The sequence below is a fragment of the Streptomyces sp. NPDC031379 genome, assembly GCF_055569615.1.
Genome location: NZ_JBVIIT010000029.1, coordinates 1 through 56900 on the forward strand (window position 1 = coordinate 1; position 56900 = coordinate 56900).

49 protein-coding genes, 2 pseudogenes and 1 riboswitch (1 of these 52 running past the window's edge) are annotated in these 56900 nt (G+C 73.1%); of the genes and pseudogenes, 30 read left to right on the plus strand and 21 right to left on the minus strand.

Going from position 1 to position 56900, the window contains the following annotated elements; translation table 11 throughout:
- Positions 1–237, minus strand: a pseudogene (locus ACZ5CW_RS34095) (aa3-type cytochrome oxidase subunit I); the annotation flags it as partial.
- Between the two features lie 49 nt (positions 238–286).
- Between ACZ5CW_RS34095 and ACZ5CW_RS34100 the strand changes: the two are divergent.
- Positions 287–874 (plus strand): RNA polymerase sigma factor, encoded by a 588-nt coding sequence (locus tag ACZ5CW_RS34100; RefSeq protein ID WP_468608341.1) that lies wholly within the window; start codon positions 287–289, stop codon positions 872–874.
- Entirely contained in the window at positions 867–1889 is a 1023-nt protein-coding gene (locus ACZ5CW_RS34105; RefSeq protein WP_468608343.1) for a CU044_5270 family protein, read from the plus strand. The genes ACZ5CW_RS34100 and ACZ5CW_RS34105 overlap by 8 nt, the downstream gene beginning before the upstream one ends.
- Here ACZ5CW_RS34105 and ACZ5CW_RS34110 read toward each other — a convergent pair whose 3' ends face one another.
- A complete protein-coding gene (locus ACZ5CW_RS34110; protein ID WP_468608345.1) occupies positions 1890–2738 on the minus strand; it encodes a bifunctional 5,10-methylenetetrahydrofolate dehydrogenase/5,10-methenyltetrahydrofolate cyclohydrolase in 849 nt (282 codons plus the stop codon).
- 26 nt (positions 2739–2764) lie between these two features.
- Positions 2765–2845: riboswitch (ZMP/ZTP riboswitch) on the minus strand.
- A 303-nt stretch (positions 2846–3148) separates the two neighbouring features.
- Positions 3149–3514, minus strand: a complete 366-nt coding sequence (locus ACZ5CW_RS34115) for a nuclear transport factor 2 family protein (protein WP_468608347.1) — start codon at positions 3512–3514, stop codon at positions 3149–3151.
- Between the two features lie 171 nt (positions 3515–3685).
- Between ACZ5CW_RS34115 and ACZ5CW_RS34120 the strand changes: the two genes are divergently transcribed.
- The 6 genes from ACZ5CW_RS34120 (at position 3686) to ACZ5CW_RS34145 (ending at position 9060) form a co-directional block, all read left to right on the plus strand.
- Positions 3686–3979: a hypothetical protein gene (locus ACZ5CW_RS34120; protein ID WP_468608349.1), complete on the plus strand. Its 294-nt coding sequence runs from the start codon at positions 3686–3688 to the stop codon at positions 3977–3979.
- Between the two features lie 566 nt (positions 3980–4545).
- Positions 4546–5634, plus strand: coding sequence for an S-(hydroxymethyl)mycothiol dehydrogenase (locus ACZ5CW_RS34125; protein WP_468608351.1), 1089 nt, complete (start codon positions 4546–4548; stop codon positions 5632–5634).
- Entirely contained in the window at positions 5634–6263 is a 630-nt protein-coding gene (locus tag ACZ5CW_RS34130) for an MBL fold metallo-hydrolase (RefSeq protein ID WP_468608353.1), read from the plus strand. Before ACZ5CW_RS34125 ends, ACZ5CW_RS34130 begins: the two co-directional genes overlap by 1 nt.
- A gap of 111 nt (positions 6264–6374) precedes the next feature.
- Positions 6375–7289, plus strand: coding sequence for an SDR family oxidoreductase (locus ACZ5CW_RS34135; protein ID WP_468608355.1), 915 nt, complete (start codon positions 6375–6377; stop codon positions 7287–7289).
- Positions 7290–7388: 99 nt separating this feature from the next.
- The gene (locus ACZ5CW_RS34140) at positions 7389–8180 is read left to right on the plus strand and encodes an SDR family NAD(P)-dependent oxidoreductase (protein ID WP_468608357.1); all 792 of its coding nucleotides are present in this window, start codon (positions 7389–7391) and stop codon (positions 8178–8180) included.
- Between the two features lie 184 nt (positions 8181–8364).
- The gene (locus tag ACZ5CW_RS34145; RefSeq protein ID WP_468608359.1) at positions 8365–9060 is read left to right on the plus strand and encodes a L,D-transpeptidase family protein; all 696 of its coding nucleotides are present in this window, start codon (positions 8365–8367) and stop codon (positions 9058–9060) included.
- 4 nt (positions 9061–9064) lie between these two features.
- Here ACZ5CW_RS34145 and ACZ5CW_RS34150 read toward each other — a convergent pair whose 3' ends face one another.
- Positions 9065–10267 carry a Gfo/Idh/MocA family protein gene (locus tag ACZ5CW_RS34150; RefSeq protein ID WP_468608361.1) on the minus strand — a complete coding sequence of 401 codons (1203 nt, stop codon included), beginning with the start codon at positions 10265–10267 and terminating at the stop codon, positions 9065–9067.
- Positions 10268–10395: 128 nt separating this feature from the next.
- On the opposite strand from ACZ5CW_RS34150, the gene ACZ5CW_RS34155 reads away from it, so the two are divergent.
- Together ACZ5CW_RS34155 and ACZ5CW_RS34160 are read left to right on the plus strand one after the other, a co-directional pair.
- Positions 10396–11541 (plus strand): ROK family transcriptional regulator, encoded by a 1146-nt coding sequence (locus tag ACZ5CW_RS34155; protein ID WP_468608363.1) that lies wholly within the window; start codon positions 10396–10398, stop codon positions 11539–11541.
- 121 nt (positions 11542–11662) lie between these two features.
- On the plus strand, positions 11663–11854 hold the full coding sequence (locus tag ACZ5CW_RS34160) for a hypothetical protein (protein ID WP_468608365.1): 192 nt from the start codon (positions 11663–11665) through the stop codon (positions 11852–11854).
- A gap of 96 nt (positions 11855–11950) precedes the next feature.
- Here the strand turns inward: ACZ5CW_RS34160 and ACZ5CW_RS34165 are convergent, their stop codons facing one another.
- Both ACZ5CW_RS34165 and ACZ5CW_RS34170 read right to left on the minus strand, forming a co-directional pair.
- Positions 11951–13330 carry a S1 family peptidase gene (locus ACZ5CW_RS34165; protein WP_468608367.1) on the minus strand — a complete coding sequence of 460 codons (1380 nt, stop codon included), beginning with the start codon at positions 13328–13330 and terminating at the stop codon, positions 11951–11953.
- 142 nt (positions 13331–13472) lie between these two features.
- Positions 13473–14303 (minus strand): SAM-dependent methyltransferase, encoded by an 831-nt coding sequence (locus ACZ5CW_RS34170; RefSeq protein WP_468608485.1) that lies wholly within the window; start codon positions 14301–14303, stop codon positions 13473–13475.
- A 177-nt stretch (positions 14304–14480) separates the two neighbouring features.
- On the opposite strand from ACZ5CW_RS34170, the gene ACZ5CW_RS34175 reads away from it, so the two are divergent.
- On the plus strand, positions 14481–15659 hold the full coding sequence (locus ACZ5CW_RS34175; RefSeq protein ID WP_468608369.1) for a MalY/PatB family protein: 1179 nt from the start codon (positions 14481–14483) through the stop codon (positions 15657–15659).
- Between the two features lie 65 nt (positions 15660–15724).
- The gene (locus ACZ5CW_RS34180; RefSeq protein WP_468608371.1) at positions 15725–16111 is read left to right on the plus strand and encodes a PPOX class F420-dependent oxidoreductase; all 387 of its coding nucleotides are present in this window, start codon (positions 15725–15727) and stop codon (positions 16109–16111) included.
- Between the two features lie 21 nt (positions 16112–16132).
- Here the strand turns inward: ACZ5CW_RS34180 and ACZ5CW_RS34185 are convergent, their stop codons facing one another.
- The 3 genes from ACZ5CW_RS34185 to ACZ5CW_RS34195 form a co-directional block, all read right to left on the minus strand.
- Positions 16133–18892 carry an alpha/beta hydrolase gene (locus ACZ5CW_RS34185; protein ID WP_468608373.1) on the minus strand — a complete coding sequence of 920 codons (2760 nt, stop codon included), beginning with the start codon at positions 18890–18892 and terminating at the stop codon, positions 16133–16135.
- Positions 18893–19124: 232 nt separating this feature from the next.
- Entirely contained in the window at positions 19125–19541 is a 417-nt protein-coding gene (locus tag ACZ5CW_RS34190) for a Zn-ribbon domain-containing OB-fold protein (protein ID WP_468608375.1), read from the minus strand.
- A 159-nt stretch (positions 19542–19700) separates the two neighbouring features.
- On the minus strand, positions 19701–20447 hold the full coding sequence (locus ACZ5CW_RS34195) for a TetR family transcriptional regulator (protein WP_468608377.1): 747 nt from the start codon (positions 20445–20447) through the stop codon (positions 19701–19703).
- A gap of 198 nt (positions 20448–20645) precedes the next feature.
- On the opposite strand from ACZ5CW_RS34195, the gene ACZ5CW_RS34200 reads away from it, so the two are divergent.
- The 8 genes and pseudogenes from ACZ5CW_RS34200 (at position 20646) to ACZ5CW_RS34235 (ending at position 28914) form a co-directional block, all read left to right on the plus strand.
- Positions 20646–21743 carry a substrate-binding domain-containing protein gene (locus tag ACZ5CW_RS34200; protein ID WP_468608379.1) on the plus strand — a complete coding sequence of 366 codons (1098 nt, stop codon included), beginning with the start codon at positions 20646–20648 and terminating at the stop codon, positions 21741–21743.
- Positions 21744–21889: 146 nt separating this feature from the next.
- Complete coding sequence (locus ACZ5CW_RS34205; RefSeq protein WP_468608381.1) at positions 21890–23200, plus strand: ABC transporter substrate-binding protein; 1311 nt, start codon at positions 21890–21892, stop codon at positions 23198–23200.
- A 286-nt stretch (positions 23201–23486) separates the two neighbouring features.
- Positions 23487–24488: a carbohydrate ABC transporter permease gene (locus ACZ5CW_RS34210; protein WP_468608383.1), complete on the plus strand. Its 1002-nt coding sequence runs from the start codon at positions 23487–23489 to the stop codon at positions 24486–24488.
- Positions 24485–25411 (plus strand): carbohydrate ABC transporter permease, encoded by a 927-nt coding sequence (locus tag ACZ5CW_RS34215; protein WP_468608385.1) that lies wholly within the window; start codon positions 24485–24487, stop codon positions 25409–25411. The genes ACZ5CW_RS34210 and ACZ5CW_RS34215 overlap by 4 nt, the downstream gene beginning before the upstream one ends.
- An 8-nt stretch (positions 25412–25419) precedes the next feature.
- Positions 25420–26445 (plus strand): hydroxyacid dehydrogenase, encoded by a 1026-nt coding sequence (locus tag ACZ5CW_RS34220; protein WP_468608387.1) that lies wholly within the window; start codon positions 25420–25422, stop codon positions 26443–26445.
- 41 nt (positions 26446–26486) lie between these two features.
- Positions 26487–26657, plus strand: a pseudogene (locus ACZ5CW_RS34225) (alkaline phosphatase family protein); the annotation flags it as partial.
- Between the two features lie 29 nt (positions 26658–26686).
- Positions 26687–27946 (plus strand): HAD family hydrolase, encoded by a 1260-nt coding sequence (locus ACZ5CW_RS34230; protein WP_468608389.1) that lies wholly within the window; start codon positions 26687–26689, stop codon positions 27944–27946.
- A gap of 125 nt (positions 27947–28071) precedes the next feature.
- On the plus strand, positions 28072–28914 hold the full coding sequence (locus ACZ5CW_RS34235) for an ATP-grasp domain-containing protein (protein WP_468608391.1): 843 nt from the start codon (positions 28072–28074) through the stop codon (positions 28912–28914).
- Here ACZ5CW_RS34235 and ACZ5CW_RS34240 read toward each other — a convergent pair.
- Positions 28901–31318, minus strand: a complete 2418-nt coding sequence (locus tag ACZ5CW_RS34240; protein WP_468608393.1) for a polysaccharide lyase 8 family protein — start codon at positions 31316–31318, stop codon at positions 28901–28903. The two genes, ACZ5CW_RS34235 and ACZ5CW_RS34240, sit on opposite strands and share 14 nt — an antisense overlap.
- 166 nt (positions 31319–31484) lie before the next feature.
- Between ACZ5CW_RS34240 and ACZ5CW_RS34245 the strand changes: the two genes are divergently transcribed.
- Complete coding sequence (locus ACZ5CW_RS34245) at positions 31485–32198, plus strand: peptidoglycan-binding domain-containing protein (RefSeq protein WP_468608395.1); 714 nt, start codon at positions 31485–31487, stop codon at positions 32196–32198.
- A gap of 198 nt (positions 32199–32396) precedes the next feature.
- The gene (locus ACZ5CW_RS34250; RefSeq protein WP_468608487.1) at positions 32397–32870 is read left to right on the plus strand and encodes a flavin reductase family protein; all 474 of its coding nucleotides are present in this window, start codon (positions 32397–32399) and stop codon (positions 32868–32870) included.
- A 28-nt stretch (positions 32871–32898) separates the two neighbouring features.
- Here ACZ5CW_RS34250 and ACZ5CW_RS34255 read toward each other — a convergent pair whose 3' ends face one another.
- The 6 genes from ACZ5CW_RS34255 to ACZ5CW_RS34280 all read right to left on the minus strand — a co-directional run bounded on the left by ACZ5CW_RS34255 (position 32899) and on the right by ACZ5CW_RS34280 (position 40588).
- A complete protein-coding gene (locus ACZ5CW_RS34255) occupies positions 32899–35325 on the minus strand; it encodes a SpoIIE family protein phosphatase (protein WP_468608489.1) in 2427 nt (808 codons plus the stop codon).
- Positions 35326–35483: 158 nt separating this feature from the next.
- Positions 35484–35864 (minus strand): hypothetical protein, encoded by a 381-nt coding sequence (locus ACZ5CW_RS34260; protein WP_468608397.1) that lies wholly within the window; start codon positions 35862–35864, stop codon positions 35484–35486.
- A gap of 469 nt (positions 35865–36333) precedes the next feature.
- The gene (locus ACZ5CW_RS34265) at positions 36334–37251 is read right to left on the minus strand and encodes a MurR/RpiR family transcriptional regulator (protein ID WP_468608491.1); all 918 of its coding nucleotides are present in this window, start codon (positions 37249–37251) and stop codon (positions 36334–36336) included.
- Between the two features lie 78 nt (positions 37252–37329).
- Entirely contained in the window at positions 37330–39033 is a 1704-nt protein-coding gene (locus ACZ5CW_RS34270; RefSeq protein WP_468608399.1) for an ArnT family glycosyltransferase, read from the minus strand.
- A 241-nt stretch (positions 39034–39274) separates the two neighbouring features.
- On the minus strand, positions 39275–39883 hold the full coding sequence (locus ACZ5CW_RS34275) for a hypothetical protein (protein WP_468608401.1): 609 nt from the start codon (positions 39881–39883) through the stop codon (positions 39275–39277).
- Between the two features lie 15 nt (positions 39884–39898).
- Entirely contained in the window at positions 39899–40588 is a 690-nt protein-coding gene (locus tag ACZ5CW_RS34280; RefSeq protein ID WP_468608403.1) for a nucleoside/nucleotide kinase family protein, read from the minus strand.
- Between the two features lie 118 nt (positions 40589–40706).
- Here ACZ5CW_RS34280 and ACZ5CW_RS34285 point away from each other — a divergent pair, with 118 nt between their 5' ends.
- Together ACZ5CW_RS34285 and ACZ5CW_RS34290 are read left to right on the plus strand one after the other, a co-directional pair.
- Positions 40707–41447, plus strand: a complete 741-nt coding sequence (locus ACZ5CW_RS34285; protein WP_468608405.1) for an HAD family hydrolase — start codon at positions 40707–40709, stop codon at positions 41445–41447.
- A complete protein-coding gene (locus ACZ5CW_RS34290; RefSeq protein WP_468608407.1) occupies positions 41444–43786 on the plus strand; it encodes a glycoside hydrolase family 65 protein in 2343 nt (780 codons plus the stop codon). Before ACZ5CW_RS34285 ends, ACZ5CW_RS34290 begins: the two co-directional genes overlap by 4 nt.
- A gap of 67 nt (positions 43787–43853) precedes the next feature.
- Here ACZ5CW_RS34290 and ACZ5CW_RS34295 read toward each other — a convergent pair whose 3' ends face one another.
- A complete protein-coding gene (locus ACZ5CW_RS34295) occupies positions 43854–44237 on the minus strand; it encodes a BlaI/MecI/CopY family transcriptional regulator (RefSeq protein WP_468608409.1) in 384 nt (127 codons plus the stop codon).
- Positions 44238–44374: 137 nt separating this feature from the next.
- Here ACZ5CW_RS34295 and ACZ5CW_RS34300 point away from each other — a divergent pair, with 137 nt between their 5' ends.
- The 4 genes from ACZ5CW_RS34300 to ACZ5CW_RS34315 all read left to right on the plus strand — a co-directional run bounded on the left by ACZ5CW_RS34300 (position 44375) and on the right by ACZ5CW_RS34315 (position 48760).
- The gene (locus ACZ5CW_RS34300; protein ID WP_468608411.1) at positions 44375–45856 is read left to right on the plus strand and encodes a hypothetical protein; all 1482 of its coding nucleotides are present in this window, start codon (positions 44375–44377) and stop codon (positions 45854–45856) included.
- Entirely contained in the window at positions 45853–46809 is a 957-nt protein-coding gene (locus ACZ5CW_RS34305; protein WP_468608413.1) for a lysylphosphatidylglycerol synthase domain-containing protein, read from the plus strand. The genes ACZ5CW_RS34300 and ACZ5CW_RS34305 overlap by 4 nt, the downstream gene beginning before the upstream one ends.
- A gap of 73 nt (positions 46810–46882) precedes the next feature.
- Positions 46883–47737 (plus strand): proteasome subunit beta, encoded by an 855-nt coding sequence (prcB, locus tag ACZ5CW_RS34310; RefSeq protein WP_468608415.1) that lies wholly within the window; start codon positions 46883–46885, stop codon positions 47735–47737.
- A gap of 498 nt (positions 47738–48235) precedes the next feature.
- Entirely contained in the window at positions 48236–48760 is a 525-nt protein-coding gene (locus tag ACZ5CW_RS34315) for a DUF5709 domain-containing protein (RefSeq protein ID WP_468608417.1), read from the plus strand.
- 198 nt (positions 48761–48958) lie between these two features.
- Here ACZ5CW_RS34315 and ACZ5CW_RS34320 read toward each other — a convergent pair whose 3' ends face one another.
- A complete protein-coding gene (locus tag ACZ5CW_RS34320) occupies positions 48959–49165 on the minus strand; it encodes a hypothetical protein (protein ID WP_468608419.1) in 207 nt (68 codons plus the stop codon).
- A gap of 196 nt (positions 49166–49361) precedes the next feature.
- Here ACZ5CW_RS34320 and ACZ5CW_RS34325 point away from each other — a divergent pair, with 196 nt between their 5' ends.
- Positions 49362–51200 (plus strand): glycoside hydrolase family 15 protein, encoded by a 1839-nt coding sequence (locus tag ACZ5CW_RS34325; RefSeq protein ID WP_468608421.1) that lies wholly within the window; start codon positions 49362–49364, stop codon positions 51198–51200.
- Between the two features lie 119 nt (positions 51201–51319).
- Complete coding sequence (locus tag ACZ5CW_RS34330) at positions 51320–51556, plus strand: hypothetical protein (RefSeq protein ID WP_468608423.1); 237 nt, start codon at positions 51320–51322, stop codon at positions 51554–51556.
- Positions 51557–51569: 13 nt separating this feature from the next.
- Here the strand turns inward: ACZ5CW_RS34330 and ACZ5CW_RS34335 are convergent, their stop codons facing one another.
- From ACZ5CW_RS34335 to ACZ5CW_RS34345, 3 genes are all read right to left on the minus strand, one after another.
- The gene (locus tag ACZ5CW_RS34335) at positions 51570–52889 is read right to left on the minus strand and encodes a hypothetical protein (RefSeq protein WP_468608425.1); all 1320 of its coding nucleotides are present in this window, start codon (positions 52887–52889) and stop codon (positions 51570–51572) included.
- A 75-nt stretch (positions 52890–52964) separates the two neighbouring features.
- On the minus strand, positions 52965–55589 hold the full coding sequence (locus ACZ5CW_RS34340; RefSeq protein WP_468608493.1) for a SpoIIE family protein phosphatase: 2625 nt from the start codon (positions 55587–55589) through the stop codon (positions 52965–52967).
- Positions 55590–55791: 202 nt separating this feature from the next.
- Positions 55792–56900: the 3' portion of a SpoIIE family protein phosphatase gene (locus tag ACZ5CW_RS34345; protein ID WP_468608427.1), read on the minus strand. It continues 1390 nt past the right edge of the window; 1109 of the gene's 2499 nt are visible here — the last part of the coding sequence; the start codon falls outside the window, past its right edge — the gene reads right to left on this strand; the stop codon is at positions 55792–55794.

Consider the following 56900-nt stretch of genomic DNA (forward strand, 5'->3'; position numbering starts at 1 on the left):
GAACTGTTCGTTCGACATGATCTGCAGGCCCGGCCGGGCCAGCTCGGCGCGCATCAGCAGCGCCATGACGCCACCGATCAGGAAGAACGCGAACGCGGTGACCAAGTAGAGCGTGCCGATCGTCTTGTGGTCGGTGCTGGTGAGCCACTGCACGGCCCTGGTGTCTCTGATCCTCTTCACGCCCCGCCTGTGTCCGTGCCCGGCCGGTGGGTCACACTCGGACGGCGCGAGAAGCATCACGGAAGAAGGGTGTGACGATCCGGGGGGTGCCGGACACGAACCGAACATGAGCAACGACGAGATCTTCGCCGCTGCCTATCGCGAGCACTACTGGGCGGTCAGCCGCTATGTCGCGAGGCGACTTCAGGGGCGGGCCGGCGAGGTGGAGGAAGTGGTGGCGGAGGTGTTCACCGTCGCCTGGCGGCGCCGCGGCGACCTGCCGGACGCGCCGCTGCCCTGGCTGTACGGGGTGGCCCGCAACTGCCTGGCGAACGCGGTACGCGGCTACGGGCGCCGGCGCCGGCTGGTGGACCGGCTGGGCAACGACGAGGCCGCGCACGGCCGGCACATCATGGACAGCCCCGACGCTGAGGCCCCGGGCGCCTGGGTGCACGAGGCACTGGACCGGCTGTCCCCGTCGGACCAGGAGGTGCTGCGGCTGGCCGCCTGGGAGGAACTCGACACCGAGGAGATCGCCGTCGCCCTGGGCTGCGGCAGACGAGCGGCGGCGATGCGCCTGCACCGGGCGCGGCGCCGCCTCAGAGCCGAGATCGACCGGATGGGCCCCGCCACGGCCGCCCTGCCCGACGGCCGGCCCGCCCCGGAGCCCGCCTCCGCCGGCGCGACCCTGTGCAAGGACCACGGACATGGCTGACGAACTCGAACTCCTCCACCGCGCCAACCCGGTGCCGGCCGACGCACCCCGGTTCGGCGACGGACCGCTCGACCACCAGGCCGAGCGGCAGCTCGCACGACTGCTGCACCAGCAGCCCGCACGGCGACGTCTCCGGCTGCTCCCGCCGCCTCCCGGCCGCACCCCGCGCGCCCGGCTGGTCTGGGGCCTCGCCGCCACCGCCGTCGCCCTCGTGATCGCCATCAACGCCGTCCTCGGCGGCCCGAGCACGTCGCGGGCCGTCGCCGCGCCGCGCCCGCTGAGCGTCCGCGCCCACTCCGCGCCCGTACCCCTGAAGGACATGATCGCCCTCGCCGACGCGGCCGCGTCGGGCGGCACACCGGGCCTGCGCAAGGGAACGCACGTGCAGTCGTGGAGCCTCGGCATGAGCGACGGCAAGCGTCCCGTCACCCTCCCCGAGGAGCGGGTGGTGCGCTGGCGGGCGGATGCCACCCACACCGAACTGGTCGTGGCGACCGACCCGCGCAGACCCGGCAGCCCGGTCCTCACCGACGAGGGCGACGACCCGCACGAGGTGGCGGACGGCCATGTGATCAGCCGGACCACCTACCCGCCGATGTGGAGCGACGCCCCGCCCGAGGGGACGCCGCCGCACACCGCGGCGGCCCTCGGCGCCTACCTCACCGAAGTCGCCCGTCCCGAGACCGACCGCAGCACGGCCCCGCTGAGCACCGCCGAACTCCTCGACGCCGTCGGGGAACTGCTCGACCACTGGACCCTGGGCGCCCGCGAGTCGGCCGCCCTCGTCCGGCTGTTCGCGAAGGCCGAGGGGCTGCGGCCGGTCGGCGAGGTGACCGACCGCCTGGGCCGCCCCGGCCACGCGTACGTGTACGACGCCGGAGGCATCCGGCACATGCTGATCCTGGAACCGCGCACCGGCGCGGTCCTCGGCATGGAGGACACCTTCACCAAGGCCGACCCCGCCTACGGAGTGAAGGCCGGAGACGTCATGGGTTACTGCGCCTGGATGCGCTGATCACACCCCGAGCTGCCGGGCGGCGGCATCCACCGTCTGCTCCAGCAGCGTGGCGATGGTCATCGGACCGACGCCGCCCGGCACCGGCGTGATCAGCGAGGCCCGCTCCACGGCCGAGTCGAAGTCGACGTCGCCGACGTTGCCCGGGTTGTAGCCGGCGTCGATCACAACCGCGCCGGGCTTGATGTCCTGTCCGCGGATCAGCCGCGGCCGGCCGACAGCGGCGACGACGATGTCCGCCTCGCGGACCGCGGCCGACAGGTCCCGGGTGCGCGAGTGACAGTACGTCACGGTCGCGTCCCGGGCCAGCAGCAGCATGCCCACCGGCTTGCCGAGGATCGCGCTGCGGCCCACCACCACCGCCCGCTTCCCGGCCGGGTCGACGCCGTACTCGTCGAGCAGCCGCAGGATGCCGCCGGGCGTGCACGAGACGAACCCCGGCAGGCCGAAGCTCATCGTGGCGAACGAGGCGAAGGTGACACCGTCGACGTCCTTCTCCGGCGCGATCGCCTCGAACGCGGCCCGCTCGTCGACGTGGTCGCCCACCGGGTGCTGGAGCAGAATCCCGTGCACCCCCGGATCGGCCGACAACTCCCGCAGCGCGCCCACCAGTTCGGCGGTCGTCGTGGCCGCGGGCAGGGCCACGTGACGTGACTCGATGCCGGCCTTGCGGCAGCGGTTCTGCTTCATGCGGACGTACGTCACGGACGCCGGGTCCTCGCCGACCAGCACGGTCGCCAGACAGGGCGCGCCACCCGTGCGTGCGGTGAGGTCGGCGGCCTTCTTCGCGGTGTCCTCGACGATACGGCGGGCGAGGGCGGTGCCGTCCATGAGACGGGCCTGGGTCATGCTGCACACTCCTGAGCTGGATCGACTGTCCTCGCCCAGGCGCGCGGCATCCACCACGGGCCGCTCCCCGGTGGTTCTCCACCTCAGCGCCAGTCACGACCCGCGTACAGCGTAACCGAGCGTGTCCATGAGGCGATCGCCCGGTTGGGCGCGGGCGGCGCTCACCGCGGCCGGACCTGCCGTGTGCGCGCCGCGTGCGGCAGCGCGGGGCGCGGGCGGGTTGCTCTCAGCACCGCCCGCAGCAGCACCGTGGGCACCGGCAGCGCCGCCCCGGCAGTCGCCGCCCGCCGCCGAGGGCGGGCCCGGCGGGCCCGACCCAGGGTTCCCCGGGCCGAGAAGGTCCAGGTCAGCCGGGTGCTGACCTGGACCCTCGCGACTCTCCTCGAGCCGCCTGTCATGCCCGGGTGCTCCTACTCGTCCCAGGCCTGGATGATCAGCTGGTCGGCGATCTTGCCGTCCTTCAGAGTGATCATCGACTCGGCGAGAACCCGCGTGCCGTCCCCGTACTCGCAGGACTCGCTGAAGGCGGCGCGATCGCCCTGCACGACGCACTGCTCCAGTTTGTGCGTCATGTCGCGGCTGTAGATGTCGTCCAGCAACTCGGCGATCTGGCCCCGGCCGTGCAGGACGGTGGGGTGACTGGGCTGGTTGTTGTGGTCGACGATGCGGATCTTCGCGTCGTCGGCGTAGAGCGACAGAAGGTTGTTTCCGGTGTTTCCTTCTATGCCCCGGCGCAGTGTCTCGGCGTCGAAGGCGGAGCCTGCCGCGGTGCCCATGGTGACCTCCTTCAGGCGCCCGCGGCCCGACGAGGAACGGGCCGCTCGGCCCCACCTTCGAGACTCCTCCGGCCCAGCGGCCTCGGCAAGCGCAGGCGGCGCGCTCCGCCTCACGGGTGAGCGGGGTCCGCCGCCCGTGTCCGGCCGGGGTCCGCCACCGTTGCTGAAGACATGATCTCAACACGACGCATCGCCGCCGCGGTCGGTCTGGCCGCCGGGATCGCGGGCCTCGCCGTACCGTCGGCGAACGCGGCCGAAGCCGGCGCACCGCTCGTCGGGAAGCTCGGCGCGATGAGCACGCTGGACTCGCTCACCACCAGTGGCGTCCCCGCGCCGGAGAAGGACCGGCTCCCGCGGGTGTCCCAGCAGCTGGGGGAGCTGAAGCACCTCAACGAGCTGAATCAGCTGGAGCAGCTCGTCGCCCCCGTTGCGCCCCTGCTCGGTCTGCTGCCCGCCGTCCACTGATCCCGCACCCGGTGACCGGGGCCGTCCCGGCCGGGACGGCCCGCATCGCCGCCGGCCCGTGACGCCCTGTCCGTCACGGGCCGGCCCGCTCCCGCGGCGCCTGCCGGGAGGCCGCCCGGAGTTCACCACCGGTCCGGCCCCGGCGAGACAACGGCAGAGGACATCATCCGGTCACCTTCCCCCTGGTTCCGCTCGCCGCGACAGCACCGGTGCGCACGGCCCAGGGCTCGCGTCGGAAGGCCCCTGGTCCCACCGGACCGACGGTCGACACCGGGGCCCGAGGCCGGGCATGCCGCCACCGGCGCTGAATCAGGCCTCCGCAGGGCCGACATGGGCCCCAAGGCCCCGGGTGCCCGGACCCCACTTCCCGGACCGTCTCCGAGTCCTTCCGCGTCCTCTGCGGCGGGGTCCAGCCGTGCGACGGCCGCCGCCGGCCCACCGGACGGCAGGGCGAACCCGCCGCCGACGGCCGGAAAGATCCACGATCACCCCAGTGGGCCGTGCCGCTACCGATCGGTCGCGCGTAGGGTCGGCAGCAGAAGGCAATCGATGGAAGGGGCCAGGCCATGGCGCAGGAAGTACGCGGCGTGATCGCACCGGGCAAGGACGAGCCCGTACGGATCGAGACGATCGTGGTGCCGGACCCCGGCCCCGGCGAAGCCGTCGTACAGATCCAGGCCTGCGGTGTCTGCCACACCGACCTGCACTACAAGCAGGGCGGCATCTCCGACGACTTCCCCTTCCTCCTCGGCCACGAGGCAGCCGGTGTGGTGGAGTCGGTCGGCGAGGGCGTCACCGACGTGGCACCCGGTGACTTCGTCGTCCTCAACTGGCGTGCCGTGTGCGGCAACTGCCGGGCCTGTCTGCGCGGCCGGCCCTGGTACTGCTTCAACACGCACAACGCCGAGCAGAAGATGACCCTCGCCGCCACCGGGCAGGAACTCTCCCCGGCGCTCGGCATCGGCGCGTTCGCCGAGAAGACGCTGGTCGCCGCCGGACAGTGCACCAAGGTCGACCCGGCCGTCTCCCCGGCGGTCGCCGGACTGCTGGGCTGCGGGGTGATGGCCGGCATCGGAGCCGCGATCAACACCGGAGGCGTCGGCCGCGGCGACTCGGTCGCCGTCATCGGCTGCGGCGGCGTCGGCGACGCGGCCATCGCCGGAGCGAACCTGGCCGGCGCGGCGAAGATCATCGCCGTCGACATCGACGACCGCAAGCTGGACAAGGCCCGCACCCTCGGCGCCACCCACACCGTCAACTCCCGGCAGACCGACCCGATCGAGGCGATCCGAGAGCTGACCGGCGGCTTCGGCGCCGATGTCGTCATCGAGGCCGTCGGCCGCCCCGAGACCTACCGGCAGGCCTTCTACGCCCGCGACCTCGCCGGCACCGTCGTCCTCGTCGGCGTCCCCACCCCCGAGATGAAGCTAGAACTGCCGCTGCTGGACGTCTTCGGCCGCGGTGGCGCCCTGAAGTCCTCCTGGTACGGCGACTGCCTGCCCTCCCGCGACTTCCCCATGCTGATCGACCTGCATCTGCAAGGCCGGCTGCCGCTCGACGCGTTCGTCACCGAGACCATCCAACTCGACGAGGTGGAGAAGGCGTTCGAGCGGATGCACCACGGCGACGTGCTGCGCTCGGTGGTGGTGCTGTGATGACCACGCGCATCGAACGACTCGTCACCTCGGGACAGTTCACGCTCGACGGCGGTACCTGGGACGTCGACAACAACGTGTGGATCGTCGGCGACGAACGCGAGGTGATCGTCATCGACGCCGCGCACGACGCCGAGGCCATCGCCGAGGCCGTGGCCGACCGCAGGGTGACCGCCATCGTGTGCACCCACGCGCACAACGACCACATCAGCGCCGCCCCCGCCCTCGCCGACCTCACCGGTGCCGTCATCTGGCTGCACCCCGACGACCTGCCGCTGTGGAAGCAGACCCACCCGGACCGCGACCCCGACCGGCACCTCGCCGACGGCCAGGTCATCGAGACCGCCGGCGCCGACCTGACCGTCATGCACACCCCCGGACACGCCCCCGGCGCCGTCTGCCTGTACGACCCCGGCCTCGGCGCAGTCTTCACCGGCGACACCCTCTTCCAGGGCGGCCCGGGTGCGACCGGACGCTCCTTCTCCCACTTCCCGACGATCATCGACTCCATCCGCGACCGCCTCCTCACCCTCCCGCCGGAGACCAAGGTCCTCACCGGCCACGGCGACCCCACCACCATCGGCGCCGAGGCACCCCACCTGGAGGAGTGGATCGAGCGGGGGCACTGACGGACCGGCCGGACGAGGACGCCGGGATCCGCCGGAAAAGACGACAAAAGATGTCCGGCTTTCCCGTGACAGTGGACGGCGACAGCAGTCGTACCGCACAGGAGGCCGGACATGTCAGGACCGTTGCAGGGCAAGGTCGCGTTGGTCGCGGGGGCGACCCGGGGCGCCGGACGGGGCATCGCCGTCGAGCTCGGCGCGGCCGGCGCCACCGTCTACGTCACCGGCCGCAGCACCCGCGCCCACCGCTCGGAGTACGACCGCCCCGAGACGATCGAGGACACCGCCGACCTCGTCACCGCGGCCGGCGGGCACGGCATCGCCGTACCGGCCGACCACCTGGACCGGGCCGCCGTACGGGCCCTGGTGGACCGCATCGCGGACGAGCGGGGCCGCCTCGACGTCCTCGTCAACGACATCTGGGGCGGTGAGAAGCTCTTCGCGTGGGACACCCCGGTGTGGGAGCACGACCTCGACAAGGGGCTCAGACTGCTCCGGCTCGCCGTCGAGACGCACGCCGTCACCAGCCACTACGCGCTGCCGCTGCTGCTCCGGCACCCCGGCGGCCTGGTCGTGGAGGTCACCGACGGCACCGCCGACTACAACCGTGACACCTACCGCGTGAACTTCTTCTACGACCTCGCCAAGGCCTCCGTCCTGCGCATGGCCTTCGCCCTCGGCCACGAGCTGGGCCCACGCGGCGCCACGGCCGTGGCACTGACTCCCGGCTGGCTGCGCTCGGAGATCATGCTCGACGAGTTCGGCGTCCGCGAGGACAACTGGCGCGACGCTCTCGAGCGCGTTCCGCACTTCGCCATCTCCGAGACCCCCCGCTTCACCGGTCGTGCCGTCGCCGCCCTGGCCGCCGACCCCGACGTGGCCCGTTTCAACGGGCAGTCCCTCTCCAGCGGTGGGCTGGCCCAGACGTACGGCTTCACCGACCTCGACGGCACCCGCCCCGACGCCTGGCGGTATCTGGTCGAGGTCCAGGACGCGGGCAGACCGGCGGACGTCACCGGGTACCGGTGAGCCGCACGCGCCTTGGCTTCCGGTGCCGGGAACGCCCCTCGGCCGCACGCTCTGCCCGTTCCGGTGAAAGGCCGGACCTCTCGGCCGTACGGTCGGCCCATGACCGATCACACCCGCTTCGCAGGACACGGAGTTCTCGTCACGGGCGCGGCCCGCGGCATCGGAGCCGCCGTCGCCCGCCGGCTCGCCGAGGAGGGAGGCCGGGTCCTGGTCACCGACCGGGACCTGCCCGAGGCCGAGCGGACCGCGGCGGCGCTGCGCCGACACGGCCTCGCCGCCGAGGCGTTCGGCTGCGACGTGGCCGACCGCGCATCCGTCGACGCGGCCGTCGCCCGTGCCGTGGCCGCCTTCGGCTCGCTCGACGTGCTGGTCAACAGCGCAGCCCACTGCACCCCGGACACCCCGCTCTTCGAGGACGACCCCGACGAGGCGTGGGCGCTCGACCTCGACATCACCCTCGCCGGCGCCTACCGATGCTGCCGCGCCGCGCTGCCGCACCTCGCCGCCTCCGGACGCGGCGCGATCGTGAGCATCGGGTCCGTCAACGGCCTGCAGGACTTCGGCAACCACGCCTACAGCGCGGCCAAGGCCGGCCTCGGCTCCCTCACCCGGACCCTCGCCGGACACGCGGCGGTCCGGGGCGTCCGGGTGAACCTCGTGGCGCCGGGCACGGTCCGGACCTCGGCGTGGGAAGGGCGCGACGACGATCTCGCCGCCGTGCGCGCCCTGTACCCGCTCGGCCGGGTCGGCGAGCCGGAGGACATCGCCGCCGCCGTCGCCTTCCTCGCCTCCCGCGACGCCGCCTGGATCACCGGCACCACGCTCGTGGCCGACGGCGGCCTCACCGCGGTGAACACCGGCTTCCACACGGCGGTGCGCCGCCCCTCCTGAGCGCCCCCAAAGGCCCCCGGCCGCCGGCCGCGCGGCGACGAAGTTCACCGTTTCGTCACAGGCTGACCGGAACCACAACCATGGCCTCCCCGGGCAGGTCTAGTAGTCCGAGGCCGCGGGAATCGCGCAGGGGAAGCACCCGGGACAGGTCCTGGGTGAAAGGGGAGAAGGGGAAGTGTCCGTCATGGGGGACATACGCAGACGAGGTGTCGTGGCGCTGGGCGTCACCGGGTTGGTGACGCCGCTCGCGCTCGCCTTCACCGCGGCACCGGCCCAGGCCGCGAGCTGCACCACGCAGGCGGGGCCGTACCAGAAGCAGGTGGAGAAGTTCCTGGGCCGCCCGGTCGACGGCAAGCAGTCCGCCGCCGACTGCAAGGCCGTCCAGGCCTTCCAGAACAAGCACGGCATCACGCCCAACATCGGCTACGCCGGACCCGTCACCTGGGGCGTGATGGATCTGATGAACAAGCAGAAGGCCGTCGGGAACAAGCCGAACAAGGACGGCAAGTGCCCGGTGAACAAGGGCCGTATCGCCTGTGTCAACCTCACGCTCCAGCTGAGCTGGATCCAGGACGGCAAGAAGCTCGTCTACGGCCCGGTGCCGGTGCGCACCGGCCGCGACGGCTACGAGACCCGCACCGGTCTGAAGAAGATCTACTGGCGGGACATCGACCACGTCTCGACCATCTACAACGTGCCGATGCCCTACAGCCAGTTCTTCGACGGTGGCCAGGCCTTCCACTCGGTGGGCCTGAGCATGTGGAACCCGCCGGGCTCGCACGGCTGCGTCAACATGACCACGACGACCGCCAAGAAGTACTGGTCGCTGCTGAAGAACGGCGACGACGTCTTCGTCTACGGCCGCAAGCCGGGCACCTGAGCCCTCAGGCCCCGGGCGCGTCCCCGAAGTCGGGGATCTCCAGCCGCACCCCGCCCTGCCGTGCCGACTCGTGCGCGACGATGCCCGGCAGGGTGTAGCGGGCGGCCACCCACGCGTTCACCGACGGCAGCGTGCGCGTGGTGACGGCGGTGACGAAGTCGTCCACCAGGAAGTGGTGGCTGCCCTCGTGCCCGTTGTGCAGATGGTCGAACTCCCGGGGCAGCCGCGAGCGGTCGTGCACCGGCGCCGAACCGGAGGTGAAGGCGGCCCGCAGCTCCGGTGCGATGTGCTGCAGCGACGGGTCGTCGGGGGACAGGGTCTGCTTGGGCTCCAGCAGCTCGCTGATGTCCTTCACGCCGTTCTTGTCCTGCCACAGGGCCACCGTCGCCAGCTGCTCCATGCTGGCCTCCGTGCCGAAGAACCGGAACCGGGACTCGCGGATGTGTGAGGGGTAGCCGACCCGCCGGAACTCGTTCGTACGGAACGAGCCGCCGCCCGCCACCTCGAACAGAGCGGTCGCGTTGGACACGTCGTTGTCGAACTGGCTGACCGAGCGATCGAACACGCCGTCGCCCCGCTCATCGCGCACGCCGATCGCCGACACGCTCACCGCGTGGGTACGCCAGGCCCCGAGCACCCCGCCGACCGAGTGCGTCGGGTACAGCAGCGGGGGATAGCTGGCGGTCGCCTTCCACTCCTCGCCGCCGCTGTACCGGTAGGCGTCGTAGAAGCCGAGGTCCATGTCGTGGACGTAGTCGCCCTCGGCGTAGAACAGCCGGCCGAAGGCGCCCTCCGCGATCTGGTTGCGGGCGTGCACGGTCGCCGGGTTGTACTGGCTGGTCTCGCCCATCATGTACGTCAGCCCGGTCGCCCGCACCGCGTCGACGATCGCCGCGACCTCCTCCGTGGTGATCGCCATGGGGACCGCGGAGTAGACGTGCTTGCCCGCGTTCAGGCCACCCAGGACCAGCGGGCCGTGCGTCCAGCGCTGGGTGAAGACCGCGATCGCGTCGACCGCCGGCGATTCCAGCATGGCCGCGTACGACGGGAAGGTGCCCGCGAGCCCCTGCGCGGCGACGAGCCGCTCGGCCCGCTCCGGCAGCAGATCGGTGACATAGACGTCACGGACACCGGGGTGGGCCTGGAACAGGGTGGCGAACTGGCCGGAGAACTGTCCGGCGCCGACGATGCCGAGGGAGAAGGTCATACGCGTTACTTTTGCGCCGGAAGAATCCACGCGTCAAGAGGGTGTGGAACGGGCGGGATCGGGCGCCTGGATCTCAGTAGGATGACCTTGTTGCTTTTGCTGCAGAAGAAAATGAGGGGTCTGCTCCCATGACCAGCTGGCTGCCGCTCAGCCCCGCGGAACGCTCGGTGGCGATCGAGGTCCTCCTGCACGGACCGCTGTCCCGCACCGGGCTGGCGCGCCGGCTCCGTCTCTCCCAGGGCAGCCTCACCCGGCTGACCAAGCCGCTGATCGAGTCCGGCCTTCTGGTGGAGGCCCCGGAGACGGGCGGCGCGGCGGCGCGGCAGGGGCGTCCGTCACAGCCGCTCGACGTCCTCGCCGACTCCCGCGCCTTCCTCGGCTTCAAGATCACCGCCGACATGGTCTACGGCGTCGTCACCACGCTCCGCAGCGAGATCACCGACCGCCTCGACCGGCCGCTCGCCACGCACGACCCGGACGCCGTCGCCGACCTGCTCGCGCGGATGACCGCCGAGCTGGCCGCACGCCATCCCACCCTGGCGGGCATCGGCATCGGTGTGGGCGGACGCGTGCGGGATCGCGCCGTGGCGGGGGAGTCGCCCTTCCTGGGGTGGCGGGACGTGCCGTTCGCCGCCCTCGTGCGGGAGCGCACCGGCCTGCCGGTCGTCCTGGAGAACGACGTGGCCGCCCTGGTCGAGGCCGAGACCTGGTTCGGCGCGGGCCGGGGGCTCGACCGCTTCGTCGTCCTGACCATCGGCGCCGGCTTCGGCTACGGGCTGGTGCTGGGCGGCAGCAGGGTGCCCTTCGAGGAGGAGGGCCGCGGCTTCGCGCAGCACTGGATCCTCGACCCGCACGGCCCCCTCACCCCCGACGGCGCGCGGGGCAGCGCCGTGTCCCTGCTCACCGTCCCCAGCATCGAGTACCAGATCCGCGCCGCCACCGGCCGGGACGCCCGCTACGAGGACATCCTCGCCGGCGCCGCCGGCGGCGATCCCCTGGCCTCCCGGGTGATCGGCGAGGCCGCCCGGGCGCTCGGCACCCTCGTCGCGCAGATCGCCAACTTCGCCATGCCGCAGAAGATCCTGCTCGCCGGGGAGGGGGTCGGCCTGATGGATGTGGCCGGGAACACGGTCCGCGAGACCATCCGCGCCCACCGGCATCCGCAGGCCTCTCCGGTCGACCTGGAGACCAAGGTCTCCGACTTCCACGACTGGGCGCGCGGTGCCGCCGTACTGGCGATCCAGGTGCTGGTGCTCGGGCTGACCGAGAACTGATCAGGGCCGGTCAGGGGCATGAACTGCCCCTCTGGCCCGACTCATTGACGTGATGAGTAACACGGTCCGAAATGTCCGCATCAGGTGTACTTACTCACAGCGTCTTCACGTCGATCGGCATATGCTTCACAGCATGTCCACCACTGTTGAAGCCGCCTCCGAGCGATCGGCCGCGGAGGTCAACGAGGAGATCCGGGCCCTGTGGCTCCGGTCGGGCGGGACACTGACCACCGAGCAGCGCGCGGAGTACCAGCGCCTCGTGATGGAGTGGGCCGCCGCGGCCCCGCAGTCGCAGCCGCACCGGGCGGCCTGACCTACCAGGCGCCCCTCGCGCCGCACCGTCCCGGGCACCCGTGAGAGCACGGGTGCCCTTCTCGTCGCCTCATCGGCCGCACCCGGCCTCGCCCTGTCAGCCCCACGTCGCCGAGTAGTACCGCTGATACGCCTTGCGGTCCTGCTCGGCCCGGATGAAGCGGGTCGCGACCAGCGCGATCAGACTGCCCGCGATGACCAGCAGGCCCGGGCCGACGTTCCGTGTGTCCGTCAGCCGCGCCAGCAGGGCCCGCCCCTCCGACGCGCCCGTGACCGGCGCCGAGGATCCCGGCGATGCCGCGCTGGGCGCCATCGCGCCCTGCGACGCGGGCGCCGACGGCGCGGGCGCTGCGCCCTGTGCCCCGCCCGCGTTCTGCGCCGACGCGATCAGCCGGACCCCGAGGGCCGTCATCGCCTTGGTCACCGGCTGGAAGAACGTCGTCCCGCCGCTCGTGCAGTCACCGTTGCCGCCCGAGGTGACGCCCAGCGCGACGCCCTCGGAGAACATCGGGCCGCCGCTGTCGCCCGGTTCGGCGCACACGTCGGTCTCGATGAGCCCGGTGACCGTCCCCTCCGGGTAGTTGACGGTCGCGTTCAGCGCCGTGACCTGCCCGTCCCGCAGTCCGCTGGTGCTGCCGCTGCGGAACACCCGCTGCCCCACCGCCGGATCCGCGGCCCCGGTGATGCGCACACCCTTGCCGCCGCCGATCGCCACGACGTCGGCGCCCGCACCGGCCTTGCCGGAGGCGTACTGCACGAGGGAGAAGTCGCTGCCGGGAAAGGAGCTGTTGACGGTCCTGCCGAGCTGCTGGTCGCCCTGGTTGTCGGCGAACCAGGTGGATCCGGCCGGACCGCAGTGACCGGCCGTCAGGATGAAGTCGCTCTGCCCGTTGGTGACGTTGAAGCCTGCCGAGCAGCGGCCGCCGGTCGACAGGATCGGCTGGGCACCGTTCAGCCGCGTGGTGAAGGTGCCCTTCGTGCGTTCCATGTGCACGAAAGAGCCGATCCTCGTGGCCACCTGGGTCATCCGCGACCAGTCACCGGCGGAGACCGTGCTGTCCGCCCGCACCATGACCCGGTTGGTGCGGTAGTCCACCGCCCACGCCGTGCCGGTCACCCGTGGTGCCGAACGCAGGGTGGCGGTGGCCGACTTGAGTTCGTTCATGCTGTGGGAGACGACCTTCGCCGCGGCCCCCGACCGCCGTACCGCCCGGGCCGCCGCGTCGTCGGTCACCGCCACGACCGGCCGCCCGTCGGCGCCGATCCAGCTGCCGGCCGTCCGCGCGCTGCCCAGCCGCGCCACCAGCGCGGCGCCGGTGTCCCCGGCGCCACCGGCGGAGCTGAGCGGTCTGGCGGAGGCCGGAGGCGTCTCGCTCGCCATGGCCGCCTGGGCGACCATCGCGCCGCCCAGGAGGAGTCCGCCGACCGCCGCCAGCCGTGTCACTCGCCGGACGACCCGTCGTCGTGCGTGCCGCATGCAAGGCTCCCGAAGCCGAACCCGGATGCGCGCTGCCCGTCCCGGCACCGCGCGGCCCTCGGGTCGTCGAGGGCCCGTACCTCCATACGGAGCCGACGGTGGCGGCGTTCACCCACGGCGGTGATCTTCTCGGTCGCGTTCCTCAGTTCTTGCGGGCCACCCCGCCGAACATGGCGACCTCCTCCGGCTCGCCCCCGGGGCCGTGCTCCGGACGCCAGCGGGAGCAGGACACCACTCCCGGCTCCAGCAGTTCCAGGCCGTCGAAGAACCGGGCCACGTCCTCGGGGGCGCGCTGGGTCAGCTTCGGGGTGCCGTGCTCGTTCCAGAACTTCACCGCCTCGTCCACGTCCGGCATCGACGGGCTGGTGATGGTGTGCGACAGCACCAGGTGGCTGCCCGACGGCAGCCGGTCCACCAACTGCCGCACGAGACCGTACGGGTCCTCCTCGTCGCCGACGAAGATGACCACGCCGAGCAGCATCAGCGCCACCGGCTCGCTGAAGTCCAGCGTCTTCGCCGCGTGCTCGAAGATCGCGTCGACATTGCGCAGGTCCTCGTCCAGATAGTCGGTACGGCCCTCGGGCGTGCTGGTCAGCAGCGCCCGCGCGTGGGCGAGGACGAGCGGGTCGTTGTCCACGTACACGATCCTCGACTCCGGCGCGACGCGCTGGGCGACCTCGTGCGTGTTGTCGGCGGTGGGCAGCCCGGTGCCGATGTCCAGGAACTGCCGGATACCCACCTCACCGACCAGGTGCCGCACGGCACGGCCGAGGAACAGCCGGTCGGCGCGCGCGTACTCCCCGATGCCCGGGTGCAGTTGGCGTATCTGGTCGCCGGCCGCGCGGTCGACCTCGTAGTTGTCCTTGCCGCCGAGCCAGTAGTTCCAGATCCGGGCGGTGTGCGGCTGGCCGGTGTTGATGCGGGCGCGCAGCGAAGCGGCCACGTCGTTGGTGGCTGCCGGGTTGTCGGTCACGTGGGTCAGCTCCTGGATGCCAGAGGGCGATTGCAGCATGCAAGACGCAATCTAGACGGCCTAGTTGATCTCCGCCGTCCGTCCGGGTGTTTTCCGGGGTCCGGCCCGGCCGTGGATCCGCCGTCCGGCCCCGTGTCCGTGTTCCCGCCCACGCCACGGCCCCCTATCTTGTGCCCCATGACCAGCATCCCGCACGACACCACCGGTGAACCGGACCCGCTGCGCGCCCTGGACCTGGCGCGGCTGCGACGTCGTACGAGCATGAAGTGGCGCACCTACCCCGAGGACGTGCTGCCGCTGTGGGTGGCCGAGATGGACGTCCCGCTCGCCGAACCCGTCGTCCGCGCCGTCACCGACGCGCTGGCCCTCGGCGACACCGGATACCCCGCCGGCACCGCCTACGCCGAGGCGCTCGCCGCCTTCGCCGCCGACCGCTGGGACTGGCACGGGATCGTCGTCGAGCGCACCGCGATCGTTCCGGACGTGATGCTCGGAGTGGTCGAGATGCTCAAACTGGTCACCGGGCCCGGCGACCCGGTCATCGTCAACTCCCCGGTGTACCCGCCGTTCTTCCAGTTCATCACCCACATGGACCGCAAGGTGGTCGAGGACCCGCTCGGCGCCGGTCTGCGCATCGACCTGGCCTCGCTGGAGAAGACCTTCAGCGAGGCGACGGCGGGCGGCGGGCGCGCCGCCTACCTGCTGTGCAGCCCGCACAACCCCACCGGCACCGTGCACACCGCCACCGAACTCGCGGCCGTCGCGGGCCTCGCCGAACGGTACGGCGTCCGGGTCGTCGCGGACGAGATCCACGCCCCGCTCGTCGACCCCGGCACCACCTTCGCGCCGTACCTGAGCGTGGCGGGCGCCGGACGCGGCCTGTCCCTGATGTCGGCCAGCAAGGGCTGGAACCTGGCCGGGCTCAAGGCCGCCCTCGCCCTGGCCGGCCCCGCGGCCGCCGCCGACCTCGACCGCCTCCCCGAGGAGGTCAGCCACGGCCCCAGCCACCTCGGCGTCATCGCCCACACCGCCGCCCTGCGCGACACCACGGGCTGGCTCGACGCCCTGCTCGCCGGAATCTCGGCCAACCGGCGCCTGCTGACCGGCCTGCTCGCCGAGCACCTGCCGGCCGTCCGCCCCCACCCCGCCGAGGCCACCTACCTCGCCTGGCTCGACTGCCGCGCGCTCGGCCTCGGCGACGACCCCGCCCGGGTCTTCCTCGACCGCGGCCGGGTCGCCCTCAGTTCCGGCCTGCCCTTCGGCACCGGCGGCGCCGGCCATGTACGCCTGAACCTGGCGACCTCGCCGGAGATCCTCACCGAAGGGGTACGGCGCATGGCGGCGGCGCTGTCCTGACCGGCCGGCCCGGCGCCGGACGGCCGCGCTCCCCGGCCGGCGGGCCGCCTCCTACACTGCCGGACATGGACGACACACGGCTGGACCGGCTCGGCTCCGGGAAGTACCTGCTGGTGACCAGCTACCGCAAGAACGGCACCACGGTCGCCACTCCCGTGTGGGTGGTCCGGGACGGTGACGCCCTCGGTGTCTGGACGGCCGCCGACAGCTTCAAGGTCAAGCGGATCCGGCGCCGCCCCGACGTCCTGGTCGGCCCCTGCGATCTGCGCGGCAACCCCACCGGCGACCAGCTCCCGGCCACCGCCGAGATCACCGATGCGGCCACCACCGCCCGCTACCGCACCCTCGTCGCCCGCAAGTACGGCCTCCTCGGCCGTCTCACCCTGCTGGGCAGCCGGCTGCGGCGGGGCCTGGACGGCACGGTGGGCATCCGGGTGACCCTCACGGACTGAGGGCCACCCGGGCAACGCGTCCTACGACGCGTTCTCCACCGACCCGGACAGCACCAGGCCGCCGGACCGCGGCTCACCGGTCTCCATGTCGATCTGCTGGAACCGCACCGACTCCACGGGCTCCGCCACCCGGTCCTTCACCGTGGGCACGGTGATGTCGGCGCTGGTGCGCCCCGCGGGAATGTCCACCCACAGATAGAGCCCGTCCACCTTGGACAGCCGGCGCTCCGGGTCCGGCTTCGCCCCGGCGGTGTCCCGCAGCCAGCCCGCCGTGACGTCCTTCGTGGACAGTTCGGGCCCGTCCACCGGTGCGACCCTGAACATCGCGCTCATGTCCACGTCGACCGCCTCGGACAGCGACACCCGCCACTTCAGCGACTGCCCCTCGGTGACCCGGCCCGCCACGGGGGTGACGGTCATCGTCGGCGCCGGATCGTCGTCGTGCACGGTGATCCCGCCCCGGTAGGAGCCCACGACCGCGCCGCGGACCGCCTTGACGAGCACGTCGTACGACACGTCGGTGCCGTAGCGCGTGTTGCCCTTCACCTCGACCGGCACGTCGAGGTCGTGGCCGCCCGCCCGCACCGTGACCAGCCGGTCCTTGGCCCGGCCGGTGGCCGGGTCGACGACGTACACCCGTACCTGACCGCTGCCCTGGCCCGTGACCTGGACCGGGACGTGAACGGTGCGCACGCCCGAGTCGCCCTCGTCCACGGTCGCGCGCTCGATGTCGACGCGCGGCAGCGCGGCCGCCCGTACCGCGGGCGTCCCGGCCCGCCAGCCCCAGGCGTCCATGAGCCAGGCCCGCCCGGAGCCGGAACGAGGCGTCAGGACGAGGGACTTGACCGACTTCAGGTCGAGACCGGCGCGGGTCGCCGCGGTCAGCGGCACCCGGAACTCGCGCGCCCAGTAGGACGCGGTCCGCTCACTGCCCGGCAGCCCCTCGGCCCGGACCCGGCCGAGCGTCGCCTTGCGGCCGGCGGCGTCGGTCAGGGACACGTCCAGCTGTGTGCCCTTGGAGTTCGGCGGCACGAACAGCCGCAGCGCCAGGGAGTTGGCGCCGGACAGCGACAACGGCTTCCGGGCGGTCACCCGCGCCGGGGTACCGGCGTGCGTCCAGCGCAGCGCGATCGCCTTCCGGCCCACCTCGCGGTCGGTCTCCCACTGCGCGAAGTGCGGCGAGGTGCCCTTCGAACCCTGGCCCAGGCAGGCCTTGGACGGGCTCGGGTCCACCGCGTCGCACAGCTTGCCGCCGGTCACCGACACCCCGCCGTCCGGCAGGAATCCGGCACCCCGGCGGGCGCCCACCGCGTGGCTGAGGACCCGCGCCGGGTCCGCCGACGGCGCCCGCTTCCCGGAGCCGTCCAGCAGCGGCCGCACCCGGTCGTCGCCTGCCAGGAACAGCCGCGCGGCGGCCGCGATGTACGTCGAACCGGCACGGTGCTGCTGGTTCGCGGTCAGCCGCGTCGCGGCACGCTTGCCGCACACCGGGTCCGGGTGCTGCGGGTCGTCGGAGAAGTCGTCCTCGGCGGGCGCCGCGGCCTGGCCGGGCGTCCACTCGGAGTTGAAGAAGTTGTGGTTCGCGCCGATCACGTACACGGCGCTGTGCAGCGCGGTGCCGCTGCTCACCGCGCGCGTGCCGTCGACGTAGACCTCGCCCTGGAGGTCGGAGACGTCACCGTCGCAGCCCGGCAGGATCGTCACGGACGGCACGTCGGGCACCGGGTTCTGACCGAAGACCGTGGGGCCGATGAGGACCGTGCCGCGGATCTTCCAGCGGACCGGGCCGTGGTAGCCGTCGTGGTCGGCCGGCGGCGGGTAGAGGCTGTCCAGTGCCGCCCGGTTCACGCCCTCGCCGCCGCGGGAGTGTCCCACCAGCAGCACCCGGGACAGATCGGCGCGAGGCGCCTCGCGTACGACCGGCGGCGCCGTCTCGGGGTGCTCGGCCCACTCGGCCCACCGGGCGAGGTGCTCCCGCACCAGCGAGGAACGGGCCTGCGCGCCGCCGTCCTCGGCCGCCCAGTCCTGGCCGTTGATGCCGTTCGCCGAGATCGACACGGTCATATAGCCCTGCGAGGCCAGGAGTTTCTGGTCACGCAGGTAGCCGCGGTGACTGGGCACCGGCTTCGCGCCGGCCTTGCAGGGCCAGTCACCGGTGATGTCGCGGCCCTTGTAGCAGGTGTAGTGGCGGCCGTGCAGGAACAGCGCGAGCGGACGCTTGCCGGACGCCCCGACCGGGGCGACGACGGCCGCGCGCATCTCCACCGGCGCCGGGAAGCCCGGCAGCCGGACCGCCTTCAGGCCGTACTCACCCGTCTTGGTGCGGTACGAACCGGGCTTGCCCGGGTCCACCCCGTTCGCGGGCAGCGGGGCCGGCGGCCGGGCCGCCGACACGGTACCGGCGGCCTCCCGGCCGTCCAGCCGGCGCCCGCCGGACCAGACCTGCAGACCGCCCAGCCCGTTCGGCCGCCGCGCGTCGAGCGGCAGGCGGAAGGTGTGCCCGTCCTGGCCCGGCTTCGGCACTCCCAACAGGTGTCCGCCGGACCGGAACTCCACCCGTGCGTCGCCCATCGACACCGGCCGGTCAGACCGCCACTCCAGCTGCGGTGCCGAGCGACCGCCGGTGATCCGCCACCCGGGCGGCAGCGTCCCCCCGTCCGAGGCCGGCGACATCCTCACCTGCGAAGGCGGTTGAGCCTGTGCTGCTGCCACCCCTGGAGACGCTCCCGCCACCGCGAGCAGCGCGGCGGCGGTCACCCCTATGTACCGGGCACGGACCACTGTTCCTCCTCGAACCCCGAACACGGGGGATCCCGTCCTCAGCGGGACCCCCTCGCCTCCGGAGGATGGAAGGAGGAGCCTGTGGGTTGCCTGTGCGGTGGAAGTGATGGATCACACCCGTGCCGGCCCAACGGAGGGCTGTGTGCGCGCAGTTCGGGGTGGAGAGGGTGACGCCGGGTCCGGGGCGTCGGGGACGCGGTGGCCGGCCGGCCGCCTCAGTGGCGTACGGCCGTCAGGTCCAGGCCCGGTACGGCTCGTCCACCAGCTGGAAGACCGGCTCGCCGCGCACCGGGTCCTTGGCGGTCGACAGGCGGACCCGGTCGCCGCTGTGGATGCCGACCGGCGGGCCCATGACCCGGCCCCGGACGACGAACCCCTCGGCCATCTCGATGAGGGACACATTGCGCGCCGCCGGCGTGTTGCGGTGCACCACGGTCGAGTGGCGGACCGTGCCGACGCCCTCGCTGCGCTCGGTGCGCAGCTCGCTGCCCTGACACACGGGACACAGCAGCCGGTGGTACATCGCCGTGCCGCACCAGGTGCAGCGCTGGAAGACGATGGCGTCCCTGGAGTCCACGGGGACGGGATCGAGAACGCCCGCCGCGGAACCGGCCGCCGGATGCGAGGCGCTTGCTGAGTGGTGGTACACGCTGTTCAACTCCCTGCGCTCGGCCGGAATCCCGCGTGCCCGGCGCGAACCACGCACGCGTGTGCCGGTAGCCGTGCCACCGTGCACGCCGACAGAGTATGGCACTCAGTGTCACAGGTAAAGGCACTGCGTACCCTGAATTTCCCGGCGTCCGCGTGGTCAGCCCCGGCCGAGCGCCGTCTCCCACTCCTGCACCACCCGCCACACCGGGGCGTCCCGGCGCGAGACGAGGACCACCACGTCGTCGGCGTCCCCGGCCTGCTCGCCCACCGGCAGCGGTCCGATCCCGCCGGCTCGCGCGGCGGTCTCCGCCGGGCGGCCGTACGTCCGCTGGACGTACCCCAGCGCGTGGTCCACCGCCGCGCCCGCGTCGTCCCTGCCGTCGGAGCGCAGCCAGGAGCGCAGGGCGTTGTTGTGCGCGGCGACGACCGCGGCCGCGATCACATCGGCCCGCAGCGTCCCGTCGGGACGCCCGGCGAACCGCCCGCGCAGATACTCGGCGAGCGCACGCTCGTAGCGCCACACCACCGACAGCTCGTAGGCGCGCAGACCCGGCACCTGCTTGGTGAGGCGGTAGCGCTGCACGGAGAAGGTGGGATTCTCCGCGTACATCCGCAGCACCATCCGGGCCGCGTCGCACACCCGTCGCACCGGCTCGTGCTCCGCGCCGCCCGCCGCGAGGAACGCGGTCATGTCGGCCAGGCAGCGCTCGTGGTCGGGGAAGACCACGTCCTCCTTGGAGGGGAAGTAGCGGAAGAACGAACGCCGGCCGACGCCGGCCAGGGCCACGATGTCGTCCACGGTGGTCTGTTCGTACCCGCGTTCCAGGAAGAGCCGGAAGGCCGCCGCGACCAGGGCGTCCCGCATCGGCGGCTTCGCGGTCGGCGCCGCGCTGCTGGAGCTCATGAACGCGAAACGTAGCACCCGGACCGCGCTTCTGACACTCAGTGCAAGATAGGGCCCCTCAAGGGGGAACTGAGTGCTGTGCGGGTACCCGAGCCGAGCGCCGCCCGAACACCGGAGCGATCGAATTGATTGGAATCGATCGATACGATTGTGGGCGTAGAGTAAGCGACTCGGGATCACTGTGCCAGGGGGACCCCCATGCGACTGCACGTCGACCAGCGCCACGAGCGGGTGCTCGAACTCGTCCGCGAGCGGGGCAGCCTCCGCGTGGCCGAGCTGGCGGCCGAACTCGGTGTCTCCGCCGTCACCCTGAGGCGCGACGTGGAGACGCTCGCGGCCCAGGGCCGGGTACAGCGGCTGCACGGAGCGGTGGCCTGGCCGGGCGACACCACCACCGCCACCGAGCGTCGCACCGAGCCCGCCGAAGGCGTCGTGATCGGAATGATCGTGCCGAGCACGGTCAGTATCTTCGCCGACATCGTGCGCGGCGCCCGGGAGACCGTGGGCGCCCAGGGCGGACGGCTCGTCCTCGGCGTCTCCGGTTACGTCGACAGCGAGGACTCCGTGCAGGCGGAACACCTGGTCGCGGGCGGTGCGCAGGGGCTGCTGGTGGCGCCCAGCTGGTTCGGCGGCGTTCCCGAGGACGGGCAGGAGAAGTGGCTCGTGGAGTGCGGGGTGCCCATCGTCCTGGTCGAGCGTTCCGCCCCGCCGGGCAACCCGGCCGCCGACCTCGACCGGGTCCGCACCGACCGGGCCCACGGCGCCGCCCTCGCCGTGGGGCACCTGGCCGCTCTCGGCCACCGCAGGATCGCCGCCGTGCTCCAGGAGGGCCCGCACGCCGCGCGGATCAGCGCCGGCTTCCTGGCCGCCGTACGGGCGCGCGGCCTGGACGTCGACGAGGGCGCCCCGAGCGTGCGGGAACACGGCGACTACGACGCCTCCGTCGACTACCTCGTCCGGGCGGTCCGGGAGCGCGGCGTCACCGCGGCCCTCGTGCACAGCGACGAGGACGCCATCGTGCTGGTGCCCCGGCTCCAGGCGCACGGGGTGCGAGTGCCGGACGACCTCGCGCTCATCGCCTACGACGACCAGGTCGCCGGTCTCGCCGACGTGCCCCTGACCGCGGTCGCCCCGCCGACGCGTTCGGTCGGCGAACTCGCCGCCGGACTCCTGCTGCAGCGCCTCGCCGAGCAGGCCGCGGGGCGGCGGCCCGGGCCCCGGCAGCACCTCGACCTGCTCCCGGAGCTGCGGATCCGCTCCTCCTGCGGCGGCCGGGCACCCGCCGACGGCCACTGAACCGCCCCTAGCTGAAGCGCTCATAAATCGATCGCCACGCGATCGTTTTGATTATCTTGGTCGAACGCTCTTGACGTTGATCGGCCGCGCACAAAAGATGTCCTGCGACCGCCTCTTCCCGAACGAGGTCTCACAGGAGCCGTGCCATGACGCGTACGTCACGATCGCTTCGCACCCTCACCGTCACCGCAGCCGTCACCGCGCTGGGACTGCTCGCCACCGCCTGCGGCGGCGGTGACGGCTCGACGGACGCCGCCTCCGACGGCAAGCCGGTGACCATCGACTACTGGACCTGGACCCTCGGCGCCAAGTCGACCGTGGAGGCGTTCAACAGGACGCACAAGGACATCAAGGTCAGGTTCACCGAGATCCCGAGCGCCACCGAGGGCTACAGCAAGCTGGCCAACGCCGTGAAGGCGGGCAACGCGCCCGACGTCGCCACGATCGAGTACCAGATGGTCCCCGAGTTCGCCAGCCAGGGCAATCTGATCGATCTGACCAAGTACGCCGGTGAAACGGTCAGGACGAAGTTCCCGCAGCCCGTCCAGTCCCTCGTCACCTTCGGCGGCCGCACCTGGACCGTCCCCTACGACGTGGCACCGCAGGTGTTCTACTACCGCACCGACCTGTTCAAGAAGTACGGCATCACCGTCCCCAAGACCTGGGACGACTTCAGGAAGGCCGCCGAGAAGGTCAAGAAGCAGGACGGGAACGCCCGCCTGGCCTCCTTCCCGAAGAACGACCCCGCGCTGCTGGCCGCCCTGGCCTGGCAGGCGGGCGGCAAGTGGTTCGGCACCGAGGGCGACGCCTGGAAGACCGGCGTGAACGACGCCGCCACCAAGAAGGTCACCGCCTACTGGGACGGCCTGGTCAAGGACGACCTCGTGCAGACGTTCACCGGCTACAGCCCCGAGGAGACCAAGGCCCGCGCGCAGGGCAGGACCCTGTCCCTCCTCGGCGCCTCCTGGTCCGCCGGCGTCATGAGGACGGCCCTGCCCGACCTCAAGGGCAAGTGGGCCGCGGCCCCCATGCCCCACTGGGGCACCCCCGCCAGCGGCAACTACGGCGGCACCTCCTACGGCGTCCTCAAGGGCAGCGACCATGCCGAGGCCGCCGCCGAGTTCATCACCTGGCTCACCACGGACAAGGCAGGCGTCGAGGCCCGGCTCGCCGACCTCGAGTCCCCGAGCAGCGCGCTGCCCGCCGACCCGGACATGCGCAAGGTCGCCGCGGCCAGCTTCGACACCTCCTACTTCGGCGGCCAGGACCTCTACGGCCTCTCCTCGCGGCAGGCCGGCACCATCGTCCCCGGCTGGACCTGGGGTCCCGACCAGATGGACGTCTACACCGCGATCCAGGACACCACCGCCAAGTCCGGCTTCACCGCGGGCGTCGAGGCGGGCGAGCGGAAGGCCGAGTCCGGCATCACCGACCGGGGCCTCAAGCTCGCCGAATAACCCCCTCGGGGGAGGGGAGAGGGGTGCGGGCGCGACCCGCTGAGGGGGCGAGCCGCACCCGCACCCGACTCTCCGCAATGCCCGCCCGGGCCCTGCGAAGCCCGGGGACCGCCCGCCGGCACCCGGGAAGACGCCCGCCGCCGCTTGCGGCCCGGAAAGCGGCCGGACCCGCGCGCGCACTCTGCCGTCCGACGCCCGGCCCCGCCGCTCTTCCCCTGTCGTCCCCCGCCGCTCTTCCCCTTCGCCGCTTCCCCGTCCACCCGCCCCCGACCCCGAAGGAGCCGTCGTGGCAGCCCCCCTGGCCAGAACCGCCGCTCCGCCGGCCGGACAGCGCCGCTCGGCCGGACAGCGCCGATCGGCCGGACCGGCCTCCGCCGAGCAGACCGGCGCCGTGCCGCTCAGGCGAGGCCAGCGTCGTGCCGCCGCCCTGCTCATCACCCCGTTCTTCGTGCTGTTCGCCGCCGTCATGGTCGCGCCGATCGGCTACGCGCTCTGGATGAGCCTGTTCCAGGAACGTTCCTCCGGGCTCGGCTTCGGCGGCACCCAGCGCGTCTTCGCCGGACTCGGCAACTACACCTCCGCGCTCTCCGACGCCGGATTCCGCGCCTCCTTCGCGCACATCGCCCTCTACTGCGCCCTGTACATCCCCGTGATGATCGGCGGCTCCCTCGCCCTCGCCCTGCTCGTCGACTCCGCGCTCGCCCGCGCGAAAAGGTTCTTCCAACTGGCCCTGTTCCTGCCGCACGCGGTCCCCGGACTGATCGCCTCGATCATCTGGATCTACCTCTACACCCCGGGCCTGAGCCCCGTGCTCGACTGGATCCAGGCGACGGGCGGCAACTGGGACTTCTACGCGAACGACCACGTCCTGCTCTCGATGGTCAACCTGTCCGCCTGGCAGTGGACCGGCTACAACATGGTCATCTTCTACGCCGCCCTGCAGGCCGTACCGCGCGAAGTGATCGAAGCGGCCGTCGTGGACGGAGCCGGCGCACTGCGCACCGCGCTGCGGATCAAGATCCCGATGATCGCCTCGGCGATCGTCATGACCGTCCTGTTCACCTGCGTCGGCGCGATCCAGATCTTCACCGAGCCGAAGCTCCTGGGCCAGCGCGGAGCACCCTCCGTCGACACCGAGTGGTCGCCGACCCTGTTCATCTGGAAGGCGGGATTCGTGCGGCACGACTACGGCCTCGCCGCGGCCGCGTCCTTGATGCTCGCCGCGCTCGGCGTGGCCCTCTCCTTCATCGTCACCCGGCTCGGGAACCGCTGGAAGGCGGCCGTATGACCACCCTCACCCACGACAGCCCCGCACCCGCCCGGCAGCCCGCCACGGACGGCCGCGCCCGGCCGCCGGCCCGCCGCCGCACCCCGGGCAGCACCCTGCTCTCCCAGGGCGTCGTCAACGGCCTGCTGATCCTCGCCGCCTGCTACACCCTGCTGCCCGTCAGCTGGCTCCTCATCGCCGCCACCAAGAACCACCGCGACCTCTTCGCCACCTCCGGCTTCGCCCTCGGCGACCTCAACCTGCTCGCCAACCTGCGCCACCTCTTCACCTTCGACGACGGCATCTACCTGCGCTGGTTCGGCAACAGCGTCCTGTACTCCGTCGTCGGCTCCGCCGCCTCCAGCCTCATCTGCGTCGCCACCGGATACGCCTTCGACAAGTACGACTTCAAGGGCAAGGAGAAGCTGTTCGGGCTCATCCTCGGCGGCGTCCTCGTCCCCAGTACCGTCATCCAGCTGCCCATGTACCTGCTCGCCACCAAGGCCGGCATAGTCAACACCTACTGGGCGCTGCTGCTGCCCGCCCTGGTCAACCCCTTCGGCGTCTACCTGGCCCGCGTCTTCTCCGAGGGATACGTGCCGAACGAGGTCCTGGAGGCCGCCCGCGTCGACGGCGCCGGCGAGCTGCGCACCTTCGCCCGCATCGGACTGCCCATGCTGGCACCCGGCTTCATGACGATCTTCCTGTTCTCCTTCACGGCCAGCTGGAACAACTTCTTCGGCGCGCTCGTCATGCTCAACGACGACCACCTCTACCCCGTCAACCTGGGCCTGTTCATGTGGAACAGCGTCACCCAGCAGCAACCCGAGTACTACGCGCTCGTCATCACCGGCTCGCTCGTGGCCGTCCTCCCGCTGATCGCCGCCTTCGTCTGCCTGCAGCGCTTCTGGCGCTCCGGCCTGACCGCCGGCGCGGTGAAGTGAAGGTGACCATGCCCCCCACCCCCGCCCGCCCGCGGACCGTCCTCGCCATGGGCGCCGACATCCACCGGGCCCTGCTCGCCGACGGCCACCTCGACCGGCTCCACACCATCGCCCGGGTCGACACGACCACGTCGGTCACGACGTTCACCGGAACCGATCCGGCGGCGGCCGTCCGGCTCGGCCACGCCGAGGTGCTCTTCACCCACTGGGGCGCGCCCCCGCTCACCGAGGAAGCGCTGCGCCGCATGCCCCGGCTGCGGGCCGTCGTCCACGCCGCCGGCTCCCTCAAGCACCACATCACCGACGCCGCCTGGAAACGCGGCATCACCGTCTCCTCCGCCGCCGACGCCAACGCCGTCCCGGTCGCCGAATTCACCCTCGCGGCCATCCTGTTCGCCGGCAAACGGGTCTTCGGCATCGCCCGCGACTACGCGCGTGAGCGCGCCCAGCCCAGCCTCCTGCCGTACTACAGCGGCCACGGCAACTACCGGCGCACCGTCGGCGTCGTCGGCGCCTCCCGCGTCGGCCGCCGCGTCCTGGACCTGCTGCGCCCCTTCGACCTGCACGTCCTCCTGCACGACCCGTACGTCGACACCGCCGAGGCCCGCGCGCTGGGCGCCGAGCCGGCCGGCCTGGACGAACTCGCCGCACGCAGTGACGTGGTGACCATCCACGCGCCCCAGCTCCCCGAGACCCGGCACATGTTCGACGCTCGCCGCCTCGGCCTCCTCAAGGACGGCGCGACCCTCGTCAACACCGCCCGCGGCTCCCTCGTCGACACCGACGCCCTCACCCGGCACCTGCGCACCGGCCGCCTGAACGCCGTCCTCGACGTCACCGAACCCGACGTACCACCCGCCGACTCGCCCCTCTACACACTGCCGAACGTGCTGCTCACCCCGCACATCGCCGGTTCCCTCGGCAACGAACTGGGCCGCATGACCGACTGGGCCATCGACGAGGTCACCCGCCACGCCCGCGGTCTGCCCTTCGCCCACGGCGTCGGCCCCGAGGAACTCACCCGCTCGGCCTGACGGACCCCGCCACCGACTCCCCCGACAGCTAAGGGACTTGCATGTCCGACCGCCGTGTCCTCGTCGTCGGTGTCGACGGTGTACGCCTCGACACCCTGCGCCGCCTGCCCACCCCGCACCTCGACACCCTCGTGACCGGCGGATTCCTCACCCCGGTGGAGGTCGACGAGGACACCCCCACCATGTCCGGCCCCTGCTGGGCGACCATCGTCACCGGAGTGGGCGCCGCCAAGCACGGCGTGTGGAGCAACGACTTCTCCGGCCACCGCCTCGACGTCTTCCCCGACTTCGCCACCCGCCTCGACCAGCACGACCACCGGCGCACCTTCGTCGCCGCCGGCTGGCGCCCGCTGATGCAGCCCCGCGACGGCGGCCCCCTCTTCCGCGCCCCGTCCGGCACCGTCCACATCGCCCCGCGTGCCGACACCCCCGAGAGGAGTGCGACGAACGGATCACCGAAGCCGCCGCGCGTGTCCTCGCCGAGGACGACGTCGAGGCCTCCTTCGTCTACCTCGGCGCCCCCGACGAGACCGCGGGCGTCCTCGGCTGCGCGGAGGAGTACGAGACCGCCGTACGGCGCGCCGACGCCCGCCTCGGCCGGCTGCTCGCCGCCGTACGCGCCCGCCGCACCCACGCCGACGAGGAATGGACGTACCTCGTCGTCACCGACCACGGCCATGTCGACGCGGGCGGCCACGGGGGCCGTTCGGCCGCCGAGCGCACGGCCTGGCTGGCCGCCGCGGGCCCCGGCATCGGGCCCGTCCCGGAGCGGGTCCGGCACGCCGACGTCGCCGCCCAGGTGTACGCCGCGCTCGGCCGGCACCCGGACCGCCACTGGACGCTGGACGGCCGGCCGTTCGCCGCCCGGCCGCACGCCGTCCTGCTCGACATGGACGGCACCCTCGTCGACACCGAGTCCCTGTGGCTGCGCACCGTCCGCGAGACGGCGCCCGCCATCGGCACGGACGACCTGTTCACCACCCTCGGCCGCTCCACCGCCGACACCGCCGCCTTCCTGCACACCCTCACCGGCACCGACGCCGGCACCCTCGCCGCGACCCTGGAGTCCCGGTTCCTGGACGCCGTCCAGCGGGAGGCCGCCCTGCTCCCGGGCGCGCGCGAACTCCTCGACCTGCTCGAGGCGTCGGACATCCCCGCGGCCCTGGTCTCGGCGTCCTCACGCCCCGTCGTGGACGCCGTCCTGAAGGCACTCGCCGCGGAAGGCCTGCCCGCCTTCGACGCCACGGTCGCCGCGGGCGAGACCCGCCGGACCAAACCCGCCCCCGACCCCTACCTGGCCGCCGCCCGGACCCTGGGCGCCGACCCCGCCGCCTGTCTCGCCGTCGAGGACTCGCCCACCGGCGTCGCCGCGGCCGGGGCGGCGGGCTGCCGGGTGCTCGCCGTGCCGTCGTACACCCCGATCGGCCCCGCACCGCGCCGCACGGTCCGCCGCGCCCTGACGGACCTGACCGTCGAGGAGCTGTGGGCGGCAGGCCTCTAGGGCCCGCAGCCGGCCGCGGCCTCGGTGCCGGAGGCCGGCTCCGGGGGCGGTCGTCGCAGCCCTCACCCTGCGACGTAACCTTTCTCCACCCGCGCCGACACCGGTCCCGCTCAAGGAGATCCCGCATGCCCGCCGCCCGCCCCCGCCTGCTCTACGTCACGGACCTGGCGTACCAGGCCCGCGGGCGCCGTTACTGCGACGAGGACATCCACCTCACCTCCCGGCTGCGCGCCCACTTCGACCTGGCCCTGTGCCATCCGCGGGACGCGGCGGCCCTGATGGACGCCTTCGACGCGGTGGTCGTCCGCAACAGCGGTCCCGTGCTCGGCTACGAGAAGGAGTACGAGGCCTTCCGCGCGAAGGCGCTCGCCACCGGCGCCCGGGTGTACAACCCGCTCACCGGCAAGGCGGACATGGCCGGCAAGCAGTATCTGCTCGACCTGAGCGACGCAGGCTTCCCCGTCATCCCGACCGTCGGCCGCGCCGAGGACCTGCACCGGCTGCCGTCCGCCGAGCGCTATGTGGTCAAGCCCAGGCTGGGCGCGGACTCCCTGGGCATGCGGATCGCGCCCGCCGGACAGGTCGCCGCGCTCGCGACCGGCGACGTCCTGATCCAGCCCTGCGTCGAGTTCGCCTACGAGGTGTCCTTCTACTTCGTGGACGACGACTTCCAGTACGCCCTCCGCGCCCCCGACCCGGAGCGCCGCTGGGACCTCGAGCCCTATGCGGCCACCGCCGCCGACCTGGAGTTCGCCCGGCGGTTCATCGACTGGAACGACCTCGGACACGGTATCCAGCGCGTCGACGCCTGCCGGGCCCCCGACGGCGGGCTGCTCCTGGTCGAACTGGAGGACCTGAACCCCTACCTGTCCCTGGAAGCCCTGCCGGAGGAGGCCAGGGACGCCTTCGGCACCGCGTTCACGGCGTCCCTGAGCCGGTTCGTGCGGGGAGCGCTCAGCCCAGCCTGACCGTGATCCGCTGCGTGGCGCCCGCCGTGCCCGTCAGGTCGCCGAAGGCCAGCGTCAGGGCGGAGCCGGTGCCGGCCGCGACGAGCGTGGGAGGCGCGGACGTGACCGCGGTGACCGCCCGGCGCCAGGTCAGGGTCAGTCCGGTCCGCATACGCATCGGATCGCTCACGGCGATCACGGCGGTACCGTCCCCCTTCTCGCTGATCATGACGCTGCAGGGATCGCTCGCGGTGAGCGTTCCTGCCGTCCCGCCGGACCAGAAGTTGACGCCGGTGAAGCCGAGCGAGGGCACGCGAACGCCTTGCCGGCTGTCGGTGTTGGCGAGCACGGTCAGCCAGCGGGTGTCCGCGGCCCGTGCCCGCGTCCGGGCGGCGGTCGCGCCCGGCAGCAGGAGGTAGGCGTACGACGCGTTCGCCGGATCGGTGCCGTGATCGACGTACATCGTCAGGTACCTGCGGTTCAGGACGCTCGTCGAGCCGCCCTTGTCGATGGTGCTCCAGCTGCCGTCGCGGGCCTCGCGCAGCGCCCGTACCGTCGCGCCGCCCGGGAAGACGTAACCGCCGTGCCCGCCTATGTGCGCCCACGTCGCTGCGGTCAGCGTCGCCGACCAGGGGTAGGCGGTGGGCGCGACCGTGCCGTCCACGGTGAACGGGGCGCCGCCGGTGGGGCCGAGGTTGCGGTTCTCCACCGTGGTCTCCACGGCCGCGCCGTCGGTGCAGGAGATGCCCGCGCCCAGGCACACGACCGTGTCGTCCAGGAAGAACCAGGACTTCTTCGCCACGAGCGTCGACTGCAGGCCCTTGAGGTACTGCCCGACGGCGGCCCGCTGTCCGTCCGTCGCGCCGCCCACCCAGTTCACGTCCGGCTTCGCCGCGCCCCAGTCGCCGCCGGCCGCGTCGGCCGGCACCGTACGGGAGACGGTCGTACCGGGCAGCCGGCAGGGGTCGACGGTGGGCCAGAAGGCGTCGCTGTACTGCCCGCCTGCGAAGGAGTCGCCCCACCAGTACAGCATCCCCGAACCCGTGTGCCAGCCACGCAGGTTCTCGCCGTTGCCGGTCTCGTAGTACGTGATCCTGCGGTCGGACATGCTCAGCGAGGCGGCCCAGCCGGGTCTGCGGTGCGTGGCCCGGGCCATGGCCGGGAACAGCCGGTGGCCGGTGGGCTCGGCGGCCGCGGTGACCGACCCGTCGTCCTGGACCCCCTTGAGCCGGGCCAGATGCGGCAGGCTCAGCACCGGGTCGGCGAGCGGCGGGCTGTAGTGGGCGCGTTGCATCCAGCCCTTCACCAGCGCGCGCCAGCGGGCGTTCTCCGCCGCGCCCGCGCCCTGGCCGAGGAGCACGATCGAGGCGAGGATCGGATGGCCGCGCAGATGGTCGTCCTGCTGGATCCGCGCGGGGTCCGCCGCGGACAGCCCCCGGCTGATCGCCCGGCCCGCCACACCGTCCATGACCAGGCCGTTGCAGAGGAACGGCGCCCAGGCGTGCTCCACCGCGTCGAACACGATCTGCCGGGCGGGGTCCGTCACCTCCCAGCTGGAGCCCGCCAGCAGCGCGAACAGCAGCCCCAGCCCGCCGAGCAGCACCGAGCCGTAGGAGCCCGTGTACGGCACCGAGGTGTGCTGGATGAACGAGCCGTCGGCGTACAGGCCGTCGCCCGACGTGACGTACGGGAAGACGGGGGAGAGCGCGTCACGGGCCAGCGCCACCTTGGCCGCGTTCGCCCCGACGACCCCGCGCAGCGCGAGCACCCGGCACAGGTCGACCCGGTTCGCGCCGGTGCTCGTCCCCGTGTAGCTCGCCACCGCCGAGTCGGGCACGAAGTGGTCCACGGCGGCGAGGTGGTCGGCGAGCCGCTCGGCCGGCAGGGCGTCGTACATCAGCACGCACACGTCCAGCAGCGCCTGCGGGGCGCCGATCTGCCAGCTGTACCAGTTGCCGTACCGGGTCCGGCCGGCGTTGTAGACGTCGTCGTGGAGACGGTCGAGGCCGGTGAGGATCGCCGCCCGCAGGCCCGGGTCCCCGGTGAGGCCGGTGCCGGGCTGGCAGTAGGCCTGCGCGAGCGTGCTCAGGCGGGTGTAACTGGTGTTCATGTTGCCCGAGTAGCCGTACGACTCCTGGTCGGTGTCCGGGTCCGGGTCGGCGTAGCGGAGGTCGGGCCACAGGGAACCGGAGGCCGGGGCCATCTGGTCCAGATACCGCTTCGCCGTGCTTCCCAGGTCGGCGAGGCGGGACATGAAGGGTTCGGCGGCGGGATCGAATCCCTCGCCGAGGATCAGGGTGCGCCATTTCGCCCGGAGCGTCGCGAACTCGTCCGACGCGGCGAACGCCCGGGTGCCGAGACCCAGGGCGGCGGCGGTACCCGAGCAGGCGGCCAGAAATCCACGACGTGACCAAGAAGTCGTCATGACGGCGGTTTCTAGCACGCACTTGCTCAAACGCTCAATCCATCTTTCCGGATTGATCGTTTCGATCGAATGGGGCGAGGGGGAGCCTGAACACGGCTGCCGTGCGCGCCGTATCTCAGCACGGGGACCCCGGACTCCCGTACGCACGGGACGGAAGGAGAGCCAGGTGCCGACACCGCCCGACCCCGATCCGCCGCACCCTCACCCGGTGGGGGAACCCGTCCGGGTCCTGCGGCTGCGCCGCTTCGACGCCCTCGCGGAGCTGATGCGCGAGATGCACCCGGACCCGGTCACCTACGAGCCCGCCGGCCCGTCGTCCGGGCCGCACCGCGAGCCAGCCCGGACACCGGTGGCCGCCGAGGCGGAGACCCAGGAACTGCCTCCCGTGCCGGTCGCCCGCCCCGGGTCCGCCACGGTCACCGGTGTCCTCGCCCCCGGGCTCCGCCGGGCCGCCGTCGCCGGGGCCGTGGCGGCGGCCGCACTGGCCGGGTTCGGCTGCGCCCTGCTGCTCCCCGCCCGCCAGGAGGCCGCCGCCACGGCACGGCCCTCCGAGCCCGTGACGACGGCACCACCCGCGGCGCCACCCACCCCGCCCCCCGCCGCGTCCGCGGCGCCCACCGACGCCACCGATCCCGACGGCCCCGGCACCCTGCGCCGGGGCGACACCGGCCCCGAGGTCACCGATCTGCAGGAACGCCTCCTGAACGTCCCGGACGTCTATCGCGGCGGCTCCGCCAGCGGCACCTACGACGCCACCCTCACCGAAGCCGTGGCCCGCTTCCAGCTCTGGTACGGCATCAGCGGCGACGAGACCGGCGTCTACGGGGACGACACGCGTCGCGTCCTGGAGTCACGGACCGGCCCCGGCGACGATTCGTGAGCGGCACGCCGGGAACACCGGGGACGGGAACACCGCGGAGGCGAGATGGTGAGCCGAGGCCGGTACCCGAGCGGCGAACGGGAGCGAAGCGGCATGACGAACACACACGGCACCCCCGGCACCGGCGGCGCGGAAGGAGCGCCGGGGAACGCGCCGACCGAAGCCCCCGGCACGGGCACATCACCCGACCCGGCGGGCATGGACGGTTTCTTCCACCGGCTGCACCCGGACATGTGCGTGGTCACGGCCGTGGCCGACGGGGAGCGGGCCGGCTGTCTCGTCGGCTTCGCCTCGCAGTGTTCCATCCACCCGCCCCGGTTCGCCGTCTGGCTGTCCAAGGCCAACCACACCTACCGCATCGCCCGCGCCGCGCAGCACCTCGCCGTCCATCTGCTCACTCGGGACCAGCAGGACCTCGCCGAACTCTTCGGGGGCGAGACGGGTGACGAGGTCGACAAGTTCGAGGGGCTGGACTGGCGGGAGGGGCCCGGCGGCACGGCCGTCCTCACCGACGTGGCGGCCTGGTTCGTCGGCACCATCCTCCATCGCACCGACGGGGGCGACCACGTGGGCTTCGTCCTCGACCCCGTGCGGTGGGGCGAGGGCCGGTCAGGCCCGCTGCTGCGCCTGTCCGACGTGCGCGGCGTCGACGCCGGCCACCCGGTGGACTGAGCGGAAGGGCGACCGGCGGCGCCGCCGGTCACGCGCTCGCGTCCGGCGCGTCCTCCTCCAGCGGCATCCTGATGTCCAGCACGCACACGTCGTCCCGCCGCTCGCCCGCGAGCATCGTGGCGAGCAGCGTGTCCAGCGAGCCGGACTCGGCGCCGCCGTGCGCGCGCACCAGCTCGGCCAGCCGGCCGAAACCCGCGTCCAGGCCCTCGCCGGGGCGCTCGACCAGGCCGTCGGTGTACAGCAGCAGCCGGTCGCCGGGTTCCAGGCGGAGTTCCGCCGACTCGTAGACGGGCGTCCCGCTCGCGCCGAGCAGCATGCCGCGCGGACGGTCGAGGTAGCGCACCTTGCCGCGGCGCACCAGCAGCGGCGGCGGGTGCCCGGCCTGGGCCCAGGCCAGGACGTGCTCGTCGGGGTCGTAGCGGGCCAGGACCATGGTGGCGGTGGTCTGGCCGTCCCGGGAGTGCAGCAGCAACTGGTTGAGCCGTGCCAGCGCCCCGGTCAGCGAGGAACCGGTGCTCACCATGCCCTTGGCGGTGAACCGCAGCTGGGCCATCGTGGCGACGGCGCCGATGCCGTGGCCCGCCACGTCACCGACCACGAACAGCGCGTCGCTGTCGGGCAGTTCGATGGCGCTGAACCAGTCGCCGCCGACGTGGATGCCGGACTGGGCGGGCAGGTACGCGACCTCTATGCGCAGCCCGGCCAGCCGGACCGGCTTGCTGGGCAGCGGCAGCAGGGCGTGCTGCAGCCGGGCGGCCAGGGCCCGCTCGGCCTGCAGGATCCCGCGCTGCAGCAGCATCGCGCGCTCGCTCTCCACCAGCGCGAGTTCCGCGCTGCGCTGCGCGGTGAGGTCCTGGACGAAGCCGTGCACCTCGACCGGGTTGCCGTCCGGTTCGGTGACGGCCTCCGCGACCATCCGCAGATGCCGGACGCCCTCGGGTGCCTCGATGCGGAACGGCACGTCGAACGGGCGGGCGTGGCGGACGAGTTCGCCGATGGCGTGGGCCAGGGGCCCGCCGTCCTCCGGCAGGGCCAGGTCCGGCAGCTGGTCGAGGCGGAGCGGTCCCCGCGCGGGGACCCGGCCGAGGACGGCGTAGGCCTGGACGGACCAGGAACTCTCCTGGGTGATCAGGTTCCAGTTCGCCCAGCCGAGGTTGCCGAGCCGCTGCACGTCCGAGAGGCGCTGCTCCTGCCGCTCCAGGGGGTCGTGCCGCAGCCAGGTCACCAGCAGGCCGCCGCCCAGCGGGGCCGCCCGTACCGAGTAGGTGGCGGTCACGGGCACGCCGTCGGAGAAGTCCTGGTAGGCGAACGGCTCGCCGTCGAACGGCACTCCGGTCTCGAGGGCCTGCAGATAGCCGTGCCACAGCGGTTCGCCGGCGACGGACGGGTAGCTCTCCAGGATGTGCTTGCCGACCATGTCCCGGCCGGTGCGGCCGAACACGTCGACCGCTTCCGCCGTGGCCGCGTCGATGCGGTAGTCCTCCACCTGGCCGGAGGCGGTGCGCAGCGGGGTGAGCAGGATCGCGGCGCCCGGCAGTGCGTCGAACACCGCCTGGACGGTCTGGGCGGTGCCGTCCTCGGCCGGGCTGTCCTGCGGGGCGTCGAAGGCCCGCAGCCGGCCCGCGCACAACCGGGCCACGGCCCGCAGCAGCTTGCGTTCGCGCGGCTCGAACGGCCCGGAGTGCCGGCGCAGCACACCCAGGGCGAAGCAGGCGGTCTCCCCGGCCGGAACCGGCAGCCAGGCCCGGGTGAGCCATCGCTCGGGCGGGTCCCCGATCAGCAGGTACCGGGAGCGGTCGGTGGGGAGGTCCTCCAGCCAGCGTGGCTCGCCCGCCTGCAGGGCGTCGTACGCGGACACCCCGCTCAGCGGGGGCACGTACCGCCACTGGGCGGCGAGGGTGGCGTCGATGCCCGCGTGCCCGATGAGTTCGAGCCCGCCCTCGGGGAGCCGTTCGTAGAGCATCACGGCGTCGGCGCGGACCTCGGGCGTCAGGTGGTCCAGCAGGCATCCGGCCAGCTCGTGCGGCGAGCCGACCCGGACCAGGTCCCGGCCGATGTGCCCCAGCACCTCCGCCATGTCCCCGGTGCCGGCGGGCGTGGCCTCCCAGGAGGCGACGGCGGTGGGCGGCCTCAGGGGCGCCACCGGGGCCGTGCCGGGAGGCTGTTCCCCGGGTGTCTCCGGAGCGGTTGCGGTGGGCTGCTCCCGGGGAGGCAGCAGGGCGCCCAGGGTGAGCCAGCACTGCTCGAGGAGCGTGCGCCCGCCGTCCTTGGCGCGCTGCAGCAGCTCCTCGTGGGCGGCGCCCGGGGTGCACCCGGTGGCCGCCATCAGGACGCCCTTGGCCCGCTCCAGGACGGCCGAGGTCGCGGCCAGGTCCCGCAGTCGTTCCATCTCGGCGCGCTGCCGGGCCACGACCTTGGCCAGCGCCGCCAGATCAGCGCCGTCGCCGGGATCCATCGAGGGCACGGGCTCGCTCGTCACGCGATGAGCATCGCACACCTGGGCCCGCACGATCACTCGTCTGCCGGATCGGGCCTCGGCGGGGTCCGCAGGTGAGGGGAGCCGACCGCACGAACGGCGTGAACGGAATGGCCGGGGGCGGGACGGGAGGCGGTTCAGCGGCCCGTGCCGCGGCCGACGAGGGCCTCGGAGACCGCGCGGACGCTGCGCGCGATGTGCTGCAGCTGCAGGACCTCGGCCGCGTACATCTTGATCGTGTGCTCGATGACCGACTCGGGCAGCCCGAGCATCGGCAGTTCGGCCCGCGCGGTCTGCAGGGCGGTCCGGGCCACCCGGATCTCCTGCTGGACCTGGATCTGCGCGTGCCGGGCGAGCAGGACGGGGTGCCGGATGAGTGCCGGATAGCTGGCGTAACGCGCCGGGATCAGTTCGCGCAGCCACTTGGCCGCCGAGCGCTCCCAGTCGTAGCTGCCCGGCGTCTTGACCTGACAGGGCCAGTCTGGGCTGATGCGCGTGCTGGTCAGGGGCATGATCATCGCTTCCGGTGTGCGGCGTCGTGAGGGTGGTCCGACGGGTTCGGGGCGGCCCCGGCCTAGGGGATGGCCGGGGCCGCCACGGGCGCGTCGCGCAGACGATGCGCCCCGGTACACCCCGGGCGCCGACGTGGGTAGGAGACGGCGGCTGGGGGTGTCCGTGCGGGGGCCCCGGGCGTCGGGAACCGGCGCTGCGTGCGGTGGTGCGTGCGCATGGGCGGTCCGTCGGCTTTCTCGGGGCGGTGTGCGGGCAGTGAGTCCGCAGGTGCGGAACGTGCCCGGAGCGGGTCGGACGCGATCCGTGGAGCAGTATTTATATATGCCGACCGGTTTGCAAGACGTATGAAAACATTCATGCGCGATATGGGGTGAATGATCCCCGTCCAGGGGGTTGAGGACCGCAAGATCTTCACGAGTGCCGGGCACGGACGGAAGGATCGGCCGGGCAGGCCGGGCCCGACGTACGGCCGGGTCAGTCCTTCAGGAAGAACTGGTGCTGCTCGGAGAGCTGTTCGTACTTCTCCAGGCGGGCCTGGGTGCGCTCCGGATCGGCGTCGGTCATGGCCTGCAGCAGTGCCGCGGCCAGCACGCCCGCCGCGGCGTAGGAGTCGAACACCAGCCGCGAGCCGGTGCCGGTGGCGAAGGCGATGTCGGCCTCGTCGGCCAGCGGCCCGAGCGCCAGGTCGGTCACCAGCGCGACCTTCAGACCGGCACCGCGCGCCACCCGGATCGCCTGGAGCGTCTCCCCTGAGTGCCGGGGCATGGCGAAGGCCAGCACCCAGGTGCCGCCGGCCTCGCGCGCCTGCAGCAGGGCGTCGTAGGCCACGCTGCCGCCCCGGGTCACCAGCCGCACATCGGGGTGGATACGGCGGGCGGCGTAGCCGAAGTACTCGGCCAGCGACACCGAGATGCGCAGGCCCAGCACGGTCAGCGGGGTGGAGCGGGACAGCTCGCGGCCGACGTGGATGACCCGGTCGGGGTCGGCGAAGTCGCGCCGCAGGTTCTCCAGGTTCTCGATCTCGGCGTCGACGGCCGCCTGGAGTTCATTGGCGCGGTCCTCCTCGCCGGGCCCGCCGGCGAGCGTGCTCAGCGCGATCGACTGGAGTCTCTCGCGCAGGGCGGGATAGCCGCTGAAGCCGACGGCGGCCGCGAAGCGGGTGACGGACGGCTGGCTCACCCCGACCCGGTCCGCCAGCTCGGTGATCGACAGGAACGCGGCCTCGGTGATGTGCTCGATCAGATACTGGGCGATGCGTCGCTGCCCCGGCGACAGACGGGGGCCGTCGAACAGCTCTCTGAGCCGGGAGGTCGGGGCGGCCTCGGCCTCGGGTGCGGTCTTGCCCGATGTGATCGCTGATGCCTGTGCGCGAGCCTGCTGCGGCGAGGGCACCGGTCCGTCTCCTTTGTCTGCCACGAGCACTCAACATAGCTCACCGACCGTCGTGACCAGGGGTTGAGTGCGGGGCGTTCACCGCCGGTAGAGGCTGATCGAATGACCCACGTCGCCGACCGGACGGCTGCTCGCGATCAGCTCGGCGAGCCGTCCGCGCGCCTTGGCGACCGCCGAGTCCGACACCACCAGCAGCCCGTGCACGCGGTCCGGCGCCACCGTGCGCGGATCGGCGGCGTCGATGCCGTAGGACGACGGCACCCCGGCGCCCTTGTACACCAGCCACACCCGCTCGCCCGGGTACCGCGCCCTCAGCCGGTCCGCGAGCCGGCCCAGGTCCTGCCCCCAGTCCACGTTGGAGTCGTGCAGCAGCCGATGGGTGTGCGCCGGGCCGCCGAACGCCTCGTTGGCGTACGGCAGGTAGTACGGGAACGTCCGCAGCGAACTCACCGCCGTGCACAGCACCAGCGCGCCGGTCAGTACCCCGGCCCACCACCGCCGCGGCACGCGCGGCACGGGCACACAGGCCGCCGCCACCGCGAGGAACACCGGCACGAACAGCGCGTACCGGGTCCCGAAGTCCCGCGCCCCCGTCATCGCCACCGCCAGCAGCACCAGGGGCGGCAGCAGCAGATACGGTGCCGCCGGCCGCAGCCGGCGCGTCCTGACGACCGCCACCGCACCGGCAGCACCCAGAGCCAGCAGCCCGAGCGGCGTCTTCACCAGCAGGGCGGCCGGCAGGTAGTACCAGAGCGAGCCGGTGTACAGGTGTCCGAAGAGAAAGCCCTGCCACGGGTAGTCCTCCAGGCCGAACTGCACCCGCATCCCGGCCCGGTACGCGGAGGGCAGCGGCAGCAGGTCCACCAGCCTCCCGCGCAGCCCGGGTACGGCCGGAACGGGTTCGGCGGGGAGGAACCGCAGACGGGGGTCGACGGCCAGGTACGCGGCCCACACGACGGCGAGCGCCACCAGCGCCACGACCCCCGCGCCCGCCAGCGCCGACAGCGCTTTCTGCCGTCGACCCGTGAGCCGACGGGACGCCAGGACCGACACCGCCGCCAGCGCCGCCAGCACGGGCACCGCCGGCAGCGCGCTCATCTTCGTCGCCACGGCCGCCCCCAGAGCCGCCCCGGCGAGCGGCAGGTACCGCCCCGGCCGCAGGCGTGCCCGCCACACCAGCCAGGCCGAGGTCAGCACGAACCCGGCCGCCGGCATGTCCAGCGTGGCCAGCGCACCGTGCGCGATCACATCGGGCGAGCAGGTGTACAGCGCGAGCGCCACCAGGCCGCCCGCCGTCCCCGCCACCTCACGGGCGAACGCGAACACGACCAGCCCGGACAGCAGGGTCAGCGCGATCACCGGCAGCCGCGCCCACAGCATCAGCCGCCAGGGGTCGTTGCCCGACTCGTACAGCAGATGCCGGCCCACGGCCCCCTGGGTGCCGGTGTACGACGGGTCGTAGTGCGGGCCGGCCACCGCCACACCGGCCGCGATCAGCAGCTTGCCGAGCGGCGGATGCTCGGGGTTGTAGCGCAGCCGGTGCTCGTGCAGATAGTCGGTGGCCGTCGCCACGTACACCGGTTCGTCGATGGTGGGGGTCTGCTGCACGGCCGTGGTGACCATCGCCGCCGCCATCTGCGCCAGCAGCAGCACCGCCAGCAGCGGCACCAGCCACCGCCGGTGCCGGTGCAGCCTGGCGGGCAGACGGGCCGGGGCCGGCCGCGCGGGTTGCTGGACGGACGCCTCACGAGTGAGGACCGTGTGCTGTTCGCTCGCCATCATCCGCCCCGCGGTGGCACCGGCCGTGCGGTGGCGGAAACGCTCGGCAGCCGGATCATGGCCCTACTGTCCCACCGCTCCCGCCGCCGCGGGCGTCACCGCTTCACGAGTCGTACCGGCAGACCCTCTGCCGTGCATACGGGTACGGCCCGCGGCGGCCCGGAGTTCACCGCGGTCCGGCCGAGCGGGCCGCGCAGCCCGAACAAGGCGAGAACGCGGCGCGACGATGCCGCATGCGCACGGCTCAGCAGGGCAGGCCGAGCAGCCCCCAGCCGCGCCGCTGGGCTTCGCGCACGACCACGGACCACTCCCGCAGCAGCACCGCGAACTCGTCGAAGTCCGCGATCCACCGGCCGGGCGCGGCGGCATGGGTGCCGTACGCCTCACGCAGACCGTCCAGCAGCGGCTCGGCCCGCGACCAGTGGGCGGCCAGCGCGGACACGGCCGGCGGCGGGCAGACGAGCAGCAGCCTGGGCCGCCACGGCTCGGGATCCGCCGGGAACAGGCCCGGCGCCTCGGCGCCGTCGTCCGCGTCGTCGTCCTCCCGGAACAGGGGACCGAGGAAGGCGTCCAGGGCCGCACGCAGCGCCGGATCGGCGAACTCCCGTACGTCGTCCCAGGATTCCCCGGCCCAGAAGTGCGGTTTGTACGAGCCGGTGGTGCTGTGGAACTCGTACCGGGCGGACCAGGGCACCTCGGGCGAGGCCGGGCACACCCAGCCCCGCTCCGGTTCCGCGTCATAGTCGTAGGAGTCCGGACAGGCCGCCTCGTCCAGCAGTTCCCGGCGCTCGGCCGTGGGTGTCTGCTCCAGCCGCTGCCAGTCGAGCGCGAGTACCGTGATGTCCAAGCCCATGGCACGGCACACTAGTCAGCCGGGACCCTGCCCCGTCGACCCGATTTCCGGCACGGCGTACGGCGACGGCAGCGCGTCGGCCCGCACCACCAGGTCCGCCCGCTCCCGTGTCGCCGCCACCAGGTCGGCGTTGCGCTGGTCCGTTCCCAGCACCCAGGCCACGGCGCTCTCGTGGTCCTTGCCGAACTCCTCGTGCCGGGCCACCAGCCGGCGGACCCGCTCGTCCTCGGCGACCTCGCAGAACCACACCTCGTCCAGGCACGGCCCCACCCGCGCCCACGAACCCTCCCGCAGCAGAAGGTAGTTGCCCTCGGTCACCACCAGGCGGGCGGCCGGCGGCACCGGGATCGAGCCCGCGACCGGCTGTTCCAGCACCCGCTCGAACCCGGGCGCGTACACCACCTCGTCGGGGTCCTCGCGCAGCCGCCGCAGCAGCGCCGCGTACCCGGCCGCGTCGAAGGTGTCCGGCGCGCCCTTGCGGCCCCGGCGGCCCAGCCGGTCCAGCTCGGCGTCGGCCAGATGGAACCCGTCCATGGGCACGTGCGCCACCCAGGGCGGACCGTCGCCGTTGAGGGCGCGCACGAGGTGCTCGGCGAGCGTCGTCTTGCCCGCGCCGGGGCCGCCCGCGACACCGAGGACGGCCCGCCGGCCGCCCCGGGTGAGCGCACGGGCACGGATGAGGAGATCGTCGAAGGTCGGCGGCACAGGGGAAAGTGTGACACCCCCTACCGGTGAAGCCCGTACGGAAGGCTTCGCCGAGAAGTACCTGCGGTGTGGTGTGCGCCACCCACTGGACCGCGTCCGGTGGGGAACAGTGCTGGGTATGACTCAGCTCGGTCTGCCCGACGGAATCCAGGCCTGCCTCTTCGATCTCGACGGGGTCGTCACCAAGACGGCCGTCGTGCACGCGGCCGCCTGGAAGGAGACCTTCGACGCGTTCCTGCGCGACTACGAGGGCGCACGGGGACGGCCGTTCGACGCGGCCGCCGACTACGACGAGTACGTCGACGGACGCCCCCGCGCCGACGGCGTCCGCGCCTTCCTCGACTCGCGCGGCATCCACCTGCCCGAGGGCACCCCCGGCGACCCGCCGGACGCCCGCACCGTGCACGGCCTCGGCAACCGCAAGAACGACCTGCTCCTGGCCAGGATCCGCACCGGCGGCGTCGAGGCCTACGAGGGCACCCTGCGCTACCTGGAGGCGGTCCGCGCCGAAGGGCTGCGCACGGCGATCGTCTCCTCCAGTGCCAACTGCCGCGATGTCCTGCGCTCCGTCGACGCCGAGCACTTCTTCGACGTCCGCATCGACGGCGTGGTCGCGGCCGAGCGGAACCTGCCGGGCAAGCCGCACCCCGACACCTTCCTCGCCGCCGCGAGCGACCTCGGCGTCGACGCGGCGCACGCGGCCGTCTTCGAGGACGCGCTGGCCGGCATGGACGCGGGCCGCGCGGGCGGCTTCGGATACGTCGTCGGCGTGGACCGCGTGGGACAGACCGACGCGCTGTACGCCCGCGGTGCGAACATCGTCGTGAGGGACCTCGCGGAGCTGGGAGGCAAACAGTGATCTCCGAGCGGTCGTACGCCGTGGAACCGTGGACCGTCCGGGAGACGGCCCTCGACCTGGACGTCCTCGCCCAGAGCGAGTCGGTGTTCGCCCTGTCCAACGGCCATGTCGGCTGGCGCGGCAACCTCGACGAGGGCGAACCGCACGGCCTGCCCGGCAGCTATCTCAACGGGGTGCACGAGGTGCACCCGCTGCCGTACGCCGAGGCCGGATACGGCTACCCGGAGTCGGGCCAGACGGTCATCAACGTCACCAACGGCAAGGTCCTGCGGCTGCTGGTGGACGACGAGCCGTTCGACCTGCGCTACGGCCGGCTCGTCGCCCACGAACGGGTGCTGGACCTGCGCCGCGGGGTGCTGGAGCGGACCTGCGAATGGACCTCCCCGGCCGGATCGACGGTTCGGGTGCGCTCGACCCGGCTGGTGTCGCTGACCCAGCGGGCGGTGGCCGCGGTGGACTACGAGGTGGAGGCCGTCGGCAGCCGCAGCCGGGTGGTGATCCAGTCGGAACTGGTCGCCAACGAGAGCCTGCCCGAGCCCGGCGGCGACCCGCGCGCGGCCGTCGCGCTGAAGTCGCCGCTGGAGCAGGAGGACCACTTCGCATCCGGGAACCGGCTGCGGCTGGTGCACCGCACCCGGCGCAGCGGCCTGCGGGTGGCCGTCGCCGCCGACCACGTCGTCACCGGCCCGGAGCGCACCTCCACCCGCAGCGAGAGCGGCATCGACGTGGCCCGGCTGACCGTCACCTCCGTGCTGGAGCCCGGGCAGACGCTCAGGGTGGAGAAACTGGTCGCCCACGGCTGGTCCGGCGCCCGCTCGCTGCCCGCGATGGCCGACCAGGTCGACGCCGCGCTCGCGGCCGCCACCCACGACGGCTGGCAGGGCCTGCTCGCGGACCAGCGCGCCTGCCTGGACGACTTCTGGGCCCGCGCGGACGTCGAGGTGGAGGGTGACGAGGAGATCCAGCAGGCCGTCCGCTTCGCCCTCTTCCACGTCCTGCAGGCCGGGGCCCGCGCCGAGCAGCGCGCCATCCCCGCCAAAGGGCTCACCGGCTCCGGCTACGACGGGCACGCCTTCTGGGACACCGAGATGTTCGTGCTGCCCGTGCTCACCCACACCGCGCCCGCGGCCGTCGCCGAGGCGCTGCGCTGGCGGTACAACACCCTGGACGAGGCCCGGGAACGCGCCTCCCAACTCGGGCTCGCGGGGGCCTCGTTCCCGTGGCGGACCATCGCCGGCCCGGAGGGCTCGGCGTACTGGCCGGCCGGCACCGCCGCCTTCCATGTGAACGCCGACATCGCCGACGCCGTCGGCCGGTACGTCGAGGCCACCGGCGACACCGCCTTCGAAGCCGAGGCCGGCGTGGAACTGCTGGTGGAGACGGCCCGGCTGTGGCGGTCGCTGGGCCACCACGACAGCCACGGCGTCTTCCACCTCGACGGCGTCACCGGACCCGACGAGTACAGCGCGGTCGCCGACGACAACACCTACACCAACCTCATGGCCCGGCGGAACCTGCTCGCCGCGGCCGACGCCGTCGAACGGCACCCGCGCGAGGCGGAGCGGCTCGGCGTGGACGAGGAGGAGAGCGCGGCCTGGCGCGACGCGGCCGAGGCCATGCACGTCCCCTACAACGACGAACTCGGCGTCCATGAACAGCACACCGGATTCACCCGCTACCAGCGCTGGGACTTCGCCGGCACGCGCGCCGACCAGTACCCGCTGCTGCTGCACTTCCCCTACTTCGACCTCTACCGCAAACAGGTCGTCAAGCAGGCCGACCTGGTGCTGGCCATGTACACGTGCGGTGAGCACTTCGACGAGGAGCAGATCGCCCGGAACTTCGCCTACTACGAGCCGCTGACCGTACGCGACTCCTCCCTGTCGGCCTGCTGCCAGGCCGTCATCGCCGCCCAGGCGGGCCATCCGGGACTCGCCTACGCCTATACGACCGAGGCCGCGCTGATGGACCTGCACGACCTGGAGCACAACACCCGCGACGGGCTGCACATCGCCTCGCTGGCCGGTACCTGGATGGCACTCGTGGCCGGCTTCGGCGGCATGCGCCGCGACGGCGACCGGCTGCGGTTCGCGCCGCGCCTGCCCGAGCGGCTGCGCCGGCTCGCCTTCCACATCCAGTTCCGTGGGCGCCGGCTGCGTGTGGAGATCGCCGCAGACAAGGCCACGTACGCCCTGCTGGACGGCCCGCCGCTGACCTTGCGCCACCACGGTGAGCCGCTGACGGTGAGCACCGACGAACCGGCCGTGCGGCCCGTACCACCGCTCGTCCGCCGTCCCACCCCCGAGCAGCCACCGCACCGCGCGCCCAACGGCTGCTGAACGTCGGCGCGGTGCCGTGAGCGGGCGCCCGCCGTGAGGGGGCGCCCGCATCCCTACGGAGTGCCTCTCACCCGTCGCGTCCGGCGAGCAGCTCCCGCAGCGCCCGCTCCTCCTCGGCACTCAGCCCGGTGACGAACTGCTGGAGCGCGGCGATGGGGTCCGGCCCCCGGTCCAGGGCCTCGCGCATCGCCTCGGCGGTCAGCTGGGCCGCGTTCTTGGCGGGCCGGTACGCGCCGCGCCGCCCGTCGGCGTCCCGCAGCACCAGCGCTTTGTCGTACAGGCGTTTGAGGATCGTATGGACCGTGTTGTACGCGAGTCCGCCGCCGATCTCGGTCTGTATCTCCGCCGGGGTCAGCGGCCGATCGGTGGCCCAGAGGGCGGCCAGCACCGCGCTCTCCAGCTCCCCCGCGCTGCGCCGTTCCGCTCTGCCGCGGGACCCTGTGCCAGCCATGTCCCAACCTTACAGCGCGTAGGGCCATCGGCCGGATGGCCGAATCGGACCGGCGGACGGCCGGGCTTCTGGTTAGTTTGTCGGTGTTTTCCCTGGATCGCGCCTGTCCTGCAGGTCGGAGGGACAGAGGGGTGATCATGGCCGGCAGCGCGCACGCCACACTCGGCGGATCGCGGCGCGAGCGCCCACGGCGCCCTGACGACCGCACCCGGGGCCTGCGGACCGCGGCACCGCTCGCGGCGGTGGCCGCGGCCTTCACCCTGGCCCAACTGCTCCTCGTCCCGCCCGGCATGGGCCTCGGCTGGGACGAGACGGTGTACGTCAGCCAGGTCAGCGGGCACGCGCCCGCCGCCTTCTTCAGCGCACCCCGCTCCCGGGGCGTCTCGCTGCTCGTCGCGCCCATCGCCTCCTGGTCGTCCTCGACGGCCCTGCTGCGGATCTACCTCGCGGTCCTCTCCGGCCTCGCCCTCCACCTGGCCCTGAGCGCCTGGCGCGGCCTGTTCCCGGTCCGCGTGCTCGCCCTGGCCGGCGCCCTCTTCGCCTCCCTGTGGGTGACGCTGTTCTACGGCCCGCAGGCCATGCCCAACTACTGGGTCGCGGTGGGCGCCCTGGCAGCCGTGGGCTGCTTCCTGCGCGCCCGCGGCGACCGTGCCGCCCTGTGGGGCCTGGCGGCGAGCGCGGCACTGATGGCGTGGATGCGGCCCATGGACGCCGTCTGGGCCGTCCTGCCGCTCCTCGCCCTCGGCCTGGTACGTGGACACCGGCGCGCGTGTTGCGTGCTCCTCGCCGGCCTCGCGGCCGGGGCCGCCCCATGGGTGATCGAGGCGTACACGGGATACGGCGGCCTCGCGCGCCGCCTGTCCGACGCCTCGGCGATCCAGGGCGGCCTCGGCTGGCACCTCGCCGTCGTGGACCAGTTGCGCAGCCTCGCCGGGCGGACGCTGTGCCGGCCGTGCACCGGGGCGCTGCCCCACCCGGTGCTCCTCCTGTGGTGGTTCGCGCTCCCCCTGCTCGCCGTGCTCGCTCCCGCCGCCGCCCTCCGCGCCCGGCGCACGGCCGCGCCCACGGCGCTGCCGCTCGGCTGCGCGGCGACGGCCGCTTTCCCGTACCTGTTCCTGATCGGCTACGCGGCACCCCGCTTCCTGCTGCCCGCCTACGCCCTGCTCGCCGTCCCGGCCGCCGCCGCGCTGCTGACACCGGCGGCCGTCCCGCGCCGCAGCCGTCGTGCCGTGGTCGTGGCGCTGGTCTGCCTGGGTCTGGCCGGCCACCTCGCGGTACAGCTGGCCGTCCTCGTGCACACGGTGCGCGGCGCCACCGCCGCCCACCGTGCCTGGTCGCGCACCGCGGCCACCCTGCACCGCCTGGGCGTCCGCCCGCCGTGTCTGCTCACCGGACATGAGGCCATTCCGGTGGCCTTCTACACCGGCTGCGCGTCGGCCGCGTCGGCCGGGCACAACGCCAACAGCACCGAGGACGGCATCGCCCGGACCGCCCGGCGGATCCCGGCGGCCGTCCTCGTGCCGGTGGGTGCCCGGCCACCCGGATACGCCCGCGCCTGGGCGAGCGCACCCCTCGGCGAAGTGCGGCTGTACTACGTCGTACCGGAGGCCGGCCCATGACATCCGCGACATCCACGGCGGAACTCACCGTCCCCGTCGGCCGCCGGCGCGCCTACTGGCACGCCGGTGTCGGCCTCGCCGTACTGCTCGGCGCGCTGTACCTGGCCCACCGGCACTGGGCCGCCGTCGAGAGCGGGGCCGCACGGCTGGCGGTCGCCGACCCGGGCTGGCTGCTGGTCGGAGCGACGGCGACCGTGTGCACCTGGGCGGCCTCGGCGCTCGCCCAGCAGGGCGCCGTCGTACGCCGGCTGCCCGGACGCCGGCTGGTCGCCGCCCAGTTCGCCGCCTCCGCCGCCAACCACCTCCTGCCCGCGGGAATCGGCGCGGGCGGGGTGAACCTGCGGTTCCTGATGCGCTGCGGGCTGCCCGCCGGGCGCTCGGCCAGCGCGCTCGCCGTCAAGGCCACCACGGGCGCCGCCGTCCGCCTGGCGCTGCTCGCGCTGCTCGCCCCGGCCTGCCCGGGCCCGCTGCGCCTGCCGCGCGTCACCCCGGTGGCGGTCGCCGTCGTCCTCGGTGCCGCCGCCCTGGTGGCGGTCCTCCTGGCCACCCCCCTGGGGCCGCGCTGCAGGCGGGCGCTCACGACCGTCGCGGCCGACATCCGCGCACTGCACGCCCGCCCCGCCCGCGCGGCGGCCCTGTGGGGCGGCTCCCTGGCCTTCGCCGCACTGCACGCGCTGGTCCTCATCGCCGTCACCCGGGCCGTCGCGCTGCCGCTCGCCCCGCTCCAGGTGGCCCTGCTCTACCTCGCGGCGAGCAGCGCGGCCGCCCTGCTGCCCAGCCCGGGCGGCATCGGCTCGCTGGACGCGGCGCTCGCCCTCGCCCTCACCGCGTCCGGCACCCCGGCGGCGGCCGCCGCCTCCGCCGTGCTCGGTTACCGGCTGCTGACCGTGTGGCTGCCCCTGCCCCCCGGCCTGCTGGTGCTCGGCGTGCTGGTGCGGCGCAAGGCCCTGTGAGGCGCCGGGAGTTTCCCGCGCACCCGCTCCAGGTAGGAGTCGGGTACTGCCATGCGCCACAGGAGGGGGAGCCATGCCGCAGAACGACAGTGCGGGCCTGCCGGGGGAGGCCTTCTTCATACCGGGGACGTCGTCCTTCACCGAGTTCCTGGCCGCGCACCGCCCCCGGCTGCTGCCCACCGCGCCCCCCTTCCCGCCCGGTGCCCGGCCGGCGCCCGGCCGGTTCCCGCACGGCACCACCGTGCTCGCCCTGACCTACCGCGACGGCGTGCTGATCGCGGGCGACCGCCGGGCCACGATGGGCAACCTCATCGCCCAGCGCGACCTGGAGAAGGTGCACCCCGCCGACGACCACACGGCCGTCGCCTTCGCCGGCACCGTCGGCCTCGCCCTCGACATGGTGCGGCTCTACCAGGTCGAACTCGCCCACTTCGAGAAGATCGAGGGCATACCGATGACCCTGGGCGCCAAGGCCACCCGCCTGGCGGCCATGATCCGGCAGAACCTCGCCCAGGCCATGCAGGGCCTCGCCGTCGTCCCGCTGCTCGCCGGCTACGACCTCACCGCGCCGGAGGGCGGACGCGGCCGGATCTTCAGCTACGACGCGGCCGGCGGACTGTACGAGAAGCGGCACTTCCACGCCGAGGGCTCCGGCTCCCCGTACGCGCGGGGTGCGCTGAAGAAGCTGTTCCGGCCGGATCTCACCCGCCGGGAGGCGGCCTTGGCCGCCCTCCAGGCGCTGTACGACGCGGCGGACGACGACTCGGCCACCGGCGGCCCGGACCTGAACCGCCGCATCTTCCCCGTCGTCTCGGTCATCACCGAGGACGGCTTCGAGCGGCTGCCGGAGACGGAGGCGGAGGAACTCAGCCGCGAGATGGTCCGGCAGCGCACCGGCCGCCCGGACGGCCCGCACGCCACGCCCTGACCTCCGCGGACGGCACACCGTTCGGCGCGGCTTTCCCTTCCCATGGGGAAGGCCTGCCACGGCCTTTACTGCACATGAGTTGCAGCTACGGAAGGAGTGCACAAGGCTGTAGAGCGCAGCCGCACCCGCACCACCCAAGAAACCACCTCCCGATGACGGCCGCCCCTGATCCCGCTCCTCCCTCCCCGCTCAGGCCGGACCACACCCTCGGCCTGGCACCGCGTCCGCGGCTCCAGGACGCGGCAGGAGCGGATCAGGGTCGGCGGGACGGCCTGGCTTCTGGTTCTCCCTCGGCCACTCCGGCATCGCCTTCGGTCCGACCCTGCTGCTCTCCCGGTGATCAGGGCGGTGGGGAAGGCGGGCCGCATCGAGGAGAACGTGGACGGCGGGCCTGGCGCGGCAGTCCGCCGACCGACCTGTTCCGGTGCCGGCGGGGTTAATGATCCGCCTGCGGGAAACGCGGACCGGGACCGCCCGCGAGCCGAGAAGGAGGCGACGATGAGCGACCAGCAGTCCGAGCAGACCCCGATGGCGGACGACGCCTACCAGCCCACCGGCACCAACGAGGAGCAGGCGGACGCAGGCCCCCTGGACCTGCAGGACGCCCTCGGCGAGCGCTCCTACGACGACATGCTCGACGAGGGCTACTCCCCGCCCGAGCGGCCGCTGGGCGTCACCAGGCACGGCACCACCGCCGACGAGCAGCACGCGGGGGAGACCCTGGACGAGCGGCTCCGCCAGGAGGTGCCGGACGTGGCCGCACCGGCCGGTGACGAGGTCGGCGACCTGCCGGGCGGAGAGGGCGAGCCGCTCGACCCCGAGGCCGGCACCTCCCGCGCGGGCCGCCTGGTGGCCCCTGACGAGGGCGCCCACACGCAGACCGTCAAGGAGGAGGTGGCCGAGGACGTGGGCATCGACGGGGGAGCGGCGGGGGCGGAGGAGGCGGCGATGCACGTGGTGCCGGACGAGACCGATCTGGCGGACGAGACCGACCCCTCGGCCGGGACCGACCTGCCGGAGTGAGCCGCTCGGCCGGGCGGCGGCCGGCACGCCGCGCAGGGTGGGGTGGGTGGGGGGCGGCGTGCGCCGGCACACCGAACACGTCGATCCACCGGGCGCGTCGACGCGCCCCGAGTGCGTCGACGCGCTCGGGTGCGACGCCGGCCGGGTGTGCTCGCCCGGCCGACTCTCCCGTTCGTCCGCTGAGTTCCCCGGACCGCCCTAGGGCAGCAGCTTCTCGATGGCCGCCGGGCCCTCCGTCTCCAGCTTGCGACGCGCCCAGTCGAGGGTCTTCGGGGTGACGTCCCTGCCCGCCGCCATCACCAGGTCCTCGGGGGAGATGCCCTTCGAGGGAGCGGAGTGGAGCAGGGCGTCCGGGGTGCAGTGGTCGTCGGACGACCGGGATCCTTCGGGTGTGGATGTCGACATGATGCCTCCTCCTCGGTCCGGATGACCGCATCCGTGCCGGTGCCTCCGAACGGGGCACACTCTCACCATTCCCCGCCTCGGCGCACCCTGCATCTTCAGGTGCCCGGGAAGCGGGTGTGGACCGCCTGCCCACGCCACGCGGAAGCACTCGCTCCTAAGCTGGAAAACATCCGCACCACGTACCGGGAGGCCGCCGATGGCCGAGACGCCGTTTCCCGAGGACCTGCCCCGCCGCCCCCACTACCTGCCGATCGCCGAGCACGGACTCATCGGTGACCTGCGCAGTGTGGCACTGGTCGGGAGCAACGGCACGATCGACTGGTACTGCAGTCCGGCCTTCGACGCCCCGAGCGTCTTCGCCGCGATCCTGGACGCCGAGCGCGGCGGCTGCTTCGAGCTGGCCGCCTCCGTGCCCGCGCGTACCAAGCAGTTCTACTTCCCCGACACCAACGTGCTGATCACCCGTTTCTTCACCGAGGACGGCGTCGGCGAGGTGCAGGACTTCATGCCGCTCGCCGGGGAGGCGCCCGGCGAGGGCGGCCGGCACCGGCTGATCCGGCGCGTGGTGTGCGTACGCGGCACCGTCCCCTTCCGGGTGCTGGTCGCCCCGCGCTTCGACTACGGCGCCGCCCCGCACACCCTGCGCTACCTGGACGGCACGGTCCTGTTCGAGTCGCCCGACCGGTCGCTGGCGCTCACCTCGACCGTGGTCCTGGAGTGCGACGACCGCGACGCACACGCCGACTTTAAGCTCGGCGAGGGCGAGTCCGCGGTGTTCGCCCTCGACCAGGCGGGCGGCGAGTTGGCCCCGCGCGGCTGCGCCCACGCCGAGGCCGAGCACCAGTTCAACGCGACGGTCGCCTACTGGCGGCGGTGGCTCCACCAGTCCCGCTACCGGGGCCGCTGGCGTGAGATGGTGCACCGCTCCGCCCTCACCCTCAAGCTCCTCACCTACGCCCCCACCGGCGCCATCGTCGCCGCCCCCACCACCAGCCTGCCCGAGCAGCTCGGCGGCGAGCGCAACTGGGACTACCGGTACGTGTGGGTACGCGACGCCGCCTTCGCCGTCTACGCGCTGCTACGGCTCGGCTTCAGCGGCGAGGCCGAGGCGTTCATGCGGTTCCTGACCACGCACATCAGCCCCGGCTGCGGCGACGGCTCCGGACCGCTGCAGATCATGTACGGCATCGACGGCCGCGCCGACCTGCCCGAACGCGAGCTGCCGCACCTGGAGGGCCACCAGGGCTCCGCCCCGGTCCGGGTCGGCAACGCCGCCGCCGACCAGCTCCAGCTGGACATCTACGGCGCCCTGATCGACTCCATCTACCTCTACGACAAGTGGGCGCAGCCCATCTCCAGCGCCCAGTGGGACGACGTGTGCCGCCTGGTCGACTGGGTCTGCGACCACTGGGACCAGCCCGACGAGGGAGTGTGGGAGACCCGCGGCGGCCGGAAGAACTTCCTCTACTCGAGACTGATGTGCTGGGTGGCGATCGAGCGCGCCATCCGCCTCGCCACCCATCGAGGTCTGCCCGCCGATCATCGGCGCTGGCGGCAGGCCCGCGACACCATCTACCGGCGGATCATGGACCGCGGCTGGTCGGAGCGCAGGAACGCCTTCGTGCAGTACGAGGGCGGCGACGTCCTCGACGCCTCGCTGCTGATGATGCCGCTCGCCAAGTTCATCGCCCCCACCGACCCCAAGTGGCTGTCCACCCTGGACGCCCTCACCGACGACCTGGTCTCCGACTCCCTCGTCTACCGCTACGACCCGCAGGCCAGCCCCGACGGACTGCGCGGTGACGAGGGGACGTTCTCCATCTGCTCGTTCTGGTACGTCGAGGCGCTGGTCCGGGCCGGCCGGCTCGACGAGGCCCGGCTGGCCTTCGAGAAGATGCTCACCTACGCCAACCATCTCGGCCTGTACGCCGAGGAGATCGGCCGCACGGGCGAGCAACAGGGCAACTTCCCGCAGGCGTTCACCCATCTGGCGCTGATCAGCGCCGCCTTCAACCTCGACCGCGCCCTCGGCTGAACCGTCCCGGGCACCCGCGGGTGGACCGAACCCATCGGTCGGTGTGTGCGCAGGTCGCTCGGGTACCCGGGGCCCGAAACCGGAACCGGCACAGGGTCGGCAGAAGGAGGAGACCCCGGATGACCAGCACCAGCGAGACCGGCGACGTCACCGGTACCCGCGACAAGGACTACAACCTGATCTGGTACGTCGAGGCGTGTCTGAGCAACGCCCTGCGCCTGGAGCAGTACATCCAGGACGCCGAGCGCGACAAGGACAACGAGGTGGTGGACCTGTTCCGCAAGGCCCAGGCCGACAGCCGCAAGGGCGCCGAGCTGGGCAAGCAGCTGCTGCGCTCGCGGCTCGACGGCGGCTGACCACCGCGCCCGCTCAGGCGAACCGGGAACTCGGGACGGGCCCGGCGGACCGCACACGCGCCCGGTCACCGCGCAGCCATGTGCTCCTGACGGCCGTGGCGAAGGCGGCGAACCGCGCGTCGGCGTCCTCCGGGCCCTCGCCGTCCCCCGGGTCCGCGGCCGGATCGGCAGCCACGATCCCGGCGGCGACCTCCGCCGCCGGACGGTCGTCCGCCGGGCCCCGCTCGACACCGCCGTCCGCGCCCTGGCGCAGCTGCTCGCCCCAGGGCGCCACGACCGACTGATGCAGCAGGCCGACGCTGTCAGCGGTGATCGCGGGCGGGTCGGTCCAGCAGGAGGCGTGCGCGTGCAGCACCTGTCCCGGGGCGCGTTCGAAGAGATCCCCGACGAGTTCGGGGCCGCCCTCGTGCGCCGCGAGTCCGTCGAGGTCGTAGGCGACGACCACCGTGTCCGTCCGTCCGGCCGCGAACGGCTCGGCCGGCAGGCCGAGCACCTCCGCCGCGGCCAGACCGAGGATCGTCGAGTCCCGGTCCGGCAGCAGTGACACCGAACGCGGCCGTGTCTGCGTGGCGTCCAGCAGCGCCTTGAGCCGCAGCAGGCCGCGCAGACACTGGCCCGCACCGTCCTGCAGCCAGGCGTACCGCCCGTTCATGCCCTCGGTGAAGCCGAACGGGGACAGCGTGCCGAGGACGGTGCCGCTGATCACGTACTGCCAGCCGCGCAGATCGGCCGGATCGAGCGAGCCCGCCCGCTCGGCGTCCGCCGCGCGCTCGAGCATCCGGTCCTGCCGTTCCCGCGCGGGCTGCCACACGCTGTCCTCCGGTTCCCCCAGCAGCGCGTGCTGCCGCCGGGCCAGCTCCAGATCGCCGGCCATCACGGCGTTGAACACCAGCAGATAGCGGTCCGGCCAGTCGGCGAAGCTCCCCTCGTGGCCGGCGAGTTCGGTCACCGCCTCGCGATGTCGGCCCTCGGCCTCGTAGGCGGACACCAGCTCCCGCAGCACGGCGAGCGAGCCGCCACTGCGGCGCAGCGCCTCACGGAGCGCGGGCACCGCCAGGTAGGACACATCGCGTTCGACGCACGCGTACCCGAAGTCGTACAGCGCCCGGGGGCGGTCCGGGTCGGCGGCCAGCGCGGCCGCGGCCTCGGCGAGGTCCTCGAAGCCCGCCGAGCCGGCGGCCCGCCGCACCACGAGCGCGACCTCGGCGAGCGGCTGCTCCTCGCCCGCCGCCCGCAACTGCCGCAGCGCGCCGGGCACGTCCCCGGAATCCAGGGATTCCCAGGCCTTGCGGAGTTCGGGGGACTTGGGGCGGCGATTCCGGCGCGAGAACATGCCGGAGATCATCACCCGCGGTCTGTCGTGTCCTCAACACATTTGTGCGGGAGGGGCGACGGCGACCGCACCCGCTCAGGGCAGCGGCTGCTCCGCCCAGATGATCTTGCCGTGCGGGGTGTACCGGGTGCCCCACCGCTCGGCGAGCTGCGCGACCAGGAACAGACCCCGGCCGCCCTCGTCGGTGCTCGCCGCGTACCGCAGGTGCGGCGAGGTCGTGCTGCCGTCGGAGACCTCGCATATCAGCGTGCGTTCGCGCAGCAGCCGCACGCCGATCGGGCCGCGCCCGTAGCGGATGGCGTTGGTGACCAGCTCGCTCAGGACCAGCTCGGTCGTGAACGCCAGCTCCTCCAGGTCCCAGTCGGCGAGCTGCCGGGTCACCGCGGCCCGTACCTCCGACACGGCCGCCGGTTCGGACGGCACCTGCCACTCCGCCACCCGGTCCGCGCCCAGCACGCGGGTGCGGGCCACGATCAGCGCCACGTCGTCGCGGGGCCGGTTCGGCAGCCGGTCCAGCACGGTACGGCAGGTCTCCTCGGGGGAGGAGTCCGACGTACGGCGCAGGGCGTCGCACAACATGTCGAGCCCCGCGTCGATGTCCCGCTCCCGGTCTTCCACCAGCCCGTCGGTGTACAGCACCAGGCGGCTGCCCTCCGGCAGCTCCAGCTCGGCCGTCTCGAACGGCAGCCCACCCAGGCCCAGCGGCGGGCCCGCGGGCACGTCCGGGAACTCCACCTCGCCGTCGGGACGCACCAGCGCGGGTGGCGGATGGCCGGCCCGGGCGACGGTGCACAGCCGGGAGACCGGGTCGTAGACCGCGTACAGACAGGTCGCGCCCGTGACCACGGCGGCGCCCTCCGCCGGGGTCTCGTCCTGGTCGATCCGCACCACCAGCTCGTCCAGCAGGCCGAGGAGTTCGTCGGGCGGCAGGTCGAGCGCGGAGAAGTTGTGCACGGCCGTGCGCAGCCGGCCCATGGTCGCCGCCGCGTGCAGTCCGTGCCCCACCACATCGCCGACGACGAGCGCCACCCGGGCACCGGACAGCGGCAGCACGTCGAACCAGTCGCCGCCCACACCGGCCTGCGCCGGCAGATAGCGGTAGGCGATGTCCAGGGCCTCCTGTTCGGGCAGCGACCGCGGCAGCAGACTGCGCTGCAGCGTGACCGCCATGCTGTGCTCGCGCGTGTACCGGCGGGCGTTGTCGATGGACACCGCCGCCCGCGCCACCAGCTCCTCCGCCAGGGCCAGCTCCTCGGAGTCGAAGGGCTGCGGCTTCTCCGCCCGCCAGAAGTTCGCCACGCCCAGCACCAGACTGCCCGCCCGCAGCGGCACCGTGATCAGCGAGTGGATGCCGTACGCCAGCACGTGGTCGGTGCGTTCCAGATCCTGCGCGCGCCAGCCGGGCGCCTCGCGCAGCCGGGGCTCCACCACCGACTGCCCGGTGGTCAGGCTGCGGGCCTGCGGTGAGGTGGATACGAACCGGATGCGCTCGTCGACCGGGTACAGCGGGGCGTCCTTGCGGATGCCGGCACAGGCCACGCGGCGCAGCGCGGTCCCGGGCCTGGGCTCCTCGCCGGTGAGCACCGCGTCGAACAGGTCCACCGTCGCGAAGTCCGCGAACCGGGGCACCGCCAGCTCGGCCAGCTCCTCCGCGGTGCGGGTCACGTCCAGGCTGGTGCCGATGCCCACCCCGGCGTCGTACAGCATGTTCAGTCGCTCGCGCGCGACCTCCGCGCGGCCGGACAGGGCGCGCAGCTCGGTGGAGTCGCGCAGCGTCGTGACGCTGCCGGCCGGGCCGCCGCGCAGGTCGGTGGGCCGCTGGTTGATCGCCAGCAGCCGGTCCTTGACCAGGTGCACCTCGTCGGTGGCGACCCGCCCGGAGGCGAGCAGCGCCGCCGTCTCGTCGTCCAGGCCCAGCTCCAGCACCTTGCGCCGTTCGGCGTCCTTGGGCAGGTCCAGCAGGCGGTGCGCCTCGTCGTTGGCGAGCAGCAGCCGGCCGTCGCCGCCGACGATCAGCACACCCTCCCGCACCGCGTGCAGCACCGCGTCGTGGTGCTCGTACATCCGGGTCATCTCGTACGGGCCGAGTCCGTGCGTCTGGCGCAGCAGGCGTCTGCTGACCAGGGCCGTGCCCGCGGTGGCCAGCGCCAGGGCCACCGCGGCCGAGGCGAGCAGCAGCGGCAGTTGCTGGTCGGCCGCCCCGCCCACATGGGCGGTGGTGATGCCGGACGAGACCAGGCCCACCACCTTGCCGGCCGCGTCCTTCACCGGTACCACGACCTGCACGAGCGGGCCTATGGTGCCGTCGACGTGCTCGGTGACCGTGCCCCCGGCCAGCGCCGGGCCGATCGTGCCGACGAACTTCTTTCCGATGCGGTCGGCCTTGGGGTGCGTGTAGCGGATGCCGTCGGTGTTCATCACGACGATGAAGTCCACGCCGGACGCCTTGCGGGCGGCCTCGGCCTTGGGCTGCAGGATCGCCGTCGGATGCCGGGCCTGCAGCGCGGCCGCCGTGCCGGGCGCGTTGGCGAACGTCTCGGCGACGGCGAGGGAACGGTTGCCGGCCTCGACGTCGCTGTCGTGCCGCACCTGGAGCACCTGCGCCACCACGGCCGAGACGATCAGCAGCAGCACGATCACCACCTGCAGGAGGAACACCTGCCCGGCCACGCTGCGCCCGGTCACCGCCGCCCGCAGCATCCCCGGCCGATCGCCGTCCGCGCCCTCGCCGTCCGGCCGCGGTCCTTGCGGTGCGCGCGGTTGCCCGAAAGGACGGGGCGGCCGAGTCGCGGGCCGGCCGGGCAGTCGCACCATGTGCCCATGTCTACACTGCCCGGCGCCGTCAGGCGAGACCGTGAACCCGATGTTGCGGGCCGTCGCCGACCGGGCGGCGCCGGACCGGTCACCGCCGCGCGGGGGGCAGACGGCGCGCGGCGAGCAGCAGCGCCATGTCGTCGGGCCGGTCGGTGGCCTGCCGGGCGCTCTCGGTGAGCCGGTCGGCGACCCCGTCCAGCGACCTCCCGTCCGGCCGTCCGGCGGCGGCGCCGGCCCTGCCGAGCGCCAGCCGCAGCGCCGTGATGCCGTCGTCGATGTCGGCGCCCGGCCGCTCCACCAGGCCGTCCGTGTACAGCGCGAGGATCGCGTCCGGCTCCAGCAGCAGTTCCGTCACCGGGTACCGGGCCTGCGGATCCACGCCGAGCACCACACCGCCGGGGATGTCCAGCAGCCGGGTCCGCCCGTCGGGGGAGCGCAGCAACGGCGGCGGATGGCCCGCCCGGGCGACCCGGGCGCGACCGGTGGCCGGGTCCAGCCGCAGATAGCAGCAGCTGGCGAACTGCCCCGGATCGAGGTCGATCAGCAGCCGGTTCGTCCCGCTCAGCACCTCGTCCGGCGGACGGTCGCCCAGCGCGAACGCGCGGACCGCGCTGCGCAGCTGGCCCATCGTGGCCGCCGCCTGCACCCCGTGCCCCTGCACATCGCCGATGACCAGCGCGAGCCCGTCCCCGGCCTCCACGACGTCGTACCAGTCGCCGCCCACGTCCATGCCCTGCGTACCCGGCAGATACCGCCCCGCGGTCTCCACCCCGGGATGCGCCGACAGCCGGTGCGGCAGCAGGGCCTGCTGCAGACCGCGGGCGAGTGCCGCCTCGCTGTCGTAGCGCTGCGCCCGTTCCATGGCCTGCGCGATCAGCCCGGCGAGCGCGGTCAGCACCGTACATTCGTCCGTGCTGAAGCGGCGTGAGCCCTCGAAGCCGAGGATGCAGGAGCCGACCGGCCGGCCGGAGGCGATCAGCGGCAGGAAGGCGCGGGCGCCCTGGTCGGCGTCGAGCGCGATGCCCGGGTAGGCGGACTCCAGCTGCTGCATCGACTCGAAGAAGAGCGGCCGGCCCGTGGTCAGGGTCTCCACACCCGGCAGGTGCGCGTCCAGACCGACCCCTTCGAACGGGGCCAGGAAGCCCTGTGGGAAGCCGGTCTCCCAGGCCAGGTACAGGTGACGCTCCTGGAGCAGGT

Coding starts and splice junctions, on each gene's coding strand:
- ACZ5CW_RS34320 (WP_468608419.1), bottom strand. CDS start 49,165: ATGTCGACATCCACACCCGAAGGATCCCGGTCGTCCGACGACCACTGC.
- ACZ5CW_RS34275 (WP_468608401.1), bottom strand. CDS start 39,883: ATGGGCTTGGACATCACGGTACTCGCGCTCGACTGGCAGCGGCTGGAG.
- ACZ5CW_RS34195 (WP_468608377.1), bottom strand. CDS start 20,447: ATGAGCTCCAGCAGCGCGGCGCCGACCGCGAAGCCGCCGATGCGGGAC.
- ACZ5CW_RS34125 (WP_468608351.1), top strand. CDS start 4,546: ATGGCGCAGGAAGTACGCGGCGTGATCGCACCGGGCAAGGACGAGCCC.
- ACZ5CW_RS34140 (WP_468608357.1), top strand. CDS start 7,389: ATGACCGATCACACCCGCTTCGCAGGACACGGAGTTCTCGTCACGGGC.
- ACZ5CW_RS34110 (WP_468608345.1), bottom strand. CDS start 2,738: ATGACCCAGGCCCGTCTCATGGACGGCACCGCCCTCGCCCGCCGTATC.
- ACZ5CW_RS34255 (WP_468608489.1), bottom strand. CDS start 35,325: ATGGATCCCGGCGACGGCGCTGATCTGGCGGCGCTGGCCAAGGTCGTG.
- ACZ5CW_RS34335 (WP_468608425.1), bottom strand. CDS start 52,889: ATGTTCTCGCGCCGGAATCGCCGCCCCAAGTCCCCCGAACTCCGCAAG.
- ACZ5CW_RS34160 (WP_468608365.1), top strand. CDS start 11,663: ATGCTTCACAGCATGTCCACCACTGTTGAAGCCGCCTCCGAGCGATCG.
- ACZ5CW_RS34145 (WP_468608359.1), top strand. CDS start 8,365: ATGGGGGACATACGCAGACGAGGTGTCGTGGCGCTGGGCGTCACCGGG.
- ACZ5CW_RS34105 (WP_468608343.1), top strand. CDS start 867: ATGGCTGACGAACTCGAACTCCTCCACCGCGCCAACCCGGTGCCGGCC.
- ACZ5CW_RS34315 (WP_468608417.1), top strand. CDS start 48,236: ATGAGCGACCAGCAGTCCGAGCAGACCCCGATGGCGGACGACGCCTAC.
- ACZ5CW_RS34155 (WP_468608363.1), top strand. CDS start 10,396: ATGACCAGCTGGCTGCCGCTCAGCCCCGCGGAACGCTCGGTGGCGATC.
- ACZ5CW_RS34300 (WP_468608411.1), top strand. CDS start 44,375: ATGGCCGGCAGCGCGCACGCCACACTCGGCGGATCGCGGCGCGAGCGC.
- ACZ5CW_RS34205 (WP_468608381.1), top strand. CDS start 21,890: ATGACGCGTACGTCACGATCGCTTCGCACCCTCACCGTCACCGCAGCC.
- ACZ5CW_RS34270 (WP_468608399.1), bottom strand. CDS start 39,033: ATGATGGCGAGCGAACAGCACACGGTCCTCACTCGTGAGGCGTCCGTC.
- ACZ5CW_RS34150 (WP_468608361.1), bottom strand. CDS start 10,267: ATGACCTTCTCCCTCGGCATCGTCGGCGCCGGACAGTTCTCCGGCCAG.
- ACZ5CW_RS34120 (WP_468608349.1), top strand. CDS start 3,686: ATGATCTCAACACGACGCATCGCCGCCGCGGTCGGTCTGGCCGCCGGG.
- ACZ5CW_RS34295 (WP_468608409.1), bottom strand. CDS start 44,237: ATGGCTGGCACAGGGTCCCGCGGCAGAGCGGAACGGCGCAGCGCGGGG.
- ACZ5CW_RS34200 (WP_468608379.1), top strand. CDS start 20,646: ATGCGACTGCACGTCGACCAGCGCCACGAGCGGGTGCTCGAACTCGTC.
- ACZ5CW_RS34180 (WP_468608371.1), top strand. CDS start 15,725: ATGGACGACACACGGCTGGACCGGCTCGGCTCCGGGAAGTACCTGCTG.
- ACZ5CW_RS34165 (WP_468608367.1), bottom strand. CDS start 13,330: ATGCGGCACGCACGACGACGGGTCGTCCGGCGAGTGACACGGCTGGCG.
- ACZ5CW_RS34135 (WP_468608355.1), top strand. CDS start 6,375: ATGTCAGGACCGTTGCAGGGCAAGGTCGCGTTGGTCGCGGGGGCGACC.
- ACZ5CW_RS34175 (WP_468608369.1), top strand. CDS start 14,481: ATGACCAGCATCCCGCACGACACCACCGGTGAACCGGACCCGCTGCGC.
- ACZ5CW_RS34285 (WP_468608405.1), top strand. CDS start 40,707: ATGACTCAGCTCGGTCTGCCCGACGGAATCCAGGCCTGCCTCTTCGAT.
- ACZ5CW_RS34215 (WP_468608385.1), top strand. CDS start 24,485: ATGACCACCCTCACCCACGACAGCCCCGCACCCGCCCGGCAGCCCGCC.
- ACZ5CW_RS34330 (WP_468608423.1), top strand. CDS start 51,320: ATGACCAGCACCAGCGAGACCGGCGACGTCACCGGTACCCGCGACAAG.
- ACZ5CW_RS34220 (WP_468608387.1), top strand. CDS start 25,420: ATGCCCCCCACCCCCGCCCGCCCGCGGACCGTCCTCGCCATGGGCGCC.
- ACZ5CW_RS34305 (WP_468608413.1), top strand. CDS start 45,853: ATGACATCCGCGACATCCACGGCGGAACTCACCGTCCCCGTCGGCCGC.
- ACZ5CW_RS34115 (WP_468608347.1), bottom strand. CDS start 3,514: ATGGGCACCGCGGCAGGCTCCGCCTTCGACGCCGAGACACTGCGCCGG.
- ACZ5CW_RS34100 (WP_468608341.1), top strand. CDS start 287: ATGAGCAACGACGAGATCTTCGCCGCTGCCTATCGCGAGCACTACTGG.
- ACZ5CW_RS34340 (WP_468608493.1), bottom strand. CDS start 55,589: ATGCTGCGGGCGGCGGTGACCGGGCGCAGCGTGGCCGGGCAGGTGTTC.
- ACZ5CW_RS34240 (WP_468608393.1), bottom strand. CDS start 31,318: ATGACGACTTCTTGGTCACGTCGTGGATTTCTGGCCGCCTGCTCGGGT.
- ACZ5CW_RS34130 (WP_468608353.1), top strand. CDS start 5,634: ATGACCACGCGCATCGAACGACTCGTCACCTCGGGACAGTTCACGCTC.
- ACZ5CW_RS34235 (WP_468608391.1), top strand. CDS start 28,072: ATGCCCGCCGCCCGCCCCCGCCTGCTCTACGTCACGGACCTGGCGTAC.
- ACZ5CW_RS34250 (WP_468608487.1), top strand. CDS start 32,397: ATGGACGGTTTCTTCCACCGGCTGCACCCGGACATGTGCGTGGTCACG.
- prcB (WP_468608415.1), top strand. CDS start 46,883: ATGCCGCAGAACGACAGTGCGGGCCTGCCGGGGGAGGCCTTCTTCATA.
- ACZ5CW_RS34325 (WP_468608421.1), top strand. CDS start 49,362: ATGGCCGAGACGCCGTTTCCCGAGGACCTGCCCCGCCGCCCCCACTAC.
- ACZ5CW_RS34260 (WP_468608397.1), bottom strand. CDS start 35,864: ATGATCATGCCCCTGACCAGCACGCGCATCAGCCCAGACTGGCCCTGT.